Genomic DNA, 57,671 nt, shown 5'->3' with positions numbered 1-57,671 from the left:
GATCACCCAAATAACGGGTATAGGAATGAGCTAACAATAGTGCAGGTTCATGAGCAGAAATTTGTTGAATACGCGCAATATAAGCTTGAGCAGCAGGTGAAGGTGTAATGCGCTTGTGCCATTGATTCCCATAATAAAATAACATATCTTGTTCTAGGGAAGATTGGCGATTTAGTTCGGGAAAATAAATCAAACTAATGACAGGATGCTGTTTATGTTTCTCAATTGCTGTTTCTAGTTCACTGTAAACAAAATACAAATTCCTCAACAACTGAATAAAACAATCTCTATCTACAACTCCTTGCACAAAACATTTCATGAAGCCGATATTTTCTGAATCTATATGTGCTTGTTGCGTTCCTACACGCAGTTTCATTGCCAAATTATTACTCATTGTTGCTTCCTTCTTGTTTACGTATTAGATTTCCCAACATTTACCGACTCGTTTATCAGTTCACAGCCGATATAATCAGGAAAAAATGCTATTCTAGGTGCATAAATTTTGAAGCATAATTTCTCCAGCACAAATTCCTACCGATACATATTTCGGCTCTTTTTACTGCTTCTAAAATTATTTAACTATTATTCCTTGTATAACTATAAAGGTATTCATATTTATTTATGGTTTCATAAATACATTTGTTTAGTAAATAGGTATTTAAACTATGCGAAATTATCAGATAATTCAGTGATTTTGTAATAATTAGTTTCAATAATTTAACTGATGACTAATAACAAATATTTATGCTTATATAATTTTAAGGCAGACAATGGCAAAGGGACTACTTATGGTTAAGTCGTTGGATAAACCCCCAGTTGAGTTAGGGAAATCAGGTGTAAAAGCACCTGTTCAAGAAACATTATTAACACCCCGTTTTTATACCACTGACTTTGATACAGTGGCAAAAATGGATATTTCTGGGTATGAACCGGAATTAAGGGCTGTAATTGACGAACTCAAGGCTGATTATAATCGTCATCACTTTGTGCGAGATGATGAATTTAAGCAAGGTTGGGATCACATTGTTGGTGAAAAACGACTTGCTTTTATTGACTTTTTAGAACGTTCTTGTACTTCGGAATTCTCCGGGTTTTTACTGTTTAAAGAATTATCTCGTCGTCTCAAGGATAGTAACCCTTTACTATCAGAAGCATTTGGTTATTTAGCGCGAGACGAAGCCCGTCATGCGGGATTTCTCAATAAGTCAATGGCAGATTTTAACCTTTCCCTTGACTTGAGTTATCTAACTAAAAATCGTACCTATACATTTTTCCCAATCGAGTGGGTTATTTACACAGTTTATCTATCGGAAAAAATCGGTTATTGGCGTTATATTTTAGTATATCGTCACATGGAAAAAAACCCAGAATACCAGTTTTATCCTTTATTTCGGAAGTTTGAAAGCTGGTGTCAAGATGAAAATAGACACGGTGATTTTTTCAAAGCATTGTTACGTTCTCAACCCCAATTATGGAATAATTGGAAATCTCGGTTATGGGTGCGCTTTTTCCTTTTAACTGTTTTTGCTACTCACACCATGACAGTATTTGAAAGAGGGAATTTCTATGAAATATTAGGGATTCATCCCCGCAAATACAATACTCAGGTAGTTGAAGAAACCAACAAAACCGCAGCCAAAGCATTTCCAATTATTTTAGATACCAATCATCCCTACTTCTTCTGGTATTTAGAACAATGTGCATTGTATAATCAGAAAATAATTGATCTCAATCAAATCAATGATTGGGGAATTGTGAAATTTTTCCAAAAAATTCCTTTAATCTTAATGATTTTTTGGAATATGTTCAGAATTTTTCTGATTAAACCTATAGACACAGAAGCAACTCGTGAACAAGTTTGTTAGGGAATAGGTGACAGGTAACAGGTGACAGGTGACAGGTGACAGGTAAGAGTTTTACCAATTACCAATCACCAATCACCTTATTTTTTACTATTTAATTGAAACGGCGTATATTTTCCTCCCAAGGCTTCAACAATAGCGCGGGTATTTGCTGCCATCATCTTTATATAAGTATCGCCATTACTACCTTTTGCCCCAATAGAATCAGAAAAAAGTGAAGTTGGTGCTAATTTTACTCCTGCTTCTTCGGCGACTGTTTTCATTAAAGCTGGGTTAATTGTCGTTTCTGCAAATATGGCAGGAACACCTATTTTTTTAATAGATTCAACTAACTTTTTCACTGTTTGGGCGCTGGGTTGTTCTTCTGTACTAATCCCAATTAAAGTTCCCGCAATTTCTATCTTATAAGCATTTCCATAATATTGAAAAGCATCATGGGTAGTAATGAGTTTCCGCTTATCTGGGGGAATGGTTTGAATTTGTTGATTAATCCAAATATGTAATTGTTGTAATTCATCAATTAGATTTTCTGCATTTTCGGTAAATTTATCTTGATCTTCTGGTGACAACTCAATTAAACTATCTCGAATTGCTTTCACCATAGATATGGCATTTTCCGCACTTCCCCAAACATGAGGATCTGGGACAATTTGCCCTTTACCTTTATCTAACTTTAAAGATTTAACAACTTCCCCCACAGCCACCTTTTTTGCTTTCCCTCCAGCCGCATTCATTAACTTAATAATTCCCGGTTCTAAATTGTAACCGTTATACAAAATCAAGTTAGCTTGTTCCAAAACTCGACTATCTGCGGGTACAGGTTCATAAACATGAGGATCTGTACCAGGTTTGAGAATTCCCGTAATTTGTACTTCTTCTCCTCCCACCTCTTCAGCTAAATTAGCAATTATGGTACTAGTTGCTACAACCTGCGGCTGAGTATTTTCCTGAGTTTCAGAATCGGGAGTACAACCCATTAAGGACAAAGATAACAACATTCCCAGACTTATGGCATTAAGTATTAGTTTCATTTATCTAAATTATTACTCCTAATTATATATTTTTTCATATTTCTCTCATTTTTATAGTAAACTCAAAAATAAGTATTTTAACTATGGTTATGCAAAACGTCTCTTTTTATCAAAAATTTAGCCTGTCTACCAGAGATATACCTACACAAGCTATCAAAACCATTGATATGAATTCCTCAACAGCGATTAACATCTCTCATGTAGGTGTACATTACCGCACCCAAGAAGCGTTAAGAGACGTTAACTGCATTATTAAACCAGGAAGACTAACGGGGATTTTTGGACCAAATGGCGCAGGTAAAAGTACATTAATGAAAGCCATTTTGGGATTAGTTCCCATGAGTAGTGGTCAAGTTTTATACAAAAGTCAGCCCTTAATGCAGCAACTAGAAAAAGTTGCCTATGTACCACAACGTAGCCAAATTGACTGGAATTACCCTGCTACCGTGTGGGATGTAGTGATGATGGGGCGTGTCAAAAAAACAGGCTGGTTACGTAGTTTCTCCACAGTTAGCCGCCAAATTGCTAAACAAGCATTAGCAAGAGTGGGAATAGAAGAATTAAAAAATCGTCCCATTGGTGAACTTTCAGGAGGACAACAACAACGAGTATTTTTAGCCAGGGCTTTAACTCAAGAAGCGGAAATTTTCTGTTTTGATGAACCCTTCGTCGGTATAGATCAAAAAACCCAAACTATCATTTTTGAAGTCTTTCAAGAACTAGCAAAAGCCAATAAAATCGTCTTAGTAGTTAATCATGACTTAGGCGAATCAATCAGCCATTTTGATGATTTAATCTTACTCAACTGCGAATTAATCGCCACAGGTTCACGCCAACAAGTCCTAACAGAAGAAAACTTAAATAACGCTTATAGCGGGAAAGTCATGTACTTTTCCGACGCGGCATAATCATATCTTCTCTTCCTTCTTCCTTCGTGTCCTTCGCTCCTTCGTGGTTCATTTTCCTCTATGCTTCAAGCACTAATAGAACCGTTGCAATATGGCTTCATGCAACGTTCCTTAATCATCGCCATATTAGTAGGTTTATTGTGTGCCATAGTTGGTAGTTATTTGATGGTACAACGCCTAGCATTGCTGGGAGATGCTATTAGTCATTCAGTATTACCAGGATTAGCGATCGCCTTCATGATTGGTGCTAATATCTTTGTCGGGGCGTTTATTGCTGGTATATTGAGTACAATGGCGATCGCCTTTATTAAAACACGTTCCCCCATCAAAGAAGATGCAGCCATGGGAATAGTTTTTTCCGCCTTTTTTGCCCTTGGTGTCACCTTAATTACAGTCATTCAAAAAGATAATAAAATTGATTTGAATCACTTTCTTTTTGGTAACATTTTAGGTGTAACAGCCGACGAAGTGAGAGATACAGCTATTATTGCAGCTATTGTTTTAATCGTAATTTTCTTATTATACAAAGAACTGTTATTTTACACATTTGATCCTTTAGGCGCACAAGCTGCTGGTTTACCAGTTAATCGCTTAAATTTTGGCTTAATGTTATTGATTTCTTTGACAATTGTTGCCAGCATGAAAGCTGTAGGAGTAATTTTAGTATTATCACTTTTAATTACTCCCGGTGCAACTGCTTATTTATTAGTAAAACGGTTACATGAAGTGATGATTTTAGGGGCAGTAATTGGGGTAATTTCTAGTATTAGCGGAATGTATCTCAGCTATTTTTATAATTTACCTTCTGGTCCGGCGATTGTGTTAGTAGTTTCGGGTTTATTTACGTTGGCTTTGTTGTTTAGTCCTCGACATGGGATTTTGATATCTAGTGTGAATAGGAAATAAAAGAATCAATGCTAAATTTAATAATCGCTACATATCCATAGACAAAGGTGCGGTAAACTGACAAAAGCAGTTTTTACCCTCTAAACAATGACAGCAAATAGTCCCACGATTTTGGCTTTAGACTTTGATGGAGTAGTTTGTGATGGACTAATTGAATATTTTGAGGTAGCGTGGCGTACCTACTGTCAAATTTGGTCGCCAGCTAACGACACACCACCAGATGATTTAGCTTTGAGATTCTATCGTTTACGTCCTGTAATTGAAACCGGGTGGGAAATGCCTGTTTTAATTACAGCCTTAATTGAGGGTTTTTCTGATGATCAAATTCTGCAATCATGGACAACTATCACTCCCCAAATTTTAGCAGCAGATCACCTAGAAGCAAAAGCAGTTTCTACAAAATTGGATCATCTGCGGGATGAATGGATTAAGACAGATTTAGATGGTTGGCTCAGTTTGCATAGGTTTTATCCTGGTGTCATAGAAAGACTCAAAATAACTCTAGCAAGTGCAGTTCAATTATATATTGTCACCACTAAAGAAGGGCGATTTGTCAAGCAATTGTTAAAGCAAGAAGGAGTTGATTTACCTTCAGAAACAATTTTTGGCAAGGAAGTAAAACGCCCAAAATATGAAACTTTGCGCGAATTAATTGAGAAAGCAAATACCCAACCTGTAAGTTTATGGTTTGTAGAAGATAGGCTCAAAACATTGCAATTAGTTCAACAGCAATCAGACTTAAATCATGTCAAACTTTTCTTAGCAGATTGGGGTTACAATACTCAACCAGAAAGGGAAGCAGGAAAAAATGATTCACGCATTCAGCTAATATCACTTTCTCATTTTGCTCACGATTTTTCCAATTGGTTATAATTGCATTCAGAATACTAATATCCTCGACTTCTTGAGAAGTCGGGGATCTAATCATTAATCTCAATTACTTACGATCTATCTTTTTAATTAGATCAATAACTTCTTGATAATTAGTAATTCTTTTTTGTTGCTGAAATAAGTTAGCTGCTGTCTTTAAATCGGTAATTGCTACTTGTTTATTACCTAAACTATTGCGAATCATACCTCTATTTTGGTAAGCTTCAGGAAATTTAGGATTAAGAATTAATGCTTGATTGAAATCTTCAATTGCCCCTTTAGTATCTCCTAAATCATAGCGAGCAAGTCCTCGATGATTGTAAATACCAGCATAGCTAGAATTAATACTTATGGCTTGGCTATAATCAGCAATAGCTCCTTTTAAGTCTCCCAATTGATTGCGGGATAAACCACGTTTATAGTAAACTTCAGCAAAGTTAGGATGTAAACGTAAGGCTTCACTATATTCTTCAATCGCCCCTTTCATATCTCCTGATGTATGGCGATTAAGTCCTCGATGGAAATATACTACAGCATCTTGAAGAGTAGTTTGTGCTAACAGTGATGATTTTGTTTTTAAGTCAGAAATATTGGTTAAATTGTTCGCATTCACTCTCGGACTATGTAATATAGTTCCTAATATGAAAATGATGATTGTTAATGTGCATCCTTTCATTAGACTATTTTTCCAATTATTAGAATACAGTTATTAATTATATACCATTTATATCCATTCACACAAATACACTCAACTAAGATGCTGGATTTAACAAAAATATCGAAACAAATGCAAGGTTTCAGTCAACATTTAACTTCAGAAGTGACTGCAAGTCATCAGCGGTTGGAGTTAGCACAACAACATTTAACCAAGGCTTTTGAGTGTCAAGAAGAATTAGTTAAACGTCAAGAAACATGGCGCGATCGCATTCTCTTTGCTAATGCTACACCCATTGAACCCCTAGAAACCTGCATTACTATCCCTGTTCCCCCCAAAGTTCATACTGTCATTTCTACCGATGGGTCACAAATTGCCCCCAATCATCACGAAATTGCGTATTGTTACTTACTAAATATTGGTAGAGTTGTTTTACACTATGGTCAAAATCTTCACCCTGTTCTCGATAGTTTACCGGAGGTATTTTATCGCCCCGAAGATTTATATATATCGCGTCAGTGGGGAATTAGAACGGAAGAATGGATGAGTTATCGCCGTACTGCTTCTGAGGCTACAATCTTAGCAGAACTGGCTTGTAGTGCAAAAACAGCAGCACCAACCTTAGCAATGACAGATGGTTCGTTAATATACTGGTTTTTAGATCAGTTACCGATGGATGCCCGCGATCTCATCTTACCCCCTGTTTTAGAATCTTGGAAACAAATGCGGGCAGCCCAAATCCCCATCATGGGTTATCTTAGCGCCTCTCGAAACATCGAAGCCACCAACTTTTTACGCTTTTTAGCTTGTCCCCATCCTGTCCCCGATTGTGTCACCTATTGTCCCAATCAACTGGAATACGTACCTTGTAAAAAATTTGATACTTTGCGAGATACAACCCTATGGACAACCCAACTCCAACCCGGACAACGCGGACCCCTATGGCGTAGTAATGCGCGGATTTTAGAATTATATGAAGACCAAATTATTTATTTTTGTTACGTCCACGTAGGTACAGAAATTGCTCGCATTGAAGTTCCTGCTTGGGTTGTGGAAAATTCCACCATGTTTGATCAAGCACTAGGATTAATGTTGGCACAGGTACAAAAAGGATATGGTTATCCTGTAGCGATCGCCGAAGCCCATAATCAAGCTGTAGTTAGAGGTGGTGATAGAACTCGGTTCTTTGCCCTTTTAGAACGACAAATGATTAAAGCTGGGATCAAAAATGTCGGTATTTCCAACAAAGAAGCTAGAAAACGCGGCAGTATTGCTTAATTTCCTTATACTTATAAAATATGACAACAGTCAACCATTTATGAAGCAATTCATAAAATTCGCAAGGATATCAATATGACTTACGCAATAACTCTCTGAAACTCTTATTTCGACCTGTCCTCTGCGTCCTCTGCGGTATGTCTATGGCTCCTGCGTCGCCACGCAAGCTATCGACTCCCGTAAGGGATACGTTTCTTCATGATTTTGCGTAAGTCATGATCAACTTAATTTCTAGCCGATCAAAATGAATATATCTAAAAAGTTTTTCACTAGTGCAATTTTATTATTAGGAATTGTTACAGGTATTCTCATTGGTAATGCTGTTGTTGTTCAGCGAATTAAAAATGCTGTCCAAGAAAAAAGTAATCTCACTATGGACACCATTAAAGCTGCTTTAGAAACCGAAAATGCTTTACAGTCGGAAATAAGTTTACTCAAAGATAAAGTTTTATTTAAGCACCAACCATCAGAAATAGCTAATCTGCAAAATCAGTTTCTCAATTCCCTGGATAAATTAGCAGTTTTTATGCCAGATGATCCAGAAATTTATTTGATTCGTAGCCGGCATATTTCTTTCACCAAGATAGCAGATCAGTTAGTTATCAATGAAAAAAATAGGATGAGTATAGATGAATATCAGGAATATTTTCTAGCTATTAATTCCTATAATAAAGATATTAATGTCATGCTAAAAAAGGTAATTGAGCGTGCATATCAAAAAAGATTATTAATGAAAGCTGAATTAGATAATATATATCAAATACAAGCAATTATTACCCTTGAAATCATTGGTGTCATTCTGATTCTATTTACAGTTACATTTAACTTTGTTTGGCGACCAGTTATTAAATCTCTAAAACAATTACAAATGGGAACAGAAGAAATTGCGGCTGGTAATCTTGAATATCGTTTAGATATTGTCACAGGTGATGAAGTAGAAAAATTAGCTGTGGCATTTAATTACATGGCTATGAAGCTAACTGAATTCCGAGAAACCCTAGTTAAAAATAATGAATTAACAGAAATTAACCAACGCTTAGAGTTAGAAATTCATGAACGTAAACAAATAGAAATAGCACTAAAAGACGCTTTAGGAAAACTTAAAAGTACCCAAGCTCAATTAATTCAAACAGAGAAAATGTCTAGCTTAGGCCAACTTGTAGCCGGTATCGCCCACGAAATTAATAATCCTGTAAATTTCATTTCTGGAAATATTATACATCTCAGCGAATATGCTCATGAACTACTAGATTTAATCAGTTTATATAATGAAGAGTTCCCAAATCCCAGGGATAAAATTCAGGATAAAATTGAGGAAATTGATCTAGAATTTATTTTAGAAGATTTACCAAAAGTTATTAATTCCATGCAAATAGGATCTAATCGGATTCGAGAAATAGTTTTATCTTTACGCACTTTCTCCCGATTAGATGAAGCAGATATGAAAGAAGTTGATATTCATGAAGGTATTAATAGTACATTATTAATTTTACAAAATCGTCTAAAAGCCAAATCAGAACATCCAGAAATTAAAGTTATTAAAAATTATGGTAATTTACCCTTGGTTCAATGCTATGCAGGACAACTAAATCAAGTATTTATGAATATTATTAATAATGCTATTGATTCTCTGGAAAGTTATAATAATCAGCGTTCTTTAGCAGAAATTCAGAATCATCCTAGTCAAATTATAATTCATACTGAACTTACAAATAACAATCAAGTAGAAATCCGAATTATTGATAACGGACTAGGAATTACAGACGATATAAAAAGTAAGTTATTTGACCCATTTTTTACTACTAAACCAATCGGAAAAGGAACAGGTTTAGGATTATCTATTAGTTATGAAATTATTGTTAATAAACATTCAGGAATCCTCAAATGTGAATCAGAAATAGGCAAAGGAACAGAATTTTTAATTCAAATTCCTTTATATCAATAACTTTGATTAATTCTGATACTTTTCAAACACCCTCTTCAAAAAAATCGGTATATTCTTGCTCAGGAATAATTTAACATCGCTTTAACTGCGCTAATAAAACCACAATTTCATCTATTGCTGTTCTCATAACGCTACCAGGTTGTTCCGATTGATTCACCATAATACTAAAAGCTAACGGTTCATAATTAGGTGCATTCACATATCCAGACAAAACAGAAATTCCTCCCATAGTCCCTGTTTTTCCTTGAACAATTCCCTCAGCAGAAGTATTCCGAAACCGATTTCTTAGAGTACCTCTAATACCTGCAATAGGTAAAGAATCACGAAAAACTTCTGCTTGAGAAGATTTAGCTATTCCCTGTAAAAGTTGTACCAATGCGGCTGGAGTCGTTAAGTTTTTCCGAGATAAACCAGAACCATCTACAATGATATAACCTGCTGGTTCAACTCCTAATTGAGTTAAACTTTCTCTGACAACTTGCAATCCAACATCTGCCGTATTTTGATTTTTTACTCTGGTTTTTTTAATAGCTAAACTTCTCAGTAAAGCCTCAGCATACAAATTATTACTATTCACATTTGTCTCGATTAATAATTCAGATAAAGGTGGAGATTTTACTGTGGCTATTTCCTTTGTATTTCTACTAAAATCACTACGTAAAGTCCCTTTAACAGTAATTCCCTCTCTAGCTAAATTATGGCGAAATTGTCTTAAAAAATTGGCAACTGGATCAAATATAGCTAAAGCAGTAATATTTGGTTGGGAATTTATTGGTAATTGTCCTTTTATTCTTAAAGTCTGTCCTTTTAAATCACGATTAACTTCTACAAAACTAGGTTCATTGGCTTGAGTAGTAATACTATCATTCTCAATTTTCCACCAATATTTTTCTGTAGGTTCAGCCCATTTTAGTTGTAATGGTTGTCCGATATTTTGGGGTAAAAAAGTTAAGATAGCAGCATTTTCATTTAAAATTAAACTGTTAACAGGTGCGCCATAATAAGCTTGTATATCTTCCCATTGCCAACTAGAATTAACCATTTCACCTTGAAAATAACTATCATCAGCAATTAGCTGATTAATTTGCCTAATTCCTTGTTGATATAGTTGCTTGGATAATATTTTTAATTGAGCATTTTTGAAACTAGGATCTCCCCTACCTGCGACACGCAAAACACCATTACCTTCATCATAAATGGAGGTACGAATCCGAAAATCTGCACCTAATTCTTTTAATGCCGCAGCGGTAGTAAATAGCTTAATATTAGAAGCGGGAATAAAGTATTTTTGAGCATCTTGACTATAGAGAATTTTTTCTGATGCTAATGGTTTAACTAAAATACCCCAACGCACTCGACTAAATTGAGGACGATTAATAATGGTATCAATTGCTGATGATAATTGAGCCGGACAAATTGATTTTGTCGGGGTAATTTGTGGAACTGAGGTTTGTGCTTTAGTTATTTGTTGGATGCTACCAATTTGGATACTAATAAATATTAATATCAAGCTCAAATAATTCTTTTTTGACATATTACCAACTATTTTGTTTAGCGAGATTTTTAAATTTTGTAAATTGTGGATCAAATAAGAGTTTCACAGTACCCGTTGGTCCATTCCGATGTTTAGCTATTATGACTTCGGCAATTCCTCTGTCTGGAGTATCAGGTGAATAATATTCATCACGGTATAACATCATCACTATATCCGCATCTTGTTCAATTGAATTGTGAACAATGATATTATTGGCAACAAAGTTATGAAATTTATCAACTGTTAAATCAAATACCTCTTCTTCTCTATCAGGTATAATTGAAACAATTTCATCCCAATACACATCACTTTTTGCAAGTTCGAGTAGCTCACTTGATTTAACAATATTGGCAACTTTTAATGCTCTTTCTCGACTTAAATGTGCCTTATAAAGTGTAGAACCACATAACGCAACTTCGGCATAAGCCATAGTTTGTTCGCCAGAGCTAGGGAAACATCGTGGTAAGCAAATATGTTGTTTAGAACTTAATTCATCAAGCCTTTTCCACCCGTGAATTGTTAGGAATTTGTGATTACCCGTTGCCCTGATTTTTCTTCCTAATCGAGTTTTTAAAGTAAATACGGATTTGATACCTGTAGAAAAGGCATTGCTAACAATTGCCCTTTCTAGTTTCATTGTGTTTTCGTTCAGTCCCCAAACTGCAAAATCGGATTTACCTACTAATTCTTTAATTGGTACTTGTAACCCGGTATCCGCCAATGTAACTAGGCTATCGCCAGCTAAACAACCCGATTCTCTCAAATCAGATAACATAGGACGTTTATTAGTTCTTGCTTCTACACCTCGACTTAACTGTGATAAAGCAATGATGGGTACAGATAATTCTCTCGCTAAACCTTTTAAAGAACGGGTAATTCTCGATAATTCTTGTACCCGATTGTCACCTGCACCTTCCATTAATTGCAAGTAATCAATGACTATTAATCCCAAACTTGCAGTGTTTTCGGCTTGCAGTCGTCGCGCTTGACTTCGCATTTGTGTGACTGTAATATTTGCCGTATCATCAATAAACATTGGAGTTTCTGATAGTTTATCAATAGCACGACTTAAAGGTTCCCACTGGGTTTGACTAATGCGTCCACTTCTTAAATAACTGCTTTCGATTCCGGCTTCACTAGCTAATAGTCTTTGTACTAGCTGTTCTTTGGACATTTCTAAACTAAAAACAGCAACTGGTAATTGATAACCGGAAGCAATATTATGCGCGAGGTTCAAGCAAAATGCAGTATTGTGAACACAAATATCATTAGCTACAAAGTTGTGTGTTTCGGGAATTGTCAAATCATAAACTTGTTTGTTACCTACTGATTCAATAGAAATAATTTCATCCCAATATATATCACTTGTTGCTAATTGCTGAAGTGGTAAATTCTCTAAAGCCGTCGCTAAAATAAATAATCTTTCCCGTGTTAATGCCCGTTTACCGACATGGATATTTGTATAGCTTTTAATTCCAGCCCTATGAGCTAAACTACTCCAAGTTTCTCTACCTTTAGCTGTTGCTATCTGTTCCCAAATTTCTACAGGTATCAAGTCACGATTGGTTTGATATCTCTTTTGACATAGTGCTGCTTTGACTTTTTCTAATGCTGCTTCTTTGCTAAAAATGCCAATTTCTGCAATGAAGTTCTTAATAGATAAGGCATCAGTAATATCTAGTTGCCATGCTGGTCTACGGGTATTATTATATTTTATAGCCCGTTTTTTCAAGGCAGCAATAATGCCAAATCTTAATAACAGATGTTGAATTTGTCTTGCTAGTTTTTCACTGACTGTGCCATAACCTAATTGTGATTGACCACTATTAAGTAAAGTAGCCCAACCATCAGTTGCAAAGAGACGATTTAGAAATAAGGATAATTGTGATTTTTCTAATTTAAAGATAATTGGTGGAATGGTTTTAGCATGAGCATTTTTACCCCATAAACCTAATTTTTCTAACCAAATCGTCAACGCATTTTTACTAGATTTACTAATACTAGCAAATCCATGAGGTGCAAATTCTTCTAACTCAATTCCCAGTGTTTTACACAATAGCTGAAAAGTGTCATAATTGGGTACACACTCTCCTTTTTGCCACATACAAAGTAAAGATGGAGTGACTCCTATTTCATCGCTCAATTTTTTAGCAGATAATGAATGAGAACTAATAGCAATTTTGAGATTTTCGGCAAAAAGCTGTCTTTGAGTAGCAATAAATTCCCAATCTCCTCGAACACATAATGATGGTGTACGTTGACCTTGGGAATCTTCCCATCTTACTGACAAACCACCAAATTCAGTCACTGCTTGGGAAAAATCTGCTTGCAATAATGGGTTACTGTTTGTAAATCTGGGAGTGGTGTTAGTTAAACCACCATCACCAATTAAATAAGCTAATAATTTGACTTCACACTCGCGGATGGTTTCTGTTCCAAACACATATATTTTACGAGGAATTGCAATTTTATTACCAACTTGCAGATTTTCTAATCTTTCCCAACCTTTAATAGTTAAAAACGGGTGAGTAATTGTGGTTTCAATTGTCCGACCTAAGCGAGTTGTCACTCGAAAAACTGGTTTAATACCATCATTTACAAATGCAGATGGTTGGGTAAAGGTAAATTTCCAATCGTCATTTAAGGTTAATAGTGAACCTTGTCGTTGCTGATATAATTCTTCAATTGTGGCAATTTGTCCATCTGCTAAGACGATTTCTGAATCATAGCTGAGACATTTCCCCATTGACGGCCTACCAGCGACGATGATTAAATCAGAACGCTGAAAACCGCTAGTCATAGCATCTAAATCATAAAAACCACAAGGTATTCCTGGTAATGCGATGCCTTGATGACGAGTTTCAATATCTTGAAATGTATTAATTAAAGTATTACCAATATGAACTAATCCTGTTTGGGTTTTTTCTTGGGTGACATTGAAAACTTTTTGTTCGGCTTGATCTAGAACTATTGGTAATTCTGTTTCTGTTTCATAACCAAGATGGACAATTTCATTACCTGCTTTGATTAATTGCCGGCGCAGGTATTTTTCCATCACTAACCCTGCGAGGGCATCAATATTTACTGCTGAAACTGTGCGATCTACTAATGTTGCTAGTTTATTTCTGCCACCAATTCGTGTTAACTGATCATTGTCTGTTAACCAACTGGTAATAGAAAGTAGGTCTGTAGGTTTTTGCTGGGTATGCAGACGCAGTGCAGCTTGATAGATAGTTGTATGGGCGCTAATATAAAAAGCTTCGGGAACTAGGCGATCGCTCACTCGACCAATTGCCTCTGGATCTAGTAAAATACCCCCCAAAATCGCTTCTTCTGCTTCAATGTTTTGGGGTGGTAAACGATTACTACCATCACCTTGAAAACTTAGTTCTTCAGCCATAAAATTTAAAAATTTGGCGCTTTTGGATTTATATCTGAATTATCCAAAACCGATAAAAAACACTGATGACCACAGATGATATATCTGTGGTGATTAATTAAGTCACCATTAGTTGGAGACGACTTCAATGTTAATTTCTGCTGTTACTTCAGAATGGAGTTTGATTTCAGCTTTGTAAGTACCCAATTGACTAATATCGGGAATGGTAATACCACGACGATCTATTTCTAGATTAGCTGCTGCTTGAATAGCATCTGCCACGTCTTGGGTAGTAACAGTACCGAAAATAGCTTCGTTTTCACCAACTTGCTTGGCAATTTTTAAGTTACCAACTTTTTCTAAAGCTGCTTTTTGCTCAGTTGCTTGTTGTTTGAGTTCTAATTGTCTTAAACGTTCTTGTTCACGCTTGCGTTCTACTTGTTTGAGAAGACCAGGTGTAGCACGAGCGGCTAAACTCTGGGGAATCAGATAGTTACGAGCATAACCGGGAGCTACTTCTACTAAGTCGCCGAGTTTTCCCAGCTTGCTGACATCTTTTGTTAAAACTAATTGCACACGTTTCGCCATTGTTTTTCGCTTTTCTTTGTAAAATCTTAGTTATTTGGGTGTCATCAGGGTGGCTCACAAAATTGTAGCTTGATCCTCAGCGACTTTGAACATACCCACAACCTCAAGATTTTAGCGAAATTTGGGGGGCGATCGCAATACCAAATGCCAGAAATATTAAAACTTATCCTTCATTCCCCGAATCCGCGCAAAGGTTTGGACTCTATCATCACTCTTTGCTGTTCTTTGTAGGGATGGACTTTCCCAACGCAAAAAAGGATTTGTGAGTTTTTCGACTCCCAGAATTGATGGAACTGTTGGTTTATTAGCCTGACGTTGAGCTTGAACTTCTTGATAGCGTTTTTGTAAATCCACATTGTCAGCATCTACAGTCACAGCAAAACGCAAATTGCTTAAAGTGTATTCATGGGCGCACCAAACGCGAGTATGATCAGGTAAAGCCCGCAGTTTACTTAATGAATCTAGCATTTGCCCTGGTGTGCCTTCAAATAAACGACCGCAACCCCCCGCAAACAATGTATCACCACAGAACAATTCTCCCGGCTCTCCTGGGCTTTCTGGAGGGAAATAGTAAGCAATATGAGCGCGGGTATGTCCAGGAACGAAGAAAACCTCCGCCGTGCGATTTCCGAAGTGGACGCGATCGCCCTCCTGTAAAAATACCTGTTGTCCCGGAATTCTGCCCCGATCTTCCGCACCGCCATAAACTGTTACTTCGGGAAATACTTTCATCAACTCTGTATTACCACCCACATGATCACCATGATGATGGGTATTAAAAATAGCCACTAAATCAACCTTCAGTTTTCTAAGTTCCTCTAAAACTGGTTGCGCTTCGGCTGGATCAACTACAGCAGCGATATTCTGTTGGCGATCGTGCAGTAAAAAGATATAGTTATCGGAAAGCACCGGTAGACGGATTACTTGCATTAGCTTTTTTTACCCCACAAATAAAGATATGATTAGTATTTATCAATGATCCTATCCCATATATTCCTTAATTCAGCAACGCCAATATTACTTGTATTTTGTTGATGTTATCTGTAAGTTTTTATAAATTATGGTAGTATAATGCTGTACCTGTGGTCAGAAAATACAAAAACAACTAGCCATGAATACGCACGAAGCATTAGTAATTTTATTTACTTTTGTTCTGTACTTTGGTATTTTAAAAATAGCCAATTAGAAATCCCCCAGCTTCTAGCCGTGGGGAGTTATCAATCGTAATCAATAAAATTTTTACTTACTAGCAGGAATTATTGAAAGATGACTCCACTTGTATCAATTATTGTAAATTGCTTTAATCAAGGTCACTACCTAGAACGTTCAGTCAAAAGTGTATTGTCACAAACCTTTACTGATTTGGAATGCCTGATTGTAGATGATGGTTCTACCGACAATACTCGTCAGATAGCTGAAAATTTGATCACTATAGATAAGCGAGTTAAATACTTCTTTAAAGAAAATAGTGGACTACCATCATCTCGAAATTTCGGTGTTCAACAGGCTCAAGGAGAATGGATTCAATGTCTAGATTCTGATGATTGGATTCATGAAGACAAAATTAAATTTCAGTTAAGTCATTTAGAGCAAATCAATAACAGCAATAGCGAAAATATAGTTTTTTACTCAAATTATGAACGAGTATTTATAGATGCTCAAGAAAATATTGTTAACACTCAGGAAAATATTATCGGTTCACTGAATAAAGATCAACTAATTCAACGTTTACTCATACCTGACTTCCTCGCTGATTCACCTCATCCTTGTCTTCAGCAAGCTATGCTTATGAACAGAAGCATCTTGAATAAAACAAAGTTTCCTGAACATCTCAAAGCATTAGGTGATAGATATTTTGCAGTAGATATTCTAAAATTGGGTGCAAATTTCATTTATACTCCTATGGTTGGTGCTTACTATACCAAGCACAAATCAAACAGAACTAATAATTGGAATTACATGAAAAACTACTATACAATTTTCTATGAAAATATAGCTCAAACATATCCAGAACTAAATCAAAATTGTCAAATTGGTATTGAATACTTACTCGAAGAAGCCATCAGAGAAAAAGATCAAGATTTATTTAATAGATTAATAGAAATAGTTCCTACACCAGTTTATTTATTCGATAAAAAAATCAAAACAACTAACGCAGCTTCCATAAAAATATTAAATGCCTTAAGATCAATTACACCCAATTTTCTACTCTATGAAAAATATCGGGGTCCACGCTCAAAAAAGCTCATATCTTTTGTATCAGGAAAAATAAAATCCGTCAAAAATATACTTAGTTTACCTCAATGAATAATCCTTGGATTAATTTATTTAAATAAATTGTAAAATATCTCTAACAAAATTACATGATTCCTATCAATATTAAAAATCAACTCAAAAAAATTAAGGATCAGATAGAAAAAACATTTTCTAGACCCGTTCACATCATACCTTATGGACTTTCTTACTTAAAATTTTTGACAGAGAAATGGAAGATTCGGTCGCACCCAGAAAAGATAGTAGAAGAGTATGACTTAGTATTTGTCGTCTTAGATTTAGCAAAGGGTTGGATACTTGAAGCTATATGTAGAGAAATCGCAACTTACTTTCCTGGTAAGTATTGCTTCCATTATTCGGAATTGTCTTTACCACCATCTAAAGCTTACTTTTTTGCACATTACTCTTTTTTACCAGTTTGCTTAAAACTAAATCCTCATATTTGGGGAAGTAAAACACTTGTATTTCACACACATCCCCGTACAGATTTGGAAATTAGTAATGAAGAACTAATTTATGCGATGAATAGAGCAACTAAAGTGATATGTATGTGTTCCCAATTCTCGAACCTACTAATTTCACAAGGATTAAAATCAGAGAAAGTTACCTATATTTTAGGTTCTGCTGATCCAAAAATTTTTCTTCCCCATGAACGCTCAAATGGTTCGGTAGGTTTCTGTACAGCCTTTTATTATCGAAAAGAACCTGAAAGAATTTTTAATATTATTCAAATGATGCCTGCAAGAAATTTTATTCTGCTGGGCAAAGGATGGGAAAAATACGAAAAATTTGCAGAAATGAAAGCATTACCTAATTTTTCTTATATTGAAGCTCCATATGCTGATTATCCTAAATATTATGCTCAAATGGACATCTTTGTTTCCACGGCCAAGTTAGAAGGAGGACCAATTCCATTAGTAGAAGCGATGATGTGTAATGTAGTTCCTGTAGCGAGCAAAACTGGATTTGCTCCTGATTTGATTATTCACGGTGAAAATGGATTTACGTTTGATATCAATAGTTCTGTTGAGACAATATGTGAACTAATTGAACAAGCATACAAAGTTAAAACAGATATCAGAAAGACTGTTGAAAATTTGAGTTGGGAACATTTTTCTCTCGAATTCCAAAAACTTTTAAACTAATTTGTAACAATTAGGAGCTTTAACTCATGCTACTTAATATTCATAGAAGAGATAATAATGTTGGAGATATAATGTCTTCTCCCCTGCGTTACTTTAAATTTCCTAAAGAAACACAAGCAATTGACATTATGACTGTGAACAACCCAGAAATCTTGAAAAATAATATTATTATCGGTGGAGGTGGATTAATCGCCAGAGATTTCTTTACCGAAAAATTAAATTATATAGCTGATAATAGGAAGGGAAAATTAATATCTTGGGGAATAGGACATAATGGTTATGAAAATGTAGATAGAGAGTTAAAATATCCTCAATATATGGATAAATTCGACTTGCATGGAATTAGAGATTATAACCAAGGCTTTAACTATGTTCCTTGTGTAAGTTGTATGAGTAAGCTTTTTGATAAAAAATATAACGTAAAACATGAATTTGCAATTTATAAACATGGCAATTCAAACTGGAAACTTCCCATGAATGAACTCAATTTTCCAGTAATGGAAAATCACCAAGTTAATTATAAACCTACAAAAATCAATCAACTGTTTAACTTATTTAGCCCAGATGATTTTCAAGTTAGTTTTAGTAAAATCATCAAATTTTTAGGCGAAGCTGATACAATTTTAACTAATACCTATCATGGGATGTACTGGGGAATTTTATTAAATAAAAAAGTTTTGGCTTTTCCATTTTCGACTAAATTTTATACTTTGAAGTATAAAGTTCCTTTTTGTGATCCCCTTAATCCAAATGATTGGCAGGATAAACTACAGGAAGCACGTAGGTATCCAGATGCCTTAGCAGAATGTAGAGATGCAAATCAGCAATTCTATCAAAAAGTTATAGAACTTCTCAATTAAGTGAGGAAAATACATGAAAGCTGTAGTTACATTGTGTGTTGGAGATGCTGCAAATCGCCGCGGTGAAATTACTCACCCATTTTTACGAGCTTATGCGGAAAAGATAGGAGCAAATTTTGTAGTAATCAACAATCTCAAGATGGGTTTTGATGTTCCTTATTTTGAAAAATACCAAATTTCTAATTTAGTTTCCAAACATCATCTTCAAGTATTCGCTAAAGATCATCCTTTTCAAAGCTATATTATCCACTATACGGGCAAGGGTCATAGAAAACAAGGCACTAAAATAGAGCAAATTAAAAAAGATTTATCAATTATTAATAATAAAGTTCTAGCCGCTATTATTTCCATGCTGCCATTTATTGAACATTTGTTTTAAGAACTATGAAAATCTCAATAGTTGTTAGTGATTTATCTGGTGGTGGAAGCGTTAGAGCATTTTTATTAGCTCAAACACTTCAAAAAATATCTTATGAAGTAGAGGTAATAGGATTTTTATTTGGACAAGAACTATATGCTAACCCGCCACGAGGAATACCCGTTGTTTCAATTCCAGGTAAAAACTATCCTGAGTTTTTCGGATCTGCCAAGCAGCTTTTGCAAAAAATAGATGGTGATATTATTTATGCAGTTAAACCAAAGCCAACGAGTTTTGGTGTTTCTCTCCTCAAGAAATTCACCGGTTCACGTCCTTTACTATTAGATATGGATGACTGGGAACTTAGTTGGTATGGAGGATTTGAATGGAAGTATAATCCTGGTATCAAACAACTTTATCGAGATATTTTTAAACAAAATGGTGCATTGAAATTTCCTGATCATCCACTTTATATCCAGTGGATGGAAAGTTTAGTAAATCGTGCTAATGGAGTTACAATAGATACTCAATTTCTTCAAGACCGATTTGGTGGTGCTTATTTGCCTAATGGTAAAGATACTGTTATGTTTGATCCAGGTAAATATAATGCTGAAGTTAGCAGAAAGCGTTATGGGCTGGAAAACTATCGAATCCTCATGTTTCCTGGCGCACCAAGACCTCATAAAGGAGTTGAAGATGTTTTAACAGCTTTAGATATATTAAATCAGGAAGATTTAAGATTAGTAATCGTTGGTGGCAGTCCTTATGATGATTACGATAATCAACTAATCCAAAAATGGGGACGTTGGATTATTAAGCTACCCAAGTGTCCTGTAGAAGTTATGCCGGAAATTGTCACAGCCGCTCATGTAGTAGTTGTTCCGCAACGAGATAGTATAATTGCTCGCGCTCAATTTCCCCTCAAATTGACAGATGGAATGGCCATGGCTAAACCTGTTTTATCAACAAGGGTAGGAGATATTCCTGATATTTTAGGAGAAACTGGCTATCTAGTTGATCCTGGTTGTCCTGAGCAAATTGCCGAACAAATTCAACTTATATTTGCAGATTTGCAGCAAGCAGAAGCGCGGGGTAGAAAAGCAAGAGAAATATGTGTAGAAAAATATAGCTTAGAAACTATGGCATCTACCCTGGCTGGTGTCATTTCCCGCTTATAGTTAAGACAACCTAATTTATGAACATTAACACTTAGTAAATTCTAATCAAAACAGCCAATGTCTAACAGCAAGTTACTAATACTAAGATTTGCTAAACCTTATCCGTTCAGGATATTTTTTACCATCTTATTGGGATTTTCAGGGGCTTTATTTAATGGGGTGAGTACGGCACTCATCGTTCCTATTATCCTGAAAATCGTGGGACAGCCTGTTGATTTAACAGGCGCTCCACCAATTATTAAAGCATTTATTACTCCTTTTGATTCTATTCCAGAGAATTACCGCCTATGGATAATGACTGGATCAATTATATTAACAATACTTTTAAAAAATGTTGCTAATTATGTGAGTGCATTGGTGTCTAGTTCTTTAAGTCGGACTTTGACATCTGATATGCGAGAAGCTGGATTAAAAATATTACTTGAAGTTGACATAGACTATTACGCTAAAACGAAAGTTGGTGATTTGATCAATAGTCTGGGTGGAGAAATTAGTCGTGCAGCTACGGCTATAGGCAATTTCATGAAATTGATTATCATCGTCATTACAATTTTAGTTTTTGTTGCTTTATTATTATCAATTTCCTGGGAACTAACTATTGCAGCTACAATTTTATTGTCCTTTGTAACTTTAATAAATCAGTACGCAATTTACCAATCAAAAAATTTGGGTAAACAGCTTTCAGAAATATCTAAAGCTTATTCTATTGCGTTAATGGAAATATTAAATGGAATTCGTTTAGTTAAGGCAACTGGGAATGAAGATAGAGAATATAACCGATTAACAAAACTAATTCGTGATCGAGAAGAAGCAGATTTTAAATCTCAAGTTAATTCTCAAGCAATTGCGCCGATTAGTGAGGTAACGGGCATTATTTCTTTAATGCTGATTGTAGTGATAGGACGCACATTATTTGCCAATCAAATCTCTTCGTTCTCAACAATTTTAATTACATATTTAATATTATTGTTGAGATTGCTACCATTTATTTCTCAATTAAATTCTCTCCGCAGTAGTTTTGCGAATACATCTTCTAGTGTGGATATTGTCGCTGATTTTTTACTATACGGTAACAAGCCGTTTATGAAAACCGGCACTATTTTATATGAAAAATTAAAAAAAGGAATACATTTTAATAATCTCTCTTTTTCCTATCCTAATCATAAAAATCCAGTTCTTCAGGATGTAGATTTATATTTACCCAAAGGCACTACTCTAGCTTTAGTAGGTGGTTCAGGTGCAGGTAAATCCACTATAGCATATTTACTACCAAGGTTTTATGATCCTACATCTGGTTGTATTACACTAGATGGTAGAGATTTACGGGAGTTTGATCTGAAATCAGTCCGTAAATCTATGGGGATTGTTAGTCAAGATACGTTTCTTTTTAATGATTCAGTACGAAGTAATATTGCCTATGCCAGAATAGATGCTAGTGACGAGGATATTATGACAGCAGCAAAACGCGCTAATGCCTATGAATTTATTAGTAAATTACCTGAAGGATTCGAGACAATCATAGGCGATCGCGGTGTCATGTTATCAGGAGGACAAAGACAAAGATTAGCGATCGCTCGCGCCCTCCTCCAAAACCCCGAAATCCTCATTTTAGATGAAGCTACCAGTGCTTTAGATACAGTTTCCGAACGGTTAGTACAAGCTGCACTGGATGAACTCAGTCGAGATCGTACCACCTTAGTGATTGCTCACCGACTTTCTACCGTCCGCAAAGCCGATCAAATTGCTGTTTTAGATCAAGGTCGTGTAGTAGAAGTAGGAACTCATGATGAACTTCTGCAAAAAGGTGGTTATTACTCCAATCTCTACTCAATGCAATTTGCAAATAAACCGGATATCTCCATAAAACGGAATCAAAGCTTACTCAGGATATCTTACGAAATCCGCACACAACTTAATTCAATGCTTGGGTTAATACAGTTATTACTTGATGATTTAGTAGACGATTATCAAGAGCGTCAAGAATTATTACAAGAATCCTATAAATCAGTATGGAGAATTCTCAACACTATTGATGTTTTTGATGATGTTATCAACAAACAAATAAAAGAAGGACTAGTTACATTTGCAGAGCAAAATCGTAGCACCATTACATCTCCCTACCACAACTTTAATAGTATTTTTGAAGAATTTCGTACCTGCTTAAATCCCGTATTTACTAATATACGTATCCTCGAAAATAATATGATAGAAAATCCCCAATCACAAAATCAAGTTCTTACAGAAGCTTATGAAGCTGCTATCTATCTTCTGAGAAATTTAGAAAAACTGGAAGAAAGTATTAAATAAAAAAAATACCCCTACCAAATCTATAACATCAATAAAAATATGAGTCAAAGAAATATGAAAACAATCGGCATGATTAGTAGCTATGACAATCTTAATAAAAGAGGAGATTGGCTATGGCAACAAACTCCAAATGAATTTGGAATTTGGGAAAATATCCAAATGCAAGCATTAGCAAAAAAACCAGATTTTTTACTAATGTACCAATTTGATTTTCCTAAACCCCCATCTCCACAATCTTTATTAGATCGCTTACGAAACCAGCCAAAAAAAACAGAACTCAATATTAATTCTCTCCTGCGTGGAATTAGTAAAGAAAGAATTATTTATTTATTACGAGAACCACCGTTATCAGAAATTGTAGAAATCAATAAATATAACTACCAGCAAGCTGATAATTATTGTGGTTATATTTCTGGACCTGATGATTTTGCGCCCATACCCGATTATATGCCCGCAATTTGGTATCTTTCTAACTCCTTTCGAGAATTAGATGAAATGCCACCATTTAAAAAAGTGAAAACTTGTAGTTGGATTACTTCCGGTATTAATAGAACTGAAAACCATCAAAAAAGATTAAATTTTTTACAATCCTTACAAAATAGTAATTTGGAAATTGATTTTTATGGGAGAAATTTACCATCATGGTCAAAAGATGCAGGAGAATTAGGAGGCAAATGTCATGGAATGTCGCCGTATTATTACAATCTGGCTATAGAAAATTATGCTGATAATGATTGGTATGTCAGCGAGAAACTTTGGGATAGTCTATTAGCTTGGTGTTTACCTATTTACTATGGTGGTTCAGCAGCAGATAAGTTATTACCTCCTGGTAGTTTTTTGAGATTACCTAGTTTGGACGAAAAAGGCATTGCTTACATTCAAGAAGTAACTTCTAGTCCCGATGCTTGGCACGATGCTAAAGAGGCGATCGCCGAAGCTAGACAAATCATCTTACATAAACTGAATTTACTTAACTGGCTATCAGAATTTGTCGCCAAATTTTCTTAGGTTTAAATTTATAAATTTACATTGTTTGGAATTATATATGGATGGTATCTGTACCCTTGCCAATGACAAAGTTTATGACCAACTTATTGCCCTGCTCAATAGTATAGAGGCAATTTATGGTCAAAAAATGCCTGTATGTATCTATCCTTATGATGGGAATACAGCGCAAATTACTACGGAAATTGCTAAACGTCCTCATGTACAACTTTACGATCGCCAAAATTCAATTGATAAATGGGATGAATTTGTTAAGGATATTTGGGATGCCCATCCTACAGCCCATAAACATTGGCAATCTATAGGTAAAGATAAATATCACCGAATTGGCACTCATCGGCGCTATTGTGCCTTCGATGGACCATTTGATCGTTTTGTTTATATGGATGCTGATACTTTATTAATCAGTCCTCTAGATCAGATTTTTGCAAAGCTAGAGCAAAATGATTGGGTAGTATATGATTTTCAATACACCGATTTATCTCATGTTTACGATATAGAATCAGTTAAATTAACAGAGTTATTTACATCTGAACAACTACAAACAGAAATATTTTGCTCAGGATTTTATGGTTCTAAAAAAGATATATTTCCTGAACCAATGCGTATTTCATTACTAGAAAAATTACGACAAGGAGAAGCAGAACTTCTCTATGACATGGCTCCTGATCAAACAATTCTCAACTATCTAGTAATGCGTTCAGGTATTTCCAATTATAATTTTGCCACTCATCTATCTCATCAAGAAAAAACAGGATGTTGTATAACCTCTCCCCATTTTCAGATTAAAGATAATCTCATTTATGATCAAGGTAATAGACTAACTTATTTACATTACATTGGCTTATCCTCAAAAATATTTAATCAAGTTTGCGCTGGAGAAAATATTGATTTTCCTTACCGGGATCTTTTCTTGCACTATCGTTATTTGCACGAACCAGAACAACGACCAAAATTTACAACTAAACCAAAGGCTTATGATGCTCCTCCCAGTTTAGGAACACGAATTATCAGAAAATTAGGATTAAATAAAAAGTAGAGGATTAATTCATGACTAGGGGAATTTATATTATTGCTAATGATAAGGTGACAGATCAAGCGATCGCTCTCCTGAATAGCATTCGATTACATGATACTGAAACACCAGTTGTCATGATTCCTTATGATGACAATTATCACGCTATTGCTGATATTCTGGGGGAAAATTATGGCGTAAAAGTTTACGAAGACTTAGATTTTATTGATCGTCTTTCCCAAAGATTATACGAAACCTTTGGGGGTAAATTTTTTGCTCGTCCTAATCAATTTCGTAAACAAGCTTGCTGGTTTGGAGAATTTGATGAATTTTTGTATATTGATACTGATATTGTTGTCTTTGAAAAAATAATTGATAATCTTAATTATTTAGCAAATACTGACTTTATCTGTTGTGATTATCAACATTTAGGGGGAATTAAAAACGTTTTTAGCTCCCAAGTCCTAGAAAATAAAGTATTTACAAATAATGAAGTTAAAGAAATTTTCAACGGTGGTTTTTGGGGTTCTAAGAAAAACTTAATTTCCGAAAATGACTTGTATGAAACATTTACCGAATGTGCATCCCATCCAGAATACTTTGATTTTTCTGAAAAAACCTCAGATCAACCAATTATCAACTATATGCTACTAAAGCGTATTCCCCGGCGTTTTAACATCGTCCGTAGGGAAGGTAAAGGACCAGGAAATTGGGGAGGAACACCACATTTTCAAATTCAAGGTAATACCTTATTTGATCCAACAGTCAATCAACCTCTACAATACATTCATTGGGCAGGAATTAAAATTCAACCAGGTTGTCCATATTGGGAAATTTGGGAATATTATCGGAATTTGCATCCTAGTTTACCACCTGCTACTATTCCCGCACCTGTAAAAAAAAGTCAGTTGCAAGAAACTGTTGATAATGTCAAAAACCAAATCCGGCAAATAAAAAAGAAGTGATTAAGTAGGTAGATGCTAATCAACCCAACTATGTAACGAACTGTAAATTATCCAAAACTCCTGGGATTGCTGCGTTCCACTCGCAATGACATAGTTATAAGTTTTCCCACCTACCTACTTAGCTATTTTGATGAAATAGGTAAAAAGCCAAATATAGAGTTTGAATGTAGAGACGTTTCTTAAAAAATCTCTACATATTGATTTTATATCTAAGACCAAGAATCTAAATCTAAAGATTGCATTCCTTGGGTTTTAACATAATCTAACAAACCTCCTAACTGCCACCAAACAAATACACAAGTTAGCAGACTCATTGGTAAACCCACACCTACAGCTAAACCAGAGGGAAAACCAAATATCTCTAAACCACAAGAGAGAAATAAACAAACACCAGCAGTAATCCCAAAGAATGGTACTAATAATTGTTTATAAAAAGAACGGGTATTTGTTTTCTCTTCAGTAGACTTATCCTTTGGCCATTGCTGGACAATTACTTTTAATGTTCCAGATAAAGCTATGCCAGAAGTTAAAGCAGTGAGAAAACCAACTAATAGTAAAAAGTAAGGCGGTTGCAGAGGGTAATAGTACATTAAAACTCCTGAGTGTTATTAAAATTCGTTTTTATTAGCAGAGGGATTATTTAGGCAAAATAGCAGCTACACCTTCTTTTGAGAACTCGGTTAATAGGCTAATTGCAACATTTAGTAAGCGATTTGGTGGTAAATCATCCTTGACTAAATCCCATAGACGTTGGACTTCTTCTGTGTGTAAACGGTCATCTTCAGTGAGAGCTAATACCAACTGACGACGGAGAAATTTACCTTCTTCTGAAAGGATGAATTCCAAACCCATTTTTGCTGTTGGTAAAACATCAAATTGGCTATCAGTCCGAGCAATGGTAATGAGGTTTTCTAACCTTTGCCACTGGAATTTACCATCTTTAAACAATACATTCAATAACCGCCGCCGCAATGCTGGAGATTCGCCAGTTAATAACCGCCGGGCGATATAGGGATAACCCACTTCCACAATTTTGAAATTGGGGTTGAGACTGAGAGCAATACCTTCTTGTGTCACCAAAGAACGAATAATTAAAGCAAACTTCGCCGGTACACGGAAAGGATATTCATACATCAATTCCGAAAACTCATCAGTAATGGTTTTGAAGTTAAAGTCCTTGACATTTTTACCAATAGCGTTTCCTAGTACAGCTTCTAAAGCCGGCACAATAGGAGCAATATTAGTATTTGCTGTTAAAAAGCCCAATTTGACAAAATCTTCAGCTAAATCGGTGTAATCCTTATTGACCAAATGCACTAAAGCATCAACTAAACTTTCCTTAGTTGTTTCTTCCAACTGATCCATCATGCCAAAGTCAATGTAAGCCATGCGACCATCGGGCATAGCGAACAAATTGCCAGGATGAGGATCGGCATGGAAAAAACCATGCTCTAATAGTTGTTGCAAACCTGTAGTGACACCAATTTGAATAATGTCCTCTGGGTTGAGACCTACCGCTTGGATATTTTGAGTATCTGTGAGTTTAAAGCCGTTAATCCATTCCAGTGTTAAAACATGATTACTGGTATAAAGCCAATAAATACTAGGAATTTTTACTTGAGGATCATTACGGAAATTATGGGCAAATTTTTCCGCATTGCGGCCTTCATTGATGTAATCAATTTCCTCAAATAACTTTGTGCCAAACTCATCAACAATTAAAGTTAAATCGTGACCAAGATTCAGCGGTAGCCAAGGAGCAAGCCAACTGGCAGCCCAACGCATGAGATACAAGTCTTTTGTCAGTAAAGGGCGTAAGTTGGGGCGTTGTACCTTCACAGCCACTTCTTCACCACTCAGTAACCGTCCCCGGTAGACTTGACCCAAACTAGCCGCTGCTACGGGTTGAGGGGAAAGTTCCCGAAAAACTTCGCTAATTGAGCGATCTAGCTCTGTTTCAATAATCTGGTATGCCAGACCATTATCAAAAGGTGGTAACTGGTCTTGTAGCTTGATCAGTTCTTCTAAAAAATCTTTGCGGATTAAGTCGGGACGAGTCGAAAGGGCTTGACCAACTTTGATAAATGTCGGACCCAGACGGGTGAGAAGGGTTCGCAACTCGGTAGCGCGTTTCCCTTGATTTTCCTCCACCTGATCTTGCCATTCGTCCCATTTGAGACTAAGTATAAATCCTGCAAAAGACCATAAGATTCTCAGTAATCGTCCCCAGGCTAACCAGGGACGGTAACGAAAGTAACGAGCGATCGCCTCTGGATTATACTGCTTTAATTCAGCAGGTTGATACTGACCCACGCCTTTATTTGCCTCTCCAACTGGGAAATTGATACATTCACCGTCATCCTGAATGCTAACTTAGTAGTTAACACAGGAAAATGGTAGTTTTTGCTCTAGTAAAGAAACTTTAACCACATCTAGGAGCAATAGGTGACGAACTAAGCCTATTTAGCTAGATTTATTTATCTATTTCTTAATTATACTTTATAAAAGTACAAACTTTTTGGTTATATCTGGGGTATTTTATCTTTTTTTAATGACTAATGCCTTTCCATAATGTAGTTAATTTTGACACCACTCAGTAAACAATCTCAATCAGCTATGCAAGTAACCAGCAGTGAAATCCAAGCTATGCGGGAATTAATGCCCGATTATACCCCCGGCTTGGAAGCAATGGCTCATTTAGAAAGGCATAATGGCGACATGGAAATGGCTTTTCAAGATTTATGGCAAGAAAAAAATGGTCAAGCCATGATGGTGGAAGGTAAATCTCTGTGGGATATCACCCTGAAAACTTTGCGAAATGAGCTTTGCGGTGATGACGGATTTCGTGGTCAAATCAAGGAATATACGAAAAATCCCGGTAGTTCTCCTCTACTCACAGGTGCAATAGTTTCTTTAGTGGGTTTAGCCTCATCTAGTGGTTTACCTCTTGATCCAGCGATCGCTACTGTTATAGTTTTGTATATCCTGAAAATAGGGGTAAATATCTTTTGCGATTACACAGAACCGCCGGTTGCTAGTGGTGGAACTTTACCCCCAGCCAAATAATTTATGATGTAGGGGCGGGGTTTCCCCGTCCTGGAATAGTCTATTACACAAATATATAGGATTTTAATTTTCAGCTTACAATGTCATCAGAGAGCTAGACTTGAGCTAAAAATTTGGATTACCAGAGTGAACATTAGACAAAAAAATGATAACAGAGTACATTCAAGCAGCCTTAAACCGAGCCAAATATGAACTTTTAGATGATGGTACTTTTTACGCTGAAGTCCCTGAATTACAAGGTTTATATGCCAATGCACCTACACTGGAAAATTGTCGGGAAGAATTAAAACAATCTTTGGAAGAATGGATTGTTTTAGGATTGCAGTTAGGACATAAGATACCTGAATTAGATGGTATTTACCTTTCTTTGAAAAAGGATGTAGCTTGATGCCAAGCTTTGGGGCTATTAGTCGCCGGGATTTAATTTATTACCTGAAACAACTTGGTTTTGAGGGTCCATATTCAGGGACAAGACATCAATTTATGGTTAGAGATGAGGTGAGATTAATAATTCCTAATCCCCATGAAGGAGATATTAGCAAAAGCTTACTAGCAAAGATATTAAAACAAGCTCAAATCAACAGAGATGAATGGGAAGTGCTTTAAAAAGTTATTAATTTCTAATCATTTCGGTAATCTCTCTAAAATCTCCCTCGCAATATTCGCCCTATATTCATCTTTATATTCAACATATATCTCTAAGGCTTTTTGTAAATTCACCCTCGCTTCTGTATAATCCTCCTGTGCTTCTGCAAGTAGGCCTAAATTCTGGTAAGTTGAGGCTTGAGAATAGCGATCTCCAAATTCGGTTTTGATAGCTAAGGCTTGTTGATAAAAGTCCCGTGCTTGGGCATATTCCCGCATTTCTTTGGTTACTGTTCCCAACTGGTGGTAAGTTCTAGCTTGAGAAAAGCGATCATCAGATTCGATAAATATAGCTAAAGCTTGTTGATAAAAGTCCCGTGCTTGGGCATATTCCCGCATTTGTTGGGCTACTATTCCCAACTGGTGGTATGTTCCAGCTTGAGAATAGCGATCACCAAATTCGATTTTGATAGCTAAAGCTTGTTGATAATAATCCCGTGCTTGGGCATATTCGCCTAACTCCTGGGCTACATTTCCCAAATTATGATAAGTCACAGCTTGTGAGTAGCGATCCTGATATCTAATTTTGATATCCAAAGCCTGTTGATAGTAATACAAAGCCTCTGTAAATTTTCGTGTTTCTTGGGCTATATTACCCAATTGTCCGTATGCCCTTGCTTGTTCATACGGGTCATCAAATTCGATATAGAGATCCAAAGCCTGTTGATAATAGTTTTGTGCTTCTTTAAACTCCCGCAATTCTTGGGTGACTCGTCCCAATTGGTAGTATGTAGCAGCTTGTTCATCTCTATTCCCATATTCAATTTTGATAGCTAAAGCTTGTTGATAATAAAGTTTTGTCTCCTTAAATCTGCGTATTCCTTGAGCAACTACTCCTAAATTATGGTATACATCTGCCTTCCAAAGTTGTTTTTGTTTTTTGTCTTCATACTGTAATGCATCATAAAGTTTCAAGGCCTTTTCGTAGGATTGTCTGGCTTGCTCGCACTGCTGTAATGACAGTTGACAATTACCCAATCGTTGAATTGCAAATGGAATTTGATAACCTAAATCACCCTTAATAAATGTAGTTGAATAATTATCTAAATGCTGACAAATTGTTGTTGCTAATTTTAGGTTACTAAGATTATCTTGACTTAATTCAAAATACTTATCTAAACATAAGTATATACTAATATCTTCTTGCTTATCCAAACAAATTTGTAACCCATTATATAAATTCTCATATTCTAAACTACAGAAAAATATCCCCAATTGTCGCTCTTGGGCATCTTTAGATTCCATTAACTCATCATAAGAACCAGCTAAACCTAAATAATGGGTTTTAAATCCCTCTTGCAAAGCTTCACAAGTTGCAGTATCAACCGTTGCTAATTTAGTTTTCAAAAAGTAGGGAAATACAGGCTGAATTGTTAATAGAGGTGAACCTGTCTCCATTGGGGATAATAAACCCCAGTTAATTGCCTCTTGAATAGCATCATCAAGTTTATCAAGCCGATAATTCTGAAAAAGCTCTAATTTCTGCAATTCATTGATATAATTATCAATACCATCACGAAGTATAAACCCACTAAAAGGAGCTAAACAAATCAGTAATTTTTGCGCTTCTGGTGATAAATTACTGTGAGAATATTCCACACATTTTAAAATACTCTTAGTCTTATCCTCACTAGCAACATCTAAATTTACATCCGCTGCTTGCAAACCCTGTAAAATTTCCTGTGGTGTTTGCTTTTGCAAATTTGCTAACACAACTTCCATTGCTAAGGGATAACCAGCTAACAATTTCATTAACTTCTGAAAATCCCCATCTTGGCGAATTTTCTCAATTTTGTGTGGAGGTATATTTGTTTCTAAAATCTTCTCCGCTAACTCCGTCCGCGCTTCTTGATCTAATCCTTGCAATTCATAAAGATTGAATTTAAAAGTTTGTTGCTGTAACCATTCTTCTTGACTGCGAGAACCAAAAACTACTAAAGTTTTACCACCAACCAACCGCCCAATAAAATCGCGGATTTGATTCTGTTCTAGTTCTGGTAATGTATTTTGAATTGCTAATTGTTGTCCTGTAATAGATTCTAAATTATCTAAAATCACAGCGTATTTTTCGGATTTAAATTTAGTGATTAATTCCCCTTGTTGCGCTATCAGATTCATTGCCTGAAACTCAGCTAATTTAAGTTTATCCTTCTCATTTTTATATAATTCCTGCCCAATGAAAAATAAAATTTGTTCGAGTGTCCAGGCTTTTTCATCATAACCAAAATAAAAGGCATTTTTAACAAAGTCGGTTTTCTGCCACCATTCCCGCAGATAATTTAACAGAGTTGTTTTTCCTGTTCCTCCCATACCCTGCAACAGCAAAATATTGTGTTTTAACAACGCCTTCTCAATTTTGAGAATTTCCAAATCTCGCCCGACAAAGCCATAAGTCGGTAAAGTAAACCGATATTCACTAGCAACAGTTTCAAAATATTTCTCTTTTTCTTCTGGTGTAAACTGACGTAAATTAAAATTCACCGACTGGTTATAATAAACCACAGGTAATAACCAATCTTCTAATTTAATCAATTTATTAAAATAGGCTTTGCGTTCCTTATCATTAAACAATTCTCGCCGACTTAATCTAATTGCTTCCGTGATGGGTTTATTTGCAAACAAATGTTTATACAAATGTTCCATCATCAACTTAGCCGCAGTCACGGTGACAGAATAACCCATTGCTACCACCATCTGCATTCCCGCACTCATCAACCGACTTCCTAAACTGGTTTCTCTGACCTCTTTTTCTGTGTTTTGTAGAGACGTTCCATGTAACGTCTCTACATTATTTAGATTATTTTGAGGGAGAGGTGATTTCACCTGTTTACCTGACTGACACGCATTGAGAATACATACAGGAATACCCTTACCAGTCAGCAAAGCGGCTAATTCCGATGCTTCTACCAAATCAAGCTTTCCCTGACTCTCTCCCTCAAACGCCAAAAACGCCTTCATACCCTCAAAAGGCTGCAAGTCATCCCGTCCATAGCGTCCTTTGAATAAATAACGATTAACTGCACCGGGTTTCTGCACCTGTTCATGAGTCAATAACGCCCCGTGCATATCCAAATGAATGATGTGATAAAAATTCGCGCCTTTGGCTTCCAAATGCTGAGATAATGCTTGATATGTGCCTGGACGCAGCAACTCCACCTTTACCCGCAATTGACCATTTTTGATCAACTCCAACATAGGACGGGAAATTGTCCGATAACCCACATCCTTTTCTTCATCAGGACGCGCTACCACTACCAGCAAATTAATAACTGGGGAAGGTTGCAAATTTACAGCCCCAACAGCAGAGTTAACGCTTTTTCGCAGCATTACACAATCTACAGCTAAAGGTCGGGGAAAATCTGGGTCTTGCAATGCTTCCCAATGTAATGCCTGAAATTCCGGCGTTTTACTAATTATTTCTATTTGTACTTGACCGAGATTATTTTTAAGTTGTTGATATTTGCTGTATGCTTTCCGATCTTGAAAAACTTGGTCAAACAGCTTTTCACCGTAGGTTTTAACGCTGTTTTTTGCCCTTTCAGCTTTGACTGTCCCAGTCATGGGAAAAACCAGCCACTCTTCAAAATACCATTCTAATTCGTGTTCTTCCTGGGGAGTAAAGGGGTCAGTAATGGTAATGTCATATTCACCATCGCCAAAACTGAGACTGGCTGCAAATCCTATTGCTGTTTGCTGTTGTTCCCGAATGGTAATCACTGGCATAAAAATGACATTCCCTAGATAATCTCATGAGGTGAATACAATTCACAGATTGAAACCCACGGAGGTGGGTTTTGCCTGTGTAGATGTGGTTTTTAACCACCTTTTTAACTTACTTGGATTTCGCTTCCAGATTTTCCAACCGACTTTTCAACTCCTGATTTTGCTGTTTAAGTTGATCTAGTTCCTCACGCAAATGACGTAGGGTTTTGTCTGTACCGATATTTTTTTGCACTTTAGCGACTTCTTCCTCCGCATAGCGACGGACACGGCCATCTGCGGTTTGATTGGCTAAAGATTGCAAAATACTAATGGCTTTTGGGGTTTCCATTTGTCCCAAGGCTGTCAAAACTGCTACCTGGGTTAAAAAGAAAGTCTCTCTGGCGATTTCCGCTAATCGATCTAAAATCCGTTCAATATTAGCGGGAGTTTGACCTCTGGAAATTTTCCCGACAGCGCGAATAGCTGCAAGGCGTAATGGTTGCGGTATACCAATTTTTGTGTATTCCAGTAGTAAATTTAAAGCCGCTTCCGAAGATTTGAATTCAGCTAAACCAGCTACAGCCCCACTCCGGACAACTTCATTCCAACCTGCCCGTTCTTCTAGCACAGATTTGAGTAACTTGATTACCTTATCTTCATGGGGTTTATCTTCTAAATGCGCCGCTGCGATCGCTGCAATAGTCCGACAAGCAGCAGCTTCTACATAGTAGCTTTCATCCCCATTCTGCACAAAACCCTTGACAGCTTTATAGCTAGTATGAGTTTTAATTTTTGATAGAGAATTAATGACTGCCTTCCGCACAAAGGGACTAGGATCATCTAAACCAGCCACTAAACCATCGAAAGCTTGATCTAATTGAATTTCTGCTAGTTCTTTAGCAACTTCGACTCGCACACCCCAAAAAGGATCATTTTTCAAAGCTGAGGATAGGGCTAAAGTAGCTTCTAATCCGCCTTTTTTGGCTAAAGCTTCCGCTGCATAAATACGAGAAATGGGATGAGGATCAAATTCTAATTGTGCCTTTAATTCAGAAATTGGGTATTCTAAAATGACAGTTTTTAAGTAATTATTACCAACATCAAAACTAATAAAATCAGGCTTTTGTGTTAAAGGAAAGTAAAAACTTTGTTCCTTTTCATGTACCCGGACTGTAAAAGTTGTTAGTTGTGGATTTTCTTTATATCCAAAACCAATGGGAATTCTGAGATTAAATAAATCCTTACTTTCGGCTTTAGCTTGGGTTTGGGTAACAGTCACCTTCGCTAAATTTGCATCTCCATCCCAGGAATAAGCTACCTTAAAATCAGGATGTCCACCACGATAGACATATTGATCAAACAGGAAAGCCAGATTGCGTCCTGTGGCTTTTTCAATAGCCCTTAATAAGTCTATGGTTTCGACAGTTTGATGAGCGTGATCTTGAACAAATGTTTGGATAGCTTGCCAAAATAATTCATCGCCCAATTCTGCCCGAATCATGTGATAAACACAAGATCCTTTTTCATAAATATGGCGGTCATAAAGTTCGATCGCTTCCCGGTAAACATGAGTTACCATTGGTCTGCGGTAACGACTGCTATCTTCATTGAGATAACTCCGCGCTTCCGACAACCGATAATATGCGGCTTCTTGGTCGCCATATTCATGTTCTGTCCACATCACCTCAGAATAAGAAGCCATACCTTCCTTAATCCAAGCATGAGACCAATGTTTAATCACCACCAAATCCCCAAACCATTGGTGTGCTAGTTCATGAACAACTAAACTTTCAGTATTGCGATTATCTAATACTGCACGTGCATCTAATAAACAGCGGTCAGTTAATAGAGTTGTGGAAGTATTTTCCATTCCTCCAAAAATAAAATCATCTACACAAACTTGGGCATATTTGGGGAAAGCGTAAGCATAACCATACTTTTGGCTCAAAAATTCGATCATTTGGGGAGTTTTGCCCATGCTGCGTTGAGCATCGGCTTCTCGCCCTTTTTCGACGTAATAGGTAACAGCTTTACCCTGCCACTCATCCCGAATTTCCGCAAAGTCACCAACAGCTAACGTCATCAAATAGGTAGGATGAACTTGTTGTTGTGACCAATGGTAAGTTTTGTATTTTTCTTCCTGTATAGTGTCAATTAGTTCACCATTGGAGATAGCCACCAAAGGGTTAGGAACACGGACGCGAATTTCTGAAGTTGATAATTGTCCAGGGTAGTCGAAACAAGGAAACCAAAAGCGAGAATCTTCGTCTTCACCTTGAGTCCAGATTTGGGTAGGCTTGTGGGGGTAATGTTTGTCTGGTTGAATAAAGTAAATCCCCCGTTGGGGTTTTTCGGCTGCATAGGCGATCGCAATTAACAAACGATGACCGATTTCTGTCGGTTGAGACAGTTGAATACACAGTTTTTCGCCATCATATTCAAACTTCTGCTCAACTTCGTCTACCTGGACAGACTTAATCTTGAGATTTACCGCATCCAAAGTTAACCTATCAATCCCATTACGGACTGGCAATAGGCGAATGCTACACGATCCGTAGCAACTTTGATTGGGAATATCCAAACTCAAATCCAGAAAAATATGCTCTACCTGTCCAGGTCGATCAGGGTTATAGTGTGGTTTTGCCCCTGGTAACTCAAACCGTTTGTGTGCGGTTTTTTCGATATCAAAATAAGACTGCGACATTGATAATTTCTAGCCTTCTAATCCTGAAACGTCTAATGGGATGTAAGTCATAATAAATAGCATTATCAGGTGCATATCCCCAGTCCAAATGACTGTTGACTAGAGACGTTACACCGGAACGTCTCTACAGGTTGGAGGATTTGATGTAATCTACCCATCTTCCACATCTGCATACCCTGATGTCAGCTTATATTTTGCACTGATACAAAAAATGCTAACAATCTCTCTGATGAAGTGTAGCGCAGTCTGACATTTTCTTACTGTTTGCTCCTAGTAGCGTCGGCGCTATTAAGTCCACAGATTGACAGATATTCTGCTACACTCAAAACCTTATAGTCTATGCACTCCTGGCTGCCTCGGATCAAATCGAGCTTGATCCGTGATCAATTGTTATTGAGTACAAATACTACCAATTTTTCATATATTTATTAGAATAGCTTGGAGGTGACAAATTGACTATTGTTTTCGTAAGGATTTAGGTTTAAACAATTGACAATTACCTCGCACTGCCAGAGTAAGGATTGAGAAAGAAGAATTTTTTGGCTTTTTTTTCCTTTCAAGCAGCGATGTTGACAAATGAAACATGATTTGCGGATTCATTCCTGACCATAGTGAAGTATTATTTAGAGCCAATTGTGAATTAACTTGGTGAGCCGAAACACTAAATTTTATCAGCAAATACCGTTAAATTAGCAAAGAATAATGATCAAAAAAGGATTAATAAGTCAGAATCTATTTAGATAAATTCCCGCACCAGGCAGTGAATATTTCATAAAAGTTGTTACAAATTTTACTTAAATAAGGATGTTCTACTAATGTCTGAAAAGAAATCATCGTTTTTAATTCCCGTAATTGGTACTACTGTAATCTTAGCGGGAGGTATAGCAGCTTATATGTACCTCAAAGGCGGTACAGAAAGTTCTAGCCCTTTAGGTAGTGCTAAGTTAGTACCCGCAACTGCATTAATGGCAACTTACATTGATACTAATCCTGAATCCTGGAATAAGTTGCAGCAGTTTGGTACACCTCAAGCACAGCAATTATTGACAAAAGGGTTAAAAGATTTCAACCAAGAAATATTGAGTGATAGTAAAATTTCTTACGAAGCAGATATTAAACCTTGGGTTGGTGGTGTGATGATTGCGGTACTACCACCAGAAGCGAAAAAAGTATCCCAGGCTAATTTACGCTCATCGGAAGAACCAAATATACTCTTGGTAGTAGGTATTAAGGATAAACTGGCTGCTCTAAATTTTGCCAATAAGTTGAAAGAGCAAAAAAATGTCAAAACTCAAGAATCAGACTACAAAGGGCAAAAAATTATTGAAACTAAAGGTCAAGGTCAGCCTACATATACAACAGTTTTGAATAATGACCACTTGCTTTTAACATCAAATAAACAAGCTGTAGAAAAAGCTATTGATACCTATAAAGGTGAACCTTCCTTTGCTACGAAAGAAGGGGCAAGTGATATTCTCAACAAAAGTGTAGATGTTAAGAATAGTCTAGCTCAAATTTATGTACCTGATTATGCCAATATGGTACAACAATTAACAGCTTTAAATTCTCAAACGAGACAATTGCCCCCACAAACTATGGCACAAATTAAACAAGTGAAATCACTTGTTGCCGCTGTAGGAGTAGATGACGCTGGATTGAGATTAAAAGCTGTGGTTAATTTAGATCCTCAACTGAATAAATTTCAATATGAAACCACACCCGCAAAAATAGTCGGACAATTTCCTGGTGAAACATTTGCGTTAGCAAGTGGCAAAGGGATTAGTAAAACGTGGCAAACTCTAGTTGAACAATCAAAAGATTATCCAGAATTAAATCAAGGACTTCAACAAGCTCGGAGTCAATTAAAAAATTTCCAATTAGATTTAGATAAAGATATTTTCGGATGGATGAATGGAGAATTTGGTTTTGGTGCGATTCAATCTAATCAAGGTTTATTAGCCAATGTCGGGTTTGGAGGTGCATTAGTATTGGATACGAGCGATCGCCAAACTGCCGAAGCTACCTTTACTAAACTCGATAATCTGGCTAAACAACAATCTCTCAATGTTGCTCAAAGAACAATTGGTGGTAAAAATGTAACAGAATGGCAAATTCCCCAACAAGGCGCTCTTCTGGCTCATGGTTGGCTAGATGATGATACTGTATTTCTGGCTATTGGCGGACCTATTGCCGAAACATTAGCAGATCGTAAAGGTCAAGCACTTGATCAAACTGATACCTTTAAAACTGTAACCAGTTCTTTGCAAACTCCCAATAGTGGTTATTTTTATTTAGATATGGACAAAACCGCTACCATAATTGAGCGTTTAGCCGCTCAAAGTCAACCTTTACCTTCAGAGGCTACTGCTATCCTCGCTTCCATTCGTGGACTTGGTGTGACTGTCACTAGCCCTAATAAATCAATAACTCAAATGGAAATGTTGTTGTCACTCAAACCTAGTACAGGTAAATAATATTCCTTTTATCAATTGACAATTGATAATTGTTTCATTCAAAAGTTTTCCATAACTCTTGTAGAGATGTTTTATAGAACGTTTCTACAATTTTTTTTCAGATATATAAACCGTGTTTACTTTGAAACCAATAGTTTTTTCGGAATCGGGTTTTATTCCCAAATCTTATACTTTTCCCAGATCCCTAGTTATTATACTCATTAAAAAGTAATCATAAACTTTTATTCCCATACTTGACGATTGACGATGAATTGTTAACTATAGATTAATAACTCAAAACTCAACAAGCAAAATGACTCAAGCAACAGCGTCTAATCTTCACAATCAAATTCTAGATATCTCTCCACAAATTCATTATTTAGTGGGAATGTCTCAACCAGAAACCCATTTATTTGAAATAACTTTAAAAATTGTTAACTACCCAAATTCAATTCTCGATTTAAAAATGCCAGTGTGGACACCTGGATCGTATTTGGTGAGGGAATATGAGAAAAATTTACAAGATTTTGCTGCTTTTGGTGACAATGAATCTTTATCTTGGCGAAAAATTAGTAAAAACCATTGGCAAGTAGAAAAAGGTGATGTTTCAGAAGTTACGATTACTTACCGTATATTCGCTAATGAATTAACAGTTAGAACAAATCATTTAGATCCTACTCATGGTTATTTTAATGGTGCAGCGTTATTTTTCAGAATCCCTAATTATGATCATTTACCAATTCAAGTAACGATAATTCCTCCTAATGAAAAGTGGCAAATTACTACAAGTTTATCAACAATTACAGAGGCAACTAATTCTTTTTTAGCAGCCGATTTTGATACTTTAGTTGATAGTCCTTTTGAAATTGGTGATCATCAATTATACAAATTTGCAGTTTTGGGTAAACCTCATGAATTAGCAATTTGGGGAAGAGGCAATTTTCAAGTACAAGAAATGATTGCAGATTTTGAAAAAATCATTGAAGTAGAGGCAAAAATGTTTGGTGGTTTGCCTTATGACAGATATGTATTTTTTCTGCATTTACTTCAGCAAGCTTTTGGCGGTTTAGAACATAAAAATTCTTGTTCTTTAATTTATCAACGGTTTGGTTTTCGGAATCAAGATAAATATGAACCGTTTTTACAATTAGTTGCCCATGAATTCTTTCATCTATGGAATGTTAAAAGAATTCGTCCTCAAGGTTTGGAAGTGTTTGATTATGATCAGGAAAACTATACACCATCTTTATGGTTTTGTGAGGGAGTAACCAGTTATTATGATTTAGTAATTCCTTTACGGGCAGGTATTTATAATACCAAGGCATATTTAAACTATTTGAGTAAGGAAATTACTAGATATTTAAACACTCCAGGACGAAAAGTACAACCTTTATCAGAATCAAGTTTTGATGCTTGGATTAAACTTTATCGTCCAGATGCTAATAGTGGTAATTCCCAAATCTCCTATTATTTAAAAGGAGAAATGGTGTCACTTTTGTTAGATTTATTAATTCGTGTACATCATGAAAATCAACGATCTTTAGATGATGTGATGCGGCAAATGTGGGAGGAATTTGGAAAAGCAGAAATTGGTTATACTCCTGAACAGTTAGAAGGAGTGATTGCATCTGTAGCTGGTATGGATTTAGGAGATTTCTTTCAACGCTATCTTTATGGATTGGACGATTTACCATTTAATCAGTATTTGCAACCTTTTGGTTTGCAATTAGTTGAAGATAAACGAGAAGAACCTTATTTGGGTGTGAGGACAAATACTGAAAATGGTAGGGAAATAATTAAATTTGTAGAATTAGGTTCACCTGCACAAAAAGCGGGAATTGATGCGGGAAATGAGTTACTAGCTATTGATGGAATTAAGGTGGGAAATCAGTTAAATGAAAGATTGAAGGATTATCAACCAAATGATTCTATCCAAATTACTGTTTTCCATCAAGATGAACTCCGGACTTATTGTGTCACCTTAGCTGCACCTATTCCCAATCATTATCAGTTAGTACCAGTCCAAAATCCTGATCTCTCTCAGCAAGAGAAATTTGCGGGTTGGTTAGGTACGTCTTTGACAAGTATTCGGTAATAAATGTTTGAATCAGGATGTCTAGGATTAAAGGATGTACAGGATGATAAAAAATATAGACAATTAAATCCTGCAAATCCTCAAATCTTGTCAATCCTGATTCAGACGATTAATTTTTTAGAAAAAAGAATTTTTGGGTTACTTATTTTGACTTTTTAATACTCCTGGTTCTTGCTGAATTGGTAAAATATCTAAAATATCGGTTTGAGAACAATATTTGAGGTCTTCTAAACATTCTAAACGTAACAATCGTTGACCATGACTAGCTTGATGAAGTAGTCCTAATAAGTCATTTTGCCATTGGGAATAAAGAGCGATCGCATTAATCACTTCATCATTACCACTAATTTCTGCTAGAGAACAATTAGTTTGTTTCCAAATACTATGAGCGATCGCTCCTGCACATACTGTATCTTCTAAAGAATAACTACCTTCCCAACCAGAACCAACAATCCAGACAGTTTCCGGTTGTTTTTCTAGGAGAAATTTGACTACGGCTGCTCGATTAATCAAAGCGGCTGCAAGGACAATTGGTGCATTCTGAATCCTTTGTAAGGCGCGAGTACCATTAGTTGTACTAATAAATAACCGTCGTCCAGCAACTAATTCTGCTGTGCAGTCTAAAGGAGAGTTACCTAAATCAAAACCAGCTACTTTACCACCTCCCCGTTCTCCAGCCCTTAATCGTTTTTCAGGAGGCCATTGTTCACTAACTTCTATCAGTTGATTTAAATCGCTGAAAACTTGGACAGCTTCGCCTCCAGCGGCTAAAACTGTGGCCATTGTACTAGTTGCTCGCAGAACATCAACAGCGATCGCACATTCTGGAACTGCATCAGTTGGGGTCAATTCGGGAGTGTGATATACAAATATCTTCACGTGCTGGCTACACCTACTTCATAAGACTGCGGTAATATTCTACCCACTTGATGTCACCAACTGTTTATACTAAAATATATCTCTTTATCAATACATAAATACTAAAAAATTATAAACAGCCTATTTATCAGGGTTTTAGGCTTGGTATTGCTTCTTCTAATCGCAAAGATAGAAAAAACTGGAGATGATCTAATAGCGTTGTTAGAGTGAGGTGAACTTAGTCTAAATCAAGACTCAAGGATTTTCCTTTGCGTCTTTGCGGCTCTGCGTGAGATAAAAAATGTAAAAATATAAAAGAATATTACTGCCAAAAATATCAACATGGCCCCTTTACCTGATTACCGTCCCAAACAGCTATCTGTTGGTCCCTTAGAAGCAGAAATCCTCAACATCGTCTGGGAACTGAATTCAGCAACAGTTAAAGATGTACACGATCGCATTCTGGCTGATCCTAACCGCGAATTGGCTTACACTTCCGTCACCACTGTTTTGCGTCGTTTGACAGAAAAAGGTTGGTTAGCTTGCGATAAACAGGGTAAAGCATTCTATTGGCGGCCATTACTAACCAAGCAACAAGCAGAAGTGATTAAAGCCCATGATCAATTACAGCGATTTTTAGCAGTAGGAAATCCTGATGTCGTTGCTGCTTTTGCTGATAGTTTAGATCAAGCTGCTAGTGACCAAATCGAAGCGATCGCTAAACGCATTCAAGCTGCACGGGAAGCCAGAGGAGAAAAATAAAATTATGCTTCACTCACCAAGCAACTGGGAGAAAAATTTATGCACTTACTCATGATTGTCACCGCTGTAACCGTTGCTTGCTGGTTACGATACTCTGGCAGTATACCCGAAGGTAATTGGCGTTTACGATGGCAAAAAACGCTATTTTTATTCCTTTTTCCCCCTTTACTCATTTTCATGACAGCAACTTCGATAGTCTGTATGGGTACTCAGGGGAAAATGGGCGGAATATATACCGACTCTCTAAGCTATCTCCTAGCATTAATTTTTCTAGGCTGTTTTAACATCTTAGGTATCAAACTGGCTTTTGGAGGCTGGAAATCTATCAAATCCGCCCGTGAATGTCCGCAAATACATTTAGGTGCTAAACAAGCCCGACTTCTCCAAACTAAGGCTTTATTTGCCGGTCAAATAGGTTTCTGGCAACCTGAATTAGTAGTCAGTCAAGGATTACTGCAAACCCTTTCTCCACAACACCTAGAAAGTGTTTTAGCTCACGAACAAGGGCATTATCAATATAGGGATACGTTCTGGTTCTTTTTGTTAGGTTGGATGCGTTTCTGTACGGCTTGGTTGCCTAATACAGAACCTTTATGGCAAGAATTGTTAGTCTTGAGAGAATTACGGGCTGATAATTACGCCGCTTCCCAAGTAGATCCCTTAGTATTGGCAGAATCCTTGTTGTTAGTCGTGAGTAATAACCCGATGACATCAGATATTTGCTGTGCTGCTTTGGGTGCTGGCGATCGCTTGGAACAGAGAATAGAGGCTTTATTAACACCCCCAACATCAACTTTAGAAGCTCAATTACAATCCTGGCATATTTTTTTATTGGCGTTTCTACCTATGTTAACGGTAGTATTTCATAGTTAATCTCCTGCTTTCATAGCTTGAGCGGGTGGTAGGTTGATATTGGTCGCTAAACCCATGGTTTTTAATACCGTAATTGCCCACCAAGTCAGGTCAATTTCCCACCAGCGCCAGCCACACCTGGCCACATGAGGATAGGCATGGTGATTGTTATGCCAGCCTTCCCCATAGGTGAGAATAGCTGCCCACCAGAGATTACGAGAATTATCATCGCTGTCAAAGGTGCGGTATCCCCACATATGTGTAACTGAATTTATGAACCAGGTAGTATGCCAGAGCAACACAGACCTCAAAACCACGCCATAAATCACAAATGACCAGCCTCCCAGGGCATACAGTAACAAGGCAACGGGAACTTGCAGTAGCAGAAAATAGCGATTAAGCCAGACGTAAAAAGGATCTCGCGCTAAATCAGGAGCAAATCGCTGATATAACTCATAATCGAAAAATTCAGACCGAGGATAGAAAATCCAGAGGATATGACTCCACCAAAAACCTTTACGGGCAGAATAGGGATCTTTGTCTTCATCTTCGGTGTAAGCATGATGTAAACGATGTCCAGCTACCCAAAATATGGGACCACCTTGGATAGATAATGCACCTAAAATAGCGATCGCATATTCTAACCACTTAGGAACTTTAAAACTACGATGACTCAGTAACCGATGATAACCTAAACAGACTCCAATGCTGCCAAACAGCCAATGCAGAAATACAGTTACACCCACAGCAGCCCAGGAAAAACACCAGGGAGCTAGTAATGCGAGCGCATGAACAGTACCGAAAAATACTACAGATATCCAATGAAGACGCAGAGGTTGATGGTTATCTGGTAAATTTGATGGAAAATTCAAAGTCATAAATAATTAGGTAACAGAGAAGAGGCAGGGAGCAGGGAGCAGGGAGCAGGGGGGCAGGGGAGCAGGGGGGCAGGGGAGCAGGGGGGCAGGGGAGCAGGGGAGCAGGGGGCAGGGGAAAAATATTCTTTTGCAACTGACAACGGACAACTGACTAATGACAATTGACCCAATCTTGAGGCTGAAGGAAGACTTCTGTGAGTTTTGCTTCGGGGCTTCCTGGCTCTGGTTGATAACCATATTCCCAGCGCGTTAGAGGTGGTAGAGACATTAAAATAGATTCCGTCCGGCCATTAGTTTGTAGTCCAAACACTGTTCCCCGGTCATATACCAGATTAAACTCGACATAACGACCCCGGCGGTATAATTGAAATTGACGCTGGCGATCGCTATATTCTATTTTTTGTCGTTGTTCTGCGATCGGCAAATAAGCTGGTAAAAATGCCTGCCCGCAGCGTTGCACAAATGCAAATATATCTTCCCAGCTACGAGATACTGTCCCCACTTGCTGACTGTAGAGTGCTGCTGGACTATCTGGTTGAGAACCTAAATACAGTTTGCCACTAGCATCCTGATAATCAAAAAAGATCCCGCCGATACCTCTTTGTTCCTGACGATGTTTTAGGTAAAAATATTCATCACACCAGCGTTTGAAAACTGGATAATATTCTGGATGAGAAGCATCACAAGCATCTTTTAAAGTTTGGTGAAAATGAACAGCATCTTCAGCAAAAGGGTAATATGGCGTTAAATCAGCCCCACCACCAAACCACCAAATTGGACCAGCCTCAAAGTAGCGATAGTTAAGGTGTACCGTTGGTATATATGGATGACGAGGATGTAGCACCATCGAAGTTCCCGCCACATAGAAATCATGTCCAGCCGCTTCTGGGCGTTGAGTCAAAATTGCCGCAGGTAAGCTATCTCCCCAAACTTCCGAAAAATTAACACCACCTTGTTCAAATATCCGCCCTTCTCGAATTACACGGGTGCGTCCTTGACCACCTTCGGCTCTTTCCCAGAGGTCTTCCTGAAAACGCGCTTCTCCATCCAGTTGTTCCAATCCAGCGCAAATTTCATCCTGTATATTCTGCATCAACTGCTTTGCTCGTTGGCAAGAATCTACAGGTGGCATATTGACTGCATTAGCTGGAGAAGTGAGCAAAATTGTTTGACTTGTGGATTCTTGCAGATAATTCTCTGAATGACGACTCATGCTAAATACCTCTTAATCTCTTCGTAAGAGCAGTTACTTCGATTAATGACTATATAGCTATTAAGCCAAAAAGATATTAATATATTTACAAAACTTAATCAAATCAAGACTCACAGATTATGAATAACGCCAGAATCAGGATTTACAGGATTTAAGTCCTAGATTTTATCACCCCTTACCCATTACCCATCACCCATCACCAATTACCAGTCTTAACTTAACTCAACTTTGTTTAAGGATTGTAAAAGTTCGATTACAGAATCTAGGCAAAGAACTATAGTTATCATAACTTGATAGCTATGTAAGTATTTAACAAATCACTAGAGGAATCATGGTTAATACCCTACCCCAATCAGAAACGAAACTAGGAATTAAAGCCCCAACCAAAGAAACCGTACTCACACCCCGGTTTTATACCACAGACTTTGAAACCGCGGCGAACATGGATCTCTCCGCCCAAGAAAATGAGTTAAAGTCCTTGTTGGCAGAAATGCAAGCTGACTATAATCGCCATCATTTCGTCCGAGATGATGAATTTGATCAATCTTGGGAACACATTGACGGTGAAGCACGCCGTGCCTTTATTGAGTATTTGGAACGCTCTTGTATGTCCGAGTTTTCTGGTTTTTTGCTATTTAAAGAACTATCTCGGAAGGTAAAACAACGTAATCCTTTATTAGCGGAAATATTTCAACTAATGGCGCGTGATGAAGCCCGTCATGCCGGATTTCTCAACAAAGCCATGGGTGATTTTAAACTTTCCTTAGACTTGGGAGAGGTAACAAAAACTCGCACTTATACATTTTTCCCCATTGAATGGGTTCTTTACAGCGTCTACCTATCTGAAAAAATTGGTTATTGGCGTTATATTATTATTTACCATCATTTACAAAAACATCCAGAGCATCAGTTTTATCCCATTTTTCGTAAATTTGAGAGTTGGTGTCAGGACGAAAACCGACATGGGGATATATTCAAAGCTTTGTTACGTTCTCAACCTAAACTCTGGAATAATTGGCAATCAAGGTTATGGAGTCGGTTTTTCCTGTTATCAGTATTTGCTACCCATACATTAACAGTTCACGAACGGGGTAGTTTTTACCACTTACTGGGACTTGAACCCACAGAATTTGATCAGCAAGTAGTTCGCAACACTAATGAAACCGCAGGGCGAGCTTTTCCCGTGATGTTAAATACTGAACATCCCCAGTTTTTCCCACGTCTAAAAAACTGCTCAGATTACAATTTAAAAATAGCGGAAATTTCCCGCAGTTCTCAACCAAAATTGGTGAAACTTTTCCGTAAACTTCCTTTATTCCTGTCCATTTTTGGAAATTTATTGCTGCTTTATTTCATCAAACCCATTGATACTGAGGCTTTTCGGGGAACAGTTCGGTGAACTACCCTGCCGTTTCTAATTCTTCCTCCTAACTCCTGTACGGGCGTATCTCTGACGGGAGATGGAAGCATCAGCATTCGGTGTAAGGGCGAAGCATTTGGTGTAAGGGCGAAGCATTCGGAAAATAAACTTGGGAAAAACCGATAGATTATCGTCCGAATGCTTCGCCCCTACTGGGAAAAAACCGATAATTAATCGTCCGAATGCTGATGCTTCCAGCACGCTTCGCGAACGCCCCTACGACTCCTGACTCCTGACTCCTGACTTCTAGCCTTAACCAAAAGACTTTTATAGCTAACGCCACGCTTACGCTATCAGCAACCCCTATCTATATATTGTCCCATCAGGCATGATCGCTCCTGCTAAATCCGTATCTGTGAGAATTGCTCCAGTTAAATCTGCTCCTGCTAAATTCGCGTTTCGTAATATTGCATGACTGAGATTTGCATAACTTAAATCAGCACCTTTTAAACTAGCTCCCGTTAAATCAGTTGCTAAATCTCCCCATTGCAAAATCTGACCTAAATTAGCTCTACATAACTTTGCACCATCTAAGTTAGCATGGTGTAATGAAGCTGCTCTTAAATCACCGTAACTCAAATCTGCACCATTCAAAACTGCATATCCTAAATCTGTACGTTGGTTGGAGCTAGGACGTAAATCTACTTTAATGAGCAAAGAATTAGATAGTTTTGCACCATGCAAATTCGCACCACATAAACTAGCTTTGATTAAATTTGTTTCATCTAGTCTAGTTTGAATTAATTTTGCCCCTGTTAAATCTGCTTCTCGCAGAATAGCTCTATATAAATCAGCGGCGCTTAAATCTATTCCCCAGAGAATAGCTTCACTTAAATTTGCTTCTCGCAAGCAAGCTTGACTGAAGTTAGTTTTACCTAATCGTGTCTGACGCAAATCTGCATGGCTAAAATCTATACCTTCTAAATTTGCGTTTGTTAACTCTGCGTCTTGGAGATTGACGCGCTGAAAATTCCTTTCTCCAGCAGAATAGCGTTTAATAATTTCTTCTACATTCATAAATACTTTAAAATGCCTCTCGCTCGTTTTGGAAGAGCTAGACTAACAAAATTTAAAATTCACTGCACTTTATTTTTAGTCTCCTGCTCATAAAGTGGAATGAGGCTAAGTTGTCAAAATTAGCTAATAATCTGGCATTGATGAATTGGAATATAAAATTGGCAAATTCAAAACTTGAAACTTGACAATTTTGCACCTTTGTATGAGGGTGCGAAACATAATTCATCTTTTAATTTAGCACCGCCTAAAAATTAGCACTACATTATTAATATAACATATTTTTATCATTAAAAATAGGAAAATATAGCAATCCTCAATCATTTATGAACGTCTTTTGTTCCTTCCTAATTAACTGATATTTAGTTATAATGCTAATCGGTGATAAATTTCTGTGCTGATAATTGAGTTGCCCTATGCCAAAAACAAAGCCGTTTAAGGCTGATCCAGCTATTATCGCAGCTATGGCTGACTATTTCAAGGTGCTATCAGAAGGAAGTAGGTTACAGATTTTGATCTGTCTCAAATTAGGTTCAATGAATGTTATGGAGATTGCAGAAGCGACTGGATTAGGACAAGCAAATTTGTCAAAGCATCTGAAGGTGTTAACTCAGGCGGGGATTTTATCTCGACAACCCAAAGGGACTAGTGCTTATTATGAAATTGCTGACCCCATAATTTTTGAACTTTGTGAATTAGCGTGCGATCGCATTAGTCAACGAGTAGTACAACAAGCTGAAAACATGAAAGCCTTTTGGGATAAAAATACAGATTTTTGAAGTCTGGATTTCTTTGACTGCATTGGCGGAAGCTGGCGATCGCGTGATGATTTCCCCAAAAGAGAGCAGCTTTTTTTAGAGCTTATTATTCCCCAACATTACAGAATCAGGGTTTTGGGTTTTTAATATATGCTAGGAGCAATCGGGCAAGAGCTAGGAAAGAGTCGAGATATCTTAGTAAAAATCAAGAAAGGATTAAACCCCGTATCTCGTTTTGATTTTGGTAATCTCAGGAATCTTTGCTATGCCAAGGAGTGAGTGGCAAGCTAAGTGAAACTTTACAAACATCCAGAAGATGATTATTTTAACATTGGACAACAACATTTTAATAATTATCAACCACCTGAAAATTTGAGTTTTTCAAAGATTATAGCAATTTTTCCAACAGGAGACTTACGACAATTAATTGCAAAGGAATATAGCCAACAATGCAAAAGTTTATGCTATGGCGATTATCCAACATGGGAGGAAATAGAATCATGCTTTGAGCAATTACGAAATATTTTGTAATATTCTGTAATATTCTATGCTCAAGCGATGTTTGTTCCCTCTAGAGGAGCTAAGAATTATATTATCTGGCATGAAGATGGTAAAATTACTACTAAGGGTTCATGGCGAAAAAGAGACCGTTCTCGTCTGGAAAAGGAGTTTCCTTTGAACTACTTGACACAATATCTTCTGTCAAAGGCTCAGGCAGAACAATATTACCAAGAATTAACAAAGGTTATTCGTTCTGGTGATTTTCCTGTGGAACAGTTACAGGTTACTCGGAAAATTAAGAAGGGTGAAAAGGCTTTGCTGGTTCTGGGTAATACTGGGGATGTTGTGACGTTTTATCAAGGAATTTTGGGATTGACTAATTCTGAAGCCTATTCCAGTGGGTATTATTTGGAGTTGATGGCTAAAAAACGAGATGAGTTACTTTCGGTTGTTGAGCCTCAAGGTAATGTGGGGAAGCAGTTGAGTCTGTTTTGAGTGGGGGGTTATGGTAATTGAGGAGGCGATCGTCTATGGGATTTGAGGGGCGATCGCACACTACTGATTTCATTTTAGTATGATTAATCAATGTGGAAATTATCCTCATCTAGTCTTTTTAAAGCTTCTTCTTTCATTGTTTTTGTCTTTTGAGCCATACGACGCAGTATAATTGCATCGCTTACTTTCTTTAAGCATCTCTCAGTATCTTCATAGCCTTGGTCAATCCAAGACTGAATACTGTTGGCATTAAAGTTAATTAAATCCTTCCATCCCTCCCGATTCATTGATTCTTTTGGACGAATTTCTAAAAGAATTGCTTTTGAGGCGTTGTATTTATAGCGATCCCAAAGACTGCCATTATCTAAATGAGTAACAATGATGTGAGAACAAGACTCCTTATGAACAAGAGGATATGCGGGTGTATTACCTTGAGAATCTATAAAGCTACCCATACCTCCGTCAGCAAAACCATGTTTTGACTCAAATATGAGGGGAAGTGCTGCTGAAGCAAGGATTATATCACGCTGCTTTGTTTGTTCTAGCGATTGGATATGAAGAAACTCTGAGAATGGTGTATTTTTCAGATTCATTGCGGCCAGAATCACAGACTTTATATCATTCAAAGCACCTTGAGTTCTGTACACAGATACATATAAAGGTAAACCTGCTTTTAGTTTTTCAACATTAATATTATTATTTGTTAATAATTTATTAATATACTCTTGTTCAAGAAGACCAAGTTTCTCTGAAGGCAAGTTCAATGAATTAATAACTTCTTTCAATAGTTCACCACCCAATTTTCCCATAATCTCACTCAGGAGCTTTAAAACTAGGAAAGTGGTAACATCTATTTTCAGTTTGCTGGGACTATCTTCGGCGAGAAGATTCCAAATTTCTTGAAGGCGTTTAGCTGCAATTGTGAGATTGTTTTCTGCTGCTATAAATGCACCATTTAACGCGCCAATACTTGCACCAGAAATAACATCAATTTTAATATTGTGTTCAGCTAAACATTGGATCACTCCAATATGATAAGCACCTCTAGAACCACCACCAGACAAAACTAAGCCGACTCGCTCCTTTTCAGTGGTTATATTTAAATTTTCTTTTTTAGTGGTTATCATTAAAATTTTACTCTCTCATTCTGCTCATCTATTAGGCGATAAAAAAGTCGCTTGGAATGTAAAACTATAGGAATCTCCTTATTTACATGAGGAGGTTTGTGATCAGACGCATAACTGTAAATAGACCAAGTAACTGGCGCAGTCTTGAAATCTGACCAATCACAAAGATATGAAAGCATTTCACGTTCTTCATCTGATAATTTACAAATAGGGCTTAATAATTCAGATAGAAGCAATGGTTTATGCTGGTTTATGCCTATTTCATCTTTTATCATTTTTAACACTTTGTTGCATAAATATTCTATCAGGTCATTCACTTTTCTGGAATCGGCAGAATTACGACAGTATATGCCAAAATCTCCCCAAAATAGTTCATCAATTGCTAAATACAAACTCACAAGAGGGGGATAATTGAGCCATAGTTCTCCATTCCATTTAGCAAACACTAAATCTACGTGGTTTTTTGCCTTTACCTGATTAAGTTCATTTTTTAAATTAATAAACTCAAGATTTAGTTGTCCAAGACGATTATCAATTTCAATAACTCTTCCGTTTAAACGCATTACACCTTCACGAGTTTCACGAAGCTTATCGGTAAGACGAGTTATCACTATGTCATTGTCAATTCGATAATAATCTAGTTCTTGAAGCCAAACAGAAATTACCTCCAAAGAAGTTGCAATATTTTTGTTAATTATGAGTTGGCGTTGTTGACTTCTCCCTGTGATAGAATCAAGTATTTTATTCAGGAACGAGTCACTGTTCATGATCCATTGATTTACATTAATGTGGTCGTTAATGATCTCTAAACCATTAATGTAATCAACAATTGCCTTTTCACTAAGTTGGGAATGATTCCGTATTAGTTTATCTACAATTACATTATTATCTATCGTGATTTGGAAATATTCATTCATTATTTTAGTTCCTTTAGACCTTCTTCAATACCTTCTACATCCTTATTATGAGAAATTACATTTTTTTTCAAATCAATAATTTGCTGCATTAATTCTTGTGTAGCTTTTTCATCTAAACGATGGTTATTTATACTTTCTATCATAGTATCTCGGAACTCTTTTAAATAATTCTTCAAGTCATCAAAATAATTATAAATTATCGGTTTCATATCTGATTCAAAAAATTTATTATTTTTAGAATCCAAATTAAATACTGTATTACCCAAATTTTCCAGCACACTTTCTTCAAGTTTTTCTATATCCACAACATACAAAGTTTCAGTATTTTCAATTGTTACTGTTTCATATCCCCAGTTAGGTTGCAATAACCAGAGTGTTCCCCACTTAATTGCTGTGCTTACACCACGGCTCAATTTTCCCTGCAACCCGCCTTTTTTAGAAAGTTGAGAACTTACTGTTTTGTTAGGTATATTTTCAATACTTCCTAACACCAAAGAACTAAAATCAATTCTATTATTTTCTGTGTCGGGTTCTGGAACAAGGAAATTCACTGAAAAACCATCATCCTTTAACTTCTGCTTTGCCTCATCTAGAATTTTTCCAACATTTCTCACTAAGACCTCATGAATTTTCTGTTCTAATTCTTTAGATAAAACTTTCATAACACTTTCAATCTTCTGTTCAGCATCATTTGTAAATAAGTTAATTTCTCGATTTATTTTTTCTATAAAATCTTCTGCTTCTTTTTTCGATTCAAATGTAATTCTGGGATTATTAGGATCAAACTCAAAATTTGTACGCCGTCTAAGTCTATATTCATCTTGTGAAAATACATATGAAAATAAAGTTGGAAAATCATTTGTAGAAAATAAACTTTTAAAATCATTTTTCAACAAATTAACAACAATATTAGCAATAAAAAACGAAGGTCCAAAGTATATTTTTTCTAAGATTGATGTATTCGATGTTGCTATTTCTTCTTTTTTTTGAAGGTATTTGACTTCTTCTTGGAGTTTTCCATACTTAAAGAAATTTTTTAGAATTTCACCAAGTTCTTTCTTAGTATTATCGTATAAAGTTTGAGTAAAATGTAAAAAATAGTTTAGCTGCTGCAAAAGCTCTTCTTCTGCTTGCTTTTCAGCCTGTTCAACTTTTTTAACATCCTTCTCTAATTCATTAACTACTTCACGAATTTCTTGTACAGTTTTTGTTAAAGTACCACGACTAACTTCCAGAAAATTCTCTAAGCGATTACCTAAATCCAACATCTTTGCTGTCGCAGATTGCATACTTACTAAAGCAGCTGTCCCAGATGCCTTAACAATTGCTTCGTTCAGTGGTGTCTGAAACATACTGTTTTCCCACACTTTTGGGATCATTGTTTTAATTAATTCTGCATTTTTCTGGTGTTTGAGAACATCCCAAAAATCTCCAAACGCTATCCTACCGAAATCATCAACCCAACCATTTTCATCGTCATTAGGCAACTTGCCATTTTTATCAATTTCCTGTTGTGCGCGATTGGCAAGATATCCATTACGGGCAGATGCTGGATACACTCTTGCTTGAGAAATATTACCTTGAAAGAGAGTGTCTGCAACATATTGCTTAACCTCATTTTCATTCATACTGTTATTATTGTACTGGTCAAATTTGTTCACAATCGTGAAAAGACGATCTGAAATTAGTCCAGATTGTATTTCTAATCGATCACGGATTTGTCCTTCGGCTTCACTTTTGAGATTGTTATAGTCTACAATCATTAATATTGCCGATGCTCTAGCTATTTGGACATCCAAAATCTTACGTAGCTTATCTCCCTGACCGTATTCATTAGGTCCTGGGGTGTCCAATAAGGAAATAGTTCCTCTATCAGCTTCTTGCAAATTTCCAAGATGAATGAACTCAACCTCAATAAATGGTAAATCATTTAGGTTCTCATACTTTTCGATAGGAAATTCAACATTGATGTATGGGTCTTGAGCCAACCTTACTAAATCATTTAGCTTTTGTAAAAATTCAAATATTTGCTTCTGTCCTTCGTAACGCTCTTTAAAATATCCATAACTATTATTTATAAGGTTATTGATAAAAACTTGATCATCTTTTTCGTTTTTGAAATATCCATAACTATTATTTAGAATGTTATTAATCAAATCTTGACCATTTTTTTCGTTACTCAAATTGACCTTATTTAATTTGTCATCTTGCTTTAACTTCCAGAGCTTCTCTTTAATCTGATTAACCATTTCCTCAACAGGCTGACGTTTTACGAAGGTAAGAACAGGATCTTTTTTGCCTTTGTAATGACGTATTAAAGTTGGCAAAGTTGTCATAGGTTGATTGCGATTAGGCAAGATTTCATATCCAACAATTGCATTTATTGTTGTTGACTTACCTGCCTTAATTATCCCCACAACCGCAAGAACCATTTCTAGGTTCTCAACTTTTTTCTTCTCATTACCAAGAACATTCTGCCAATTTTTCACTGTTTGGCTGTCTATTCCCTGTTGCTTATCCCCACTAGCTTTCGGTAATAAATTAGGTATGCCAAGTAATAAATGCAACATTTCACTTTGTTTGTCAATCAATCGTAAAACTTCGTTGCGGCTGGCTTTGATGATGTCAGAGTACATAAAAAATTCCTTCATTTAAACAACTGTTTTTGTATTGCTTCAATATTTCGTCGTTAAAATTTTTTGGTTCATCAATTAGTGAACCAATACAATAGGTAAATATTTTCGATGATTTGACTTTAATAAGCTCTATGATTAAGGTGTTTTTTCATTAAGGATTTGGGATTTTTATAACAATCAGATATTAGCCGAATTCACTTAAAATAGCAATAATTCTGCCAATCATGTGTAGGAACGATATTTGGTTGTTTCAGGTTTTGCGATAGTAGTTTTAGAGCTAACGCTCATGTACGACAATTGCATTGCCGTACTACTATGCCAACATACTTATACTTTGGTGAAAACGAATTCTTTCTAACTTGCACCATCAAACAACTAAAAACCCACACTCTAGATCAACAATGGGCAAACTTTAACTATACAGAATACCCCCCAGAATCTAAAGAAACCATTCCTCAAGCATTATCCGATATCATGACACCACCAGTTGGGAGTGGAGGAAGATTAGTACATTTGCCCAACAGCACATTACTGGGAGTTTGTTCAAAAGAAATTTTGTTGCAGTTGGAGTCCATTCTCCCCAAAATTCCCTCAACAAATACCGTCCTTATCACCAACACTCACAAACCTGACGCGAGAAATAAATCAGTCAAACTACTGCTGGAATACGCACAGGTAAAAGAATTTCCTCTCATTCCCCAATGGCAAACCCAAGCATTAATACAGCAAGCTTCGGACTTTAGCTGACGAAGTAGGTGTAACACTCACCACCGATGCCTACACAGTATTGATTGATTACACAGGCAATCATACACGACTGATATTCACCGAACTAGAAAAGCTCAAAATCTATACATTTGGTAAAACAGTCAATGTAGATATGGTGAAAGAAATTGAATCTCATTAATGACCCAAATATTCGCATTAGTGCCTAGTTATGTCTATAAATTAATTTATGAAAAAATGTACCCCATTTGTATCAAGATACGTAATGGGATAAAAATTAAAGCAAAAACCGGAGTAAAATATCTTTTACTCCGTGTTATGCAGTTTATTCTTTTAACTCCCCAGGCCGGATTCGAACCAGCGACCAATCGATTAACAGTCGATCGCTCTACCACTGAGCTACTGAGGAATGCTCTCAACGTTTACTATATTAAACCGAAATTCAGATAAATGCAAGGGGTTTTTGCAAATTTTTTGAACTTTTTTTTTGTTGCTGCTGAAGCCTCTAACTTTTAACAACCCAAACCCTTTCCAGCAGCGACATTCAGAGATTTCTAAATTATAAAATTTATAATCCCATGCGTAATTCTGCTAACCGTTCTCTGGCCTTAGCGTCAATAGCATTAGCCAAAAATCTACTTTTAGGTTGTTTCTTTGACTGATACCGATGGCGCATTCGACAAACAGTAGTTTCCACTTCACCACATAATTGATGCGCTGACAACCATTCAGCACCATACCCCTGGACCATTAATTGCTGCGCCCGATCTGAAGTGGCGACAATCATGCGAGAAATTACCGCTTGGGCTATATGCTGACGAAGAGACGCACAGGTTTTTTCTATATATGTGTCTGCGGTCTGCCCAAAATCCGTATAATGTACTGTTAAAAATTCTGTAATAGTTTCTTTGTTACTGGGAGTGTTTTGATATTGAGCATCAAACACAACTTGGGTTTCATAACCTTGGAAAGCACTATAATTAGTCATTGCTTCCACTAACTCACCCCGTGCGGCCTCAAGTCCGGCATGATCACGGGTTTTTATCAAGCAAGGCCAAGCGCCTATAATATTGTAGCCGTCTACTAATAGCACGGCTGGGACTATGGAACGGGGCATGGTTTTTAATCACAATTATCTAGAGTTAACAAAAATCATTCATAAGACTTATAGTAAATGAAGCATTGCTTGTAACCCCATGTTACAAAAAATAAAAAATGCTTCTGTGCGTCAAAAATAGACCCTTAGATAGAAGTCATAATTCCGAAAACGCTTCTAAAAATAAGGCTTGTGAAAGTTGTTTTCTCTAAAAAAAAATTTTTCCCGTCTGCAAAATCTCATATTTCAATTTATTAAAAAACCAGATGGAGACATACAACAACAGGCTGTATGCTGGCATCTGGTAATTGATGGTATTTATGAAGAGGCAAGCAACCTATCTTAATGATTTACCTGCATTAATCGCTGTTTGAGACGTTCCGCTTCACCGGAATCAACTAGAGTGCCTTTTTCCAATAAAAAAGCACCATCACAGTAATTTAACTCATCAAGACGATGAGTCACCCACAAAGCTGTAAGTCCACGACTTTTGACTAGATTACGAACACTAGCCACTAAATCGAGTTGACTATCTGGATCTAGTAAAGCCGTAGGTTCATCTAATAGTAAGACATCACAGTGACGAGCGATCGCTCCAGCAATTGCTACCCGCTGTTTTTGTCCACCAGAAAGAGCATAAATAGGCCGTCGCTGTAAAGACAGCAAATTTACCGCCCCTAAAGCTTCTTCAACTCTAGCTTTCGTGACAGTAGGTTGTAACTTTTCAGATACTAATCCAAAAGCCACATCAGCACCAACTGTTGGCATCACTAGCTGATGATCAGGATTTTGGAACACAAAGCCAACAGGGGGTAGAACCATCACTTCCCCAGATTGAGGAGTTAATAATCCGGCTATTAATCTGAGCAGAGTTGATTTACCACTCCCATTTGTTCCCAAAAGCATCCAAAATTCACCTTTAGGTACTTTAAGAGAGCAAGCTTTGATGACTTGCTCTCCATTAGGCCAAAAGAAGTTTAAATTATTAACTTCGATGCCTATTGATGTCATGTTTACACCTTTGGTTACTCAGCAGCAGTGAAAGCAGCAAAGCCAGGTCTTGTACCACTGCTAGTCGCTGCACTATCTTTTTGGATAATCTGGACTCCCGAAATTTCACTAGCACGAACAGCAATTTTTTTCTCTGTTTTGCCTTCGCACTTGAGTTCCACAATATCAGGATTTCCAGAGCGCATTGCCGCCAAAATTAACTGATAGACAGCTTCGGCATCCTCAGTAGACTTACGTTGTACTGATATGGGGAAAGCAGTATTTTTGATGCTTAAGTCGATGGTAAACATTTAGAATTAATCAATTTTCACTGTACGACCCATTCTAGCGTCATTAGTCAGTTGTCAGTTGTCAGTTGTCAGTTGTTAAGAATTTTCTGCTTATGATTCTAGGATTTACGCAAAATATCTCTGAAACCCTCTTCTCTTCCTGTCCTTCCTTCGTGGTTTGTTCTTTCGTGACTTGTGCGTAAGTCCTGGTTTTTCTACTTCTTGACTACCCAAATAAAATTTTCTTCCTAGTCCACTGGAAAAATTAGAGATTTTGACCTATTATGATAGAGAGCGTAAAAAATTGTAAACTAGGTTGACAATCTGGTTAACTTTCTGTAAGAGGCAAAATTTGCCATTTATATACGCATAAAATCCGTACTTATAAAACATTTTGGAGATTTTCTCTT

General features: G+C 36.7%; 48 protein-coding genes and 1 tRNA gene (1 of these 49 running past the window's edge). 27 read left to right on the top strand and 22 right to left on the bottom strand.

Annotation, left to right across the window (positions count from 1 at the left end):
• Positions 1-394, bottom strand: partial view of a heme oxygenase (biliverdin-producing) gene (locus FJR04_RS15445; protein ID WP_168496293.1) — the 5' portion only. It extends 281 nt beyond the left edge of the window; the window shows 394 of its 675 coding nt (coding positions 1-394); its start codon is at positions 392-394; its stop codon lies off the left edge, out of view.
• A gap of 394 nt (positions 395-788) precedes the next feature.
• On the opposite strand from FJR04_RS15445, the gene acsF (FJR04_RS15440) reads away from it, so the two are divergent.
• The gene (gene acsF / locus FJR04_RS15440) at positions 789-1,865 is read left to right on the top strand and encodes a magnesium-protoporphyrin IX monomethyl ester (oxidative) cyclase (protein ID WP_168496429.1); all 1,077 of its coding nucleotides are present in this window, start codon (positions 789-791) and stop codon (positions 1,863-1,865) included.
• A gap of 77 nt (positions 1,866-1,942) precedes the next feature.
• On the opposite strand, the gene FJR04_RS15435 is transcribed toward acsF (FJR04_RS15440), so the two are convergent.
• Positions 1,943-2,893, bottom strand: coding sequence for a metal ABC transporter substrate-binding protein (locus FJR04_RS15435; protein WP_168496291.1), 951 nt, complete (start codon positions 2,891-2,893; stop codon positions 1,943-1,945).
• 89 nt (positions 2,894-2,982) lie between these two features.
• Here FJR04_RS15435 and FJR04_RS15430 point away from each other — a divergent pair, with 89 nt between their 5' ends.
• The 3 genes from FJR04_RS15430 (at position 2,983) to FJR04_RS15420 (ending at position 5,580) form a co-directional block, all read left to right on the top strand.
• Positions 2,983-3,801, top strand: coding sequence for a metal ABC transporter ATP-binding protein (locus tag FJR04_RS15430; protein WP_174763554.1), 819 nt, complete (start codon positions 2,983-2,985; stop codon positions 3,799-3,801).
• Positions 3,802-3,861: 60 nt separating this feature from the next.
• The gene (locus FJR04_RS15425) at positions 3,862-4,707 is read left to right on the top strand and encodes a metal ABC transporter permease (protein WP_168496289.1); all 846 of its coding nucleotides are present in this window, start codon (positions 3,862-3,864) and stop codon (positions 4,705-4,707) included.
• An 87-nt stretch (positions 4,708-4,794) separates the two neighbouring features.
• Entirely contained in the window at positions 4,795-5,580 is a 786-nt protein-coding gene (locus FJR04_RS15420) for an HAD family hydrolase (RefSeq protein WP_168496287.1), read from the top strand.
• Between the two features lie 64 nt (positions 5,581-5,644).
• On the opposite strand, the gene FJR04_RS15415 is transcribed toward FJR04_RS15420, so the two are convergent.
• The gene (locus FJR04_RS15415; protein ID WP_168496285.1) at positions 5,645-6,253 is read right to left on the bottom strand and encodes a tetratricopeptide repeat protein; all 609 of its coding nucleotides are present in this window, start codon (positions 6,251-6,253) and stop codon (positions 5,645-5,647) included.
• A gap of 81 nt (positions 6,254-6,334) precedes the next feature.
• On the opposite strand from FJR04_RS15415, the gene FJR04_RS15410 reads away from it, so the two are divergent.
• Complete coding sequence (locus FJR04_RS15410; RefSeq protein ID WP_168496283.1) at positions 6,335-7,510, top strand: DNA double-strand break repair nuclease NurA; 1,176 nt, start codon at positions 6,335-6,337, stop codon at positions 7,508-7,510.
• A 244-nt stretch (positions 7,511-7,754) separates the two neighbouring features.
• On the top strand, positions 7,755-9,455 hold the full coding sequence (locus FJR04_RS15405; RefSeq protein WP_168496281.1) for a sensor histidine kinase: 1,701 nt from the start codon (positions 7,755-7,757) through the stop codon (positions 9,453-9,455).
• Positions 9,456-9,525: 70 nt separating this feature from the next.
• Here the strand turns inward: FJR04_RS15405 and dacB are convergent, their stop codons facing one another.
• The 4 genes from dacB to gloB form a co-directional block, all read right to left on the bottom strand.
• A complete protein-coding gene (gene dacB / locus FJR04_RS15400) occupies positions 9,526-10,989 on the bottom strand; it encodes a D-alanyl-D-alanine carboxypeptidase/D-alanyl-D-alanine-endopeptidase (RefSeq protein WP_168496279.1) in 1,464 nt (487 codons plus the stop codon).
• A gap of 1 nt (position 10,990) precedes the next feature.
• On the bottom strand, positions 10,991-14,389 hold the full coding sequence (gene dnaB, locus FJR04_RS15395; RefSeq protein ID WP_168496277.1) for a replicative DNA helicase: 3,399 nt from the start codon (positions 14,387-14,389) through the stop codon (positions 10,991-10,993).
• A gap of 108 nt (positions 14,390-14,497) precedes the next feature.
• Positions 14,498-14,956, bottom strand: a complete 459-nt coding sequence (gene rplI / locus FJR04_RS15390) for a 50S ribosomal protein L9 (RefSeq protein WP_168496275.1) — start codon at positions 14,954-14,956, stop codon at positions 14,498-14,500.
• Positions 14,957-15,112: 156 nt separating this feature from the next.
• Positions 15,113-15,886, bottom strand: a complete 774-nt coding sequence (gloB, locus tag FJR04_RS15385; RefSeq protein ID WP_168496273.1) for a hydroxyacylglutathione hydrolase — start codon at positions 15,884-15,886, stop codon at positions 15,113-15,115.
• 336 nt (positions 15,887-16,222) lie between these two features.
• On the opposite strand from gloB, the gene FJR04_RS15380 reads away from it, so the two are divergent.
• Genes FJR04_RS15380 through FJR04_RS15340 form a run of 9 tightly spaced genes read left to right on the top strand, consistent with a single transcriptional unit; the run spans position 16,223 to position 26,063 of the window.
• Entirely contained in the window at positions 16,223-17,263 is a 1,041-nt protein-coding gene (locus tag FJR04_RS15380) for a glycosyltransferase family 2 protein (protein WP_168496271.1), read from the top strand.
• 56 nt (positions 17,264-17,319) lie between these two features.
• A complete protein-coding gene (locus FJR04_RS15375) occupies positions 17,320-18,375 on the top strand; it encodes a glycosyltransferase family 4 protein (RefSeq protein ID WP_168496269.1) in 1,056 nt (351 codons plus the stop codon).
• Between the two features lie 26 nt (positions 18,376-18,401).
• Positions 18,402-19,235: a polysaccharide pyruvyl transferase family protein gene (locus tag FJR04_RS15370; RefSeq protein WP_168496267.1), complete on the top strand. Its 834-nt coding sequence runs from the start codon at positions 18,402-18,404 to the stop codon at positions 19,233-19,235.
• A gap of 13 nt (positions 19,236-19,248) precedes the next feature.
• On the top strand, positions 19,249-19,614 hold the full coding sequence (locus FJR04_RS15365) for a hypothetical protein (RefSeq protein ID WP_168496265.1): 366 nt from the start codon (positions 19,249-19,251) through the stop codon (positions 19,612-19,614).
• A gap of 5 nt (positions 19,615-19,619) precedes the next feature.
• Entirely contained in the window at positions 19,620-20,771 is a 1,152-nt protein-coding gene (locus tag FJR04_RS15360; RefSeq protein ID WP_168496263.1) for a glycosyltransferase family 4 protein, read from the top strand.
• Positions 20,772-20,828: 57 nt separating this feature from the next.
• On the top strand, positions 20,829-23,078 hold the full coding sequence (locus tag FJR04_RS15355) for an ABC transporter ATP-binding protein (RefSeq protein ID WP_168496261.1): 2,250 nt from the start codon (positions 20,829-20,831) through the stop codon (positions 23,076-23,078).
• A 54-nt stretch (positions 23,079-23,132) separates the two neighbouring features.
• Positions 23,133-24,086: a glycosyltransferase family 10 domain-containing protein gene (locus FJR04_RS15350; RefSeq protein WP_168496259.1), complete on the top strand. Its 954-nt coding sequence runs from the start codon at positions 23,133-23,135 to the stop codon at positions 24,084-24,086.
• 37 nt (positions 24,087-24,123) lie between these two features.
• Entirely contained in the window at positions 24,124-25,122 is a 999-nt protein-coding gene (locus tag FJR04_RS15345; protein WP_168496257.1) for an Npun_R2821/Npun_R2822 family protein, read from the top strand.
• Positions 25,123-25,133: 11 nt separating this feature from the next.
• Positions 25,134-26,063: an Npun_R2821/Npun_R2822 family protein gene (locus tag FJR04_RS15340; RefSeq protein WP_168496255.1), complete on the top strand. Its 930-nt coding sequence runs from the start codon at positions 25,134-25,136 to the stop codon at positions 26,061-26,063.
• Between the two features lie 209 nt (positions 26,064-26,272).
• On the opposite strand, the gene FJR04_RS15335 is transcribed toward FJR04_RS15340, so the two are convergent.
• Complete coding sequence (locus tag FJR04_RS15335) at positions 26,273-26,653, bottom strand: hypothetical protein (protein ID WP_168496253.1); 381 nt, start codon at positions 26,651-26,653, stop codon at positions 26,273-26,275.
• A 46-nt stretch (positions 26,654-26,699) separates the two neighbouring features.
• Entirely contained in the window at positions 26,700-28,376 is a 1,677-nt protein-coding gene (locus FJR04_RS15330) for an AarF/ABC1/UbiB kinase family protein (protein ID WP_168496251.1), read from the bottom strand.
• Positions 28,377-28,679: 303 nt separating this feature from the next.
• Between FJR04_RS15330 and FJR04_RS15325 the strand changes: the two genes are divergently transcribed.
• The 3 genes from FJR04_RS15325 (at position 28,680) to FJR04_RS15315 (ending at position 29,735) form a co-directional block, all read left to right on the top strand.
• Positions 28,680-29,129: a hypothetical protein gene (locus FJR04_RS15325; protein ID WP_168496249.1), complete on the top strand. Its 450-nt coding sequence runs from the start codon at positions 28,680-28,682 to the stop codon at positions 29,127-29,129.
• Between the two features lie 145 nt (positions 29,130-29,274).
• Positions 29,275-29,517 carry a type II toxin-antitoxin system HicB family antitoxin gene (locus tag FJR04_RS15320; RefSeq protein WP_168496247.1) on the top strand — a complete coding sequence of 81 codons (243 nt, stop codon included), beginning with the start codon at positions 29,275-29,277 and terminating at the stop codon, positions 29,515-29,517.
• Entirely contained in the window at positions 29,517-29,735 is a 219-nt protein-coding gene (locus FJR04_RS15315) for a type II toxin-antitoxin system HicA family toxin (RefSeq protein WP_168496245.1), read from the top strand. Before FJR04_RS15320 ends, FJR04_RS15315 begins: the two co-directional genes overlap by 1 nt.
• Positions 29,736-29,753: 18 nt before the next feature.
• On the opposite strand, the gene FJR04_RS15310 is transcribed toward FJR04_RS15315, so the two are convergent.
• Both FJR04_RS15310 and FJR04_RS15305 read right to left on the bottom strand, forming a co-directional pair.
• Positions 29,754-33,497: a tetratricopeptide repeat protein gene (locus FJR04_RS15310; RefSeq protein ID WP_168496243.1), complete on the bottom strand. Its 3,744-nt coding sequence runs from the start codon at positions 33,495-33,497 to the stop codon at positions 29,754-29,756.
• Between the two features lie 109 nt (positions 33,498-33,606).
• Positions 33,607-36,180 (bottom strand): M1 family metallopeptidase, encoded by a 2,574-nt coding sequence (locus FJR04_RS15305; protein WP_168496241.1) that lies wholly within the window; start codon positions 36,178-36,180, stop codon positions 33,607-33,609.
• Positions 36,181-36,995: 815 nt separating this feature from the next.
• On the opposite strand from FJR04_RS15305, the gene FJR04_RS15300 reads away from it, so the two are divergent.
• Positions 36,996-38,654: a DUF3352 domain-containing protein gene (locus FJR04_RS15300; protein ID WP_168496239.1), complete on the top strand. Its 1,659-nt coding sequence runs from the start codon at positions 36,996-36,998 to the stop codon at positions 38,652-38,654.
• Positions 38,655-38,946: 292 nt separating this feature from the next.
• Positions 38,947-40,728 (top strand): M61 family metallopeptidase, encoded by a 1,782-nt coding sequence (locus tag FJR04_RS15295; RefSeq protein WP_168496237.1) that lies wholly within the window; start codon positions 38,947-38,949, stop codon positions 40,726-40,728.
• 138 nt (positions 40,729-40,866) lie between these two features.
• Here the strand turns inward: FJR04_RS15295 and FJR04_RS15290 are convergent, their stop codons facing one another.
• Complete coding sequence (locus FJR04_RS15290; protein WP_168496235.1) at positions 40,867-41,607, bottom strand: 2-phosphosulfolactate phosphatase family protein; 741 nt, start codon at positions 41,605-41,607, stop codon at positions 40,867-40,869.
• Positions 41,608-41,928: 321 nt separating this feature from the next.
• Between FJR04_RS15290 and FJR04_RS15285 the strand changes: the two genes are divergently transcribed.
• Together FJR04_RS15285 and FJR04_RS15280 are read left to right on the top strand one after the other, a co-directional pair.
• Complete coding sequence (locus tag FJR04_RS15285; RefSeq protein ID WP_168496233.1) at positions 41,929-42,348, top strand: BlaI/MecI/CopY family transcriptional regulator; 420 nt, start codon at positions 41,929-41,931, stop codon at positions 42,346-42,348.
• Positions 42,349-42,387: 39 nt separating this feature from the next.
• On the top strand, positions 42,388-43,221 hold the full coding sequence (locus FJR04_RS15280) for a M56 family metallopeptidase (RefSeq protein ID WP_168496231.1): 834 nt from the start codon (positions 42,388-42,390) through the stop codon (positions 43,219-43,221).
• Here the strand turns inward: FJR04_RS15280 and FJR04_RS15275 are convergent.
• Together FJR04_RS15275 and hemF are read right to left on the bottom strand one after the other, a co-directional pair.
• Positions 43,218-44,078 carry a fatty acid desaturase gene (locus FJR04_RS15275; protein WP_168496229.1) on the bottom strand — a complete coding sequence of 287 codons (861 nt, stop codon included), beginning with the start codon at positions 44,076-44,078 and terminating at the stop codon, positions 43,218-43,220. The genes FJR04_RS15280 and FJR04_RS15275 overlap by 4 nt on opposite strands.
• Positions 44,079-44,229: 151 nt before the next feature.
• Entirely contained in the window at positions 44,230-45,291 is a 1,062-nt protein-coding gene (hemF, locus tag FJR04_RS15270) for an oxygen-dependent coproporphyrinogen oxidase (protein WP_168496227.1), read from the bottom strand.
• Between the two features lie 331 nt (positions 45,292-45,622).
• Here hemF and acsF (FJR04_RS15265) point away from each other — a divergent pair, with 331 nt between their 5' ends.
• Entirely contained in the window at positions 45,623-46,690 is a 1,068-nt protein-coding gene (acsF, locus tag FJR04_RS15265; protein WP_168496225.1) for a magnesium-protoporphyrin IX monomethyl ester (oxidative) cyclase, read from the top strand.
• 324 nt (positions 46,691-47,014) lie between these two features.
• On the opposite strand, the gene hetL is transcribed toward acsF (FJR04_RS15265), so the two are convergent.
• Positions 47,015-47,728: a heterocyst differentiation pentapeptide repeat protein HetL gene (gene hetL / locus FJR04_RS15260; protein WP_168496223.1), complete on the bottom strand. Its 714-nt coding sequence runs from the start codon at positions 47,726-47,728 to the stop codon at positions 47,015-47,017.
• A 413-nt stretch (positions 47,729-48,141) separates the two neighbouring features.
• Between hetL and FJR04_RS15255 the strand changes: the two genes are divergently transcribed.
• The 3 genes from FJR04_RS15255 to FJR04_RS15245 all read left to right on the top strand — a co-directional run bounded on the left by FJR04_RS15255 (position 48,142) and on the right by FJR04_RS15245 (position 49,479).
• On the top strand, positions 48,142-48,504 hold the full coding sequence (locus FJR04_RS15255) for a metalloregulator ArsR/SmtB family transcription factor (RefSeq protein WP_168496221.1): 363 nt from the start codon (positions 48,142-48,144) through the stop codon (positions 48,502-48,504).
• A 270-nt stretch (positions 48,505-48,774) separates the two neighbouring features.
• Positions 48,775-49,014, top strand: coding sequence for a hypothetical protein (locus FJR04_RS15250; protein WP_174763553.1), 240 nt, complete (start codon positions 48,775-48,777; stop codon positions 49,012-49,014).
• A 27-nt stretch (positions 49,015-49,041) separates the two neighbouring features.
• Positions 49,042-49,479, top strand: coding sequence for a hypothetical protein (locus FJR04_RS15245; protein ID WP_254445301.1), 438 nt, complete (start codon positions 49,042-49,044; stop codon positions 49,477-49,479).
• 83 nt (positions 49,480-49,562) lie between these two features.
• Here FJR04_RS15245 and FJR04_RS15240 read toward each other — a convergent pair whose 3' ends face one another.
• The 3 genes from FJR04_RS15240 to FJR04_RS15230 are packed head-to-tail and all read right to left on the bottom strand — an operon-like array spanning position 49,563 to position 54,159.
• Complete coding sequence (locus tag FJR04_RS15240) at positions 49,563-50,606, bottom strand: patatin-like phospholipase family protein (RefSeq protein ID WP_168496219.1); 1,044 nt, start codon at positions 50,604-50,606, stop codon at positions 49,563-49,565.
• Entirely contained in the window at positions 50,606-51,523 is a 918-nt protein-coding gene (locus FJR04_RS15235) for a diguanylate cyclase regulator RdcB family protein (RefSeq protein WP_168496217.1), read from the bottom strand. The genes FJR04_RS15240 and FJR04_RS15235 overlap by 1 nt, the downstream gene beginning before the upstream one ends.
• The gene (locus FJR04_RS15230; RefSeq protein WP_168496215.1) at positions 51,523-54,159 is read right to left on the bottom strand and encodes a dynamin family protein; all 2,637 of its coding nucleotides are present in this window, start codon (positions 54,157-54,159) and stop codon (positions 51,523-51,525) included. Before FJR04_RS15230 ends, FJR04_RS15235 begins: the two co-directional genes overlap by 1 nt.
• A gap of 315 nt (positions 54,160-54,474) precedes the next feature.
• Between FJR04_RS15230 and FJR04_RS15225 the strand changes: the two genes are divergently transcribed.
• The gene (locus FJR04_RS15225; RefSeq protein WP_254445300.1) at positions 54,475-54,906 is read left to right on the top strand and encodes a DNA polymerase III subunit delta; all 432 of its coding nucleotides are present in this window, start codon (positions 54,475-54,477) and stop codon (positions 54,904-54,906) included.
• 316 nt (positions 54,907-55,222) lie between these two features.
• On the opposite strand, the gene FJR04_RS15220 is transcribed toward FJR04_RS15225, so the two are convergent.
• From FJR04_RS15220 to FJR04_RS15205, 4 genes are all read right to left on the bottom strand, one after another.
• Positions 55,223-55,294 (bottom strand) — tRNA-Asn (locus FJR04_RS15220).
• Between the two features lie 159 nt (positions 55,295-55,453).
• Positions 55,454-56,002, bottom strand: coding sequence for an NYN domain-containing protein (locus FJR04_RS15215; protein WP_168496213.1), 549 nt, complete (start codon positions 56,000-56,002; stop codon positions 55,454-55,456).
• 321 nt (positions 56,003-56,323) lie between these two features.
• Positions 56,324-56,992 (bottom strand): energy-coupling factor ABC transporter ATP-binding protein, encoded by a 669-nt coding sequence (locus FJR04_RS15210; protein WP_168496211.1) that lies wholly within the window; start codon positions 56,990-56,992, stop codon positions 56,324-56,326.
• A 14-nt stretch (positions 56,993-57,006) separates the two neighbouring features.
• Entirely contained in the window at positions 57,007-57,282 is a 276-nt protein-coding gene (locus FJR04_RS15205) for a hypothetical protein (protein WP_168496209.1), read from the bottom strand.
• Between the last annotated feature and the right edge of the window lie 389 nt (positions 57,283-57,671).

Source organism: Anabaena sp. UHCC 0204 (genome assembly GCF_009711975.1).
Lineage (GTDB): Bacteria > Cyanobacteriota > Cyanobacteriia > Cyanobacteriales > Nostocaceae > Dolichospermum.
The sequence above is the reverse complement of the archived record's forward strand: the minus strand, read 5'-3'. Positions and strand labels throughout refer to the sequence as shown.

Excerpts from the sequence above, each read along its gene's own strand:
- acsF (WP_168496429.1), top strand. The coding sequence starts at position 789 with ATGGTTAAGTCGTTGGATAAACCCCCAGTTGAGTTAGGGAAATCAGGT.
- FJR04_RS15435 (WP_168496291.1), bottom strand. The coding sequence starts at position 2,893 with ATGAAACTAATACTTAATGCCATAAGTCTGGGAATGTTGTTATCTTTG.
- FJR04_RS15430 (WP_174763554.1), top strand. The coding sequence starts at position 2,983 with ATGCAAAACGTCTCTTTTTATCAAAAATTTAGCCTGTCTACCAGAGAT.
- FJR04_RS15425 (WP_168496289.1), top strand. The coding sequence starts at position 3,862 with ATGCTTCAAGCACTAATAGAACCGTTGCAATATGGCTTCATGCAACGT.
- FJR04_RS15420 (WP_168496287.1), top strand. The coding sequence starts at position 4,795 with ATGACAGCAAATAGTCCCACGATTTTGGCTTTAGACTTTGATGGAGTA.
- FJR04_RS15415 (WP_168496285.1), bottom strand. The coding sequence starts at position 6,253 with ATGAAAGGATGCACATTAACAATCATCATTTTCATATTAGGAACTATA.
- FJR04_RS15410 (WP_168496283.1), top strand. The coding sequence starts at position 6,335 with ATGCTGGATTTAACAAAAATATCGAAACAAATGCAAGGTTTCAGTCAA.
- FJR04_RS15405 (WP_168496281.1), top strand. The coding sequence starts at position 7,755 with ATGAATATATCTAAAAAGTTTTTCACTAGTGCAATTTTATTATTAGGA.
- dacB (WP_168496279.1), bottom strand. The coding sequence starts at position 10,989 with ATGTCAAAAAAGAATTATTTGAGCTTGATATTAATATTTATTAGTATC.
- dnaB (WP_168496277.1), bottom strand. The coding sequence starts at position 14,389 with ATGGCTGAAGAACTAAGTTTTCAAGGTGATGGTAGTAATCGTTTACCA.
- rplI (WP_168496275.1), bottom strand. The coding sequence starts at position 14,956 with ATGGCGAAACGTGTGCAATTAGTTTTAACAAAAGATGTCAGCAAGCTG.
- gloB (WP_168496273.1), bottom strand. The coding sequence starts at position 15,886 with ATGCAAGTAATCCGTCTACCGGTGCTTTCCGATAACTATATCTTTTTA.
- FJR04_RS15380 (WP_168496271.1), top strand. The coding sequence starts at position 16,223 with ATGACTCCACTTGTATCAATTATTGTAAATTGCTTTAATCAAGGTCAC.
- FJR04_RS15375 (WP_168496269.1), top strand. The coding sequence starts at position 17,320 with ATGATTCCTATCAATATTAAAAATCAACTCAAAAAAATTAAGGATCAG.
- FJR04_RS15370 (WP_168496267.1), top strand. The coding sequence starts at position 18,402 with ATGCTACTTAATATTCATAGAAGAGATAATAATGTTGGAGATATAATG.
- FJR04_RS15365 (WP_168496265.1), top strand. The coding sequence starts at position 19,249 with ATGAAAGCTGTAGTTACATTGTGTGTTGGAGATGCTGCAAATCGCCGC.
- FJR04_RS15360 (WP_168496263.1), top strand. The coding sequence starts at position 19,620 with ATGAAAATCTCAATAGTTGTTAGTGATTTATCTGGTGGTGGAAGCGTT.
- FJR04_RS15355 (WP_168496261.1), top strand. The coding sequence starts at position 20,829 with ATGTCTAACAGCAAGTTACTAATACTAAGATTTGCTAAACCTTATCCG.
- FJR04_RS15350 (WP_168496259.1), top strand. The coding sequence starts at position 23,133 with ATGAAAACAATCGGCATGATTAGTAGCTATGACAATCTTAATAAAAGA.
- FJR04_RS15345 (WP_168496257.1), top strand. The coding sequence starts at position 24,124 with ATGGATGGTATCTGTACCCTTGCCAATGACAAAGTTTATGACCAACTT.
- FJR04_RS15340 (WP_168496255.1), top strand. The coding sequence starts at position 25,134 with ATGACTAGGGGAATTTATATTATTGCTAATGATAAGGTGACAGATCAA.
- FJR04_RS15335 (WP_168496253.1), bottom strand. The coding sequence starts at position 26,653 with ATGTACTATTACCCTCTGCAACCGCCTTACTTTTTACTATTAGTTGGT.
- FJR04_RS15325 (WP_168496249.1), top strand. The coding sequence starts at position 28,680 with ATGCAAGTAACCAGCAGTGAAATCCAAGCTATGCGGGAATTAATGCCC.
- FJR04_RS15320 (WP_168496247.1), top strand. The coding sequence starts at position 29,275 with ATGATAACAGAGTACATTCAAGCAGCCTTAAACCGAGCCAAATATGAA.
- FJR04_RS15315 (WP_168496245.1), top strand. The coding sequence starts at position 29,517 with ATGCCAAGCTTTGGGGCTATTAGTCGCCGGGATTTAATTTATTACCTG.
- FJR04_RS15310 (WP_168496243.1), bottom strand. The coding sequence starts at position 33,497 with ATGCCAGTGATTACCATTCGGGAACAACAGCAAACAGCAATAGGATTT.
- FJR04_RS15305 (WP_168496241.1), bottom strand. The coding sequence starts at position 36,180 with ATGTCGCAGTCTTATTTTGATATCGAAAAAACCGCACACAAACGGTTT.
- FJR04_RS15300 (WP_168496239.1), top strand. The coding sequence starts at position 36,996 with ATGTCTGAAAAGAAATCATCGTTTTTAATTCCCGTAATTGGTACTACT.
- FJR04_RS15295 (WP_168496237.1), top strand. The coding sequence starts at position 38,947 with ATGACTCAAGCAACAGCGTCTAATCTTCACAATCAAATTCTAGATATC.
- FJR04_RS15285 (WP_168496233.1), top strand. The coding sequence starts at position 41,929 with ATGGCCCCTTTACCTGATTACCGTCCCAAACAGCTATCTGTTGGTCCC.
- FJR04_RS15280 (WP_168496231.1), top strand. The coding sequence starts at position 42,388 with ATGCACTTACTCATGATTGTCACCGCTGTAACCGTTGCTTGCTGGTTA.
- FJR04_RS15275 (WP_168496229.1), bottom strand. The coding sequence starts at position 44,078 with ATGACTTTGAATTTTCCATCAAATTTACCAGATAACCATCAACCTCTG.
- hemF (WP_168496227.1), bottom strand. The coding sequence starts at position 45,291 with ATGAGTCGTCATTCAGAGAATTATCTGCAAGAATCCACAAGTCAAACA.
- acsF (WP_168496225.1), top strand. The coding sequence starts at position 45,623 with ATGGTTAATACCCTACCCCAATCAGAAACGAAACTAGGAATTAAAGCC.
- hetL (WP_168496223.1), bottom strand. The coding sequence starts at position 47,728 with ATGAATGTAGAAGAAATTATTAAACGCTATTCTGCTGGAGAAAGGAAT.
- FJR04_RS15255 (WP_168496221.1), top strand. The coding sequence starts at position 48,142 with ATGCCAAAAACAAAGCCGTTTAAGGCTGATCCAGCTATTATCGCAGCT.
- FJR04_RS15245 (WP_254445301.1), top strand. The coding sequence starts at position 49,042 with ATGTTTGTTCCCTCTAGAGGAGCTAAGAATTATATTATCTGGCATGAA.
- FJR04_RS15240 (WP_168496219.1), bottom strand. The coding sequence starts at position 50,606 with ATGATAACCACTAAAAAAGAAAATTTAAATATAACCACTGAAAAGGAG.
- FJR04_RS15235 (WP_168496217.1), bottom strand. The coding sequence starts at position 51,523 with ATGAATGAATATTTCCAAATCACGATAGATAATAATGTAATTGTAGAT.
- FJR04_RS15230 (WP_168496215.1), bottom strand. The coding sequence starts at position 54,159 with ATGTACTCTGACATCATCAAAGCCAGCCGCAACGAAGTTTTACGATTG.
- FJR04_RS15225 (WP_254445300.1), top strand. The coding sequence starts at position 54,475 with ATGCCAACATACTTATACTTTGGTGAAAACGAATTCTTTCTAACTTGC.
- FJR04_RS15215 (WP_168496213.1), bottom strand. The coding sequence starts at position 56,002 with ATGCCCCGTTCCATAGTCCCAGCCGTGCTATTAGTAGACGGCTACAAT.
- FJR04_RS15210 (WP_168496211.1), bottom strand. The coding sequence starts at position 56,992 with ATGACATCAATAGGCATCGAAGTTAATAATTTAAACTTCTTTTGGCCT.
- FJR04_RS15205 (WP_168496209.1), bottom strand. The coding sequence starts at position 57,282 with ATGTTTACCATCGACTTAAGCATCAAAAATACTGCTTTCCCCATATCA.